50 protein-coding genes and 1 riboswitch (2 of these 51 cut by a window edge) are annotated in these 57671 nt (G+C 40.1%); of the genes, 24 read left to right on the top strand and 26 right to left on the bottom strand.

From position 1 onward, the window contains the following. The 3 genes from I6F47_RS15510 to I6F47_RS15500 form a co-directional block, all read right to left on the bottom strand. Positions 1-236: the 5' end (the start) of a CBM9 family sugar-binding protein gene (locus I6F47_RS15510; RefSeq protein ID WP_197184150.1), read on the bottom strand. Its footprint begins 493 nt before the window's first position; the window shows 236 of its 729 coding nt (coding positions 1-236); it begins with the start codon at positions 234-236; its stop codon lies off the left edge, out of view. Between the two features lie 67 nt (positions 237-303). After that, complete coding sequence (locus tag I6F47_RS15505; protein ID WP_197184149.1) at positions 304-1383, bottom strand: MBL fold metallo-hydrolase; 1080 nt, start codon at positions 1381-1383, stop codon at positions 304-306. Positions 1384-1457: 74 nt separating this feature from the next. After that, on the bottom strand, positions 1458-2114 hold the full coding sequence (locus tag I6F47_RS15500) for a DUF2959 domain-containing protein (protein WP_010554796.1): 657 nt from the start codon (positions 2112-2114) through the stop codon (positions 1458-1460). An 87-nt stretch (positions 2115-2201) separates the two neighbouring features. Here I6F47_RS15500 and I6F47_RS15495 point away from each other — a divergent pair, with 87 nt between their 5' ends. After that, the gene (locus I6F47_RS15495; protein ID WP_024600023.1) at positions 2202-3107 is read left to right on the top strand and encodes a virulence factor BrkB family protein; all 906 of its coding nucleotides are present in this window, start codon (positions 2202-2204) and stop codon (positions 3105-3107) included. Further along, complete coding sequence (gene dtd, locus I6F47_RS15490) at positions 3108-3545, top strand: D-aminoacyl-tRNA deacylase (RefSeq protein ID WP_024589537.1); 438 nt, start codon at positions 3108-3110, stop codon at positions 3543-3545. Here dtd and I6F47_RS15485 read toward each other — a convergent pair. After that, positions 3534-4247, bottom strand: a complete 714-nt coding sequence (locus tag I6F47_RS15485; protein WP_007376217.1) for a spermidine synthase — start codon at positions 4245-4247, stop codon at positions 3534-3536. The genes dtd and I6F47_RS15485 overlap by 12 nt on opposite strands. A 248-nt stretch (positions 4248-4495) precedes the next feature. Here I6F47_RS15485 and I6F47_RS15480 point away from each other — a divergent pair, with 248 nt between their 5' ends. Then, the gene (locus tag I6F47_RS15480) at positions 4496-5389 is read left to right on the top strand and encodes a bifunctional GNAT family N-acetyltransferase/hotdog fold thioesterase (protein WP_007582148.1); all 894 of its coding nucleotides are present in this window, start codon (positions 4496-4498) and stop codon (positions 5387-5389) included. A 72-nt stretch (positions 5390-5461) separates the two neighbouring features. On the opposite strand, the gene I6F47_RS15475 is transcribed toward I6F47_RS15480, so the two are convergent. The 5 genes from I6F47_RS15475 to dapA all read right to left on the bottom strand — a co-directional run bounded on the left by I6F47_RS15475 (position 5462) and on the right by dapA (position 10674). Further along, positions 5462-6496: a phospholipase A gene (locus tag I6F47_RS15475; RefSeq protein WP_002958796.1), complete on the bottom strand. Its 1035-nt coding sequence runs from the start codon at positions 6494-6496 to the stop codon at positions 5462-5464. A gap of 205 nt (positions 6497-6701) precedes the next feature. Further along, entirely contained in the window at positions 6702-7823 is a 1122-nt protein-coding gene (locus I6F47_RS15470) for a succinylglutamate desuccinylase/aspartoacylase family protein (protein ID WP_024589540.1), read from the bottom strand. Between the two features lie 5 nt (positions 7824-7828). Further along, positions 7829-9034 (bottom strand): PLP-dependent decarboxylase, encoded by a 1206-nt coding sequence (locus tag I6F47_RS15465; RefSeq protein ID WP_165722239.1) that lies wholly within the window; start codon positions 9032-9034, stop codon positions 7829-7831. Beyond that, the gene (locus tag I6F47_RS15460; protein WP_007376223.1) at positions 9034-9774 is read right to left on the bottom strand and encodes a 2,3,4,5-tetrahydropyridine-2,6-dicarboxylate N-succinyltransferase; all 741 of its coding nucleotides are present in this window, start codon (positions 9772-9774) and stop codon (positions 9034-9036) included. The genes I6F47_RS15465 and I6F47_RS15460 overlap by 1 nt, the downstream gene beginning before the upstream one ends. A gap of 15 nt (positions 9775-9789) precedes the next feature. Beyond that, positions 9790-10674 carry a 4-hydroxy-tetrahydrodipicolinate synthase gene (gene dapA, locus I6F47_RS15455; RefSeq protein WP_165722238.1) on the bottom strand — a complete coding sequence of 295 codons (885 nt, stop codon included), beginning with the start codon at positions 10672-10674 and terminating at the stop codon, positions 9790-9792. 190 nt (positions 10675-10864) lie between these two features. Further along, a riboswitch (Lysine riboswitch) is annotated at positions 10865-11065 on the bottom strand. A gap of 191 nt (positions 11066-11256) precedes the next feature. Here dapA and I6F47_RS15450 point away from each other — a divergent pair. From I6F47_RS15450 to I6F47_RS15425, 6 genes are all read left to right on the top strand, one after another. Next, positions 11257-11952 carry a DNA-3-methyladenine glycosylase I gene (locus tag I6F47_RS15450; protein ID WP_165722236.1) on the top strand — a complete coding sequence of 232 codons (696 nt, stop codon included), beginning with the start codon at positions 11257-11259 and terminating at the stop codon, positions 11950-11952. A gap of 11 nt (positions 11953-11963) precedes the next feature. Continuing rightward, positions 11964-13373: a protein adenylyltransferase SelO gene (locus tag I6F47_RS15445; protein WP_165722234.1), complete on the top strand. Its 1410-nt coding sequence runs from the start codon at positions 11964-11966 to the stop codon at positions 13371-13373. A 390-nt stretch (positions 13374-13763) separates the two neighbouring features. After that, on the top strand, positions 13764-14825 hold the full coding sequence (locus I6F47_RS15440; protein WP_024607656.1) for an OmpA family protein: 1062 nt from the start codon (positions 13764-13766) through the stop codon (positions 14823-14825). A gap of 292 nt (positions 14826-15117) precedes the next feature. Beyond that, entirely contained in the window at positions 15118-17715 is a 2598-nt protein-coding gene (acnB, locus tag I6F47_RS15435) for a bifunctional aconitate hydratase 2/2-methylisocitrate dehydratase (protein ID WP_024597216.1), read from the top strand. A gap of 200 nt (positions 17716-17915) precedes the next feature. Further along, the gene (locus I6F47_RS15430; RefSeq protein WP_007579988.1) at positions 17916-18548 is read left to right on the top strand and encodes a 2OG-Fe dioxygenase family protein; all 633 of its coding nucleotides are present in this window, start codon (positions 17916-17918) and stop codon (positions 18546-18548) included. A gap of 11 nt (positions 18549-18559) precedes the next feature. Beyond that, positions 18560-19795, top strand: a complete 1236-nt coding sequence (locus I6F47_RS15425) for a cysteine desulfurase-like protein (protein WP_165722232.1) — start codon at positions 18560-18562, stop codon at positions 19793-19795. Between the two features lie 19 nt (positions 19796-19814). Here I6F47_RS15425 and I6F47_RS15420 read toward each other — a convergent pair whose 3' ends face one another. Beyond that, a complete protein-coding gene (locus I6F47_RS15420; RefSeq protein ID WP_197184148.1) occupies positions 19815-20519 on the bottom strand; it encodes a 2OG-Fe(II) oxygenase in 705 nt (234 codons plus the stop codon). A gap of 33 nt (positions 20520-20552) precedes the next feature. Here I6F47_RS15420 and I6F47_RS15415 point away from each other — a divergent pair, with 33 nt between their 5' ends. Continuing rightward, complete coding sequence (locus tag I6F47_RS15415) at positions 20553-20951, top strand: acyl-CoA thioesterase (RefSeq protein WP_165722229.1); 399 nt, start codon at positions 20553-20555, stop codon at positions 20949-20951. 142 nt (positions 20952-21093) lie between these two features. After that, on the top strand, positions 21094-21609 hold the full coding sequence (locus I6F47_RS15410; protein WP_024593443.1) for an RNA polymerase sigma factor: 516 nt from the start codon (positions 21094-21096) through the stop codon (positions 21607-21609). A 79-nt stretch (positions 21610-21688) separates the two neighbouring features. Here I6F47_RS15410 and I6F47_RS15405 read toward each other — a convergent pair whose 3' ends face one another. Both I6F47_RS15405 and I6F47_RS15400 read right to left on the bottom strand, forming a co-directional pair. Beyond that, positions 21689-22573 carry a metallophosphoesterase gene (locus I6F47_RS15405; RefSeq protein ID WP_197184147.1) on the bottom strand — a complete coding sequence of 295 codons (885 nt, stop codon included), beginning with the start codon at positions 22571-22573 and terminating at the stop codon, positions 21689-21691. Between the two features lie 54 nt (positions 22574-22627). After that, positions 22628-25324, bottom strand: coding sequence for a TonB-dependent receptor (locus I6F47_RS15400; protein ID WP_197184146.1), 2697 nt, complete (start codon positions 25322-25324; stop codon positions 22628-22630). Positions 25325-25755: 431 nt separating this feature from the next. On the opposite strand from I6F47_RS15400, the gene I6F47_RS15395 reads away from it, so the two are divergent. The 6 genes from I6F47_RS15395 (at position 25756) to I6F47_RS15370 (ending at position 36146) form a co-directional block, all read left to right on the top strand. Beyond that, on the top strand, positions 25756-26730 hold the full coding sequence (locus I6F47_RS15395) for an aldose epimerase family protein (RefSeq protein ID WP_165722223.1): 975 nt from the start codon (positions 25756-25758) through the stop codon (positions 26728-26730). A gap of 187 nt (positions 26731-26917) precedes the next feature. Then, entirely contained in the window at positions 26918-29662 is a 2745-nt protein-coding gene (locus I6F47_RS15390; protein WP_197184145.1) for a TonB-dependent receptor, read from the top strand. 196 nt (positions 29663-29858) lie between these two features. Then, positions 29859-31385, top strand: a complete 1527-nt coding sequence (locus tag I6F47_RS15385; protein ID WP_165722220.1) for a tryptophan halogenase family protein — start codon at positions 29859-29861, stop codon at positions 31383-31385. Positions 31386-31397: 12 nt separating this feature from the next. Continuing rightward, positions 31398-32159, top strand: coding sequence for a SapC family protein (locus I6F47_RS15380; protein ID WP_010554817.1), 762 nt, complete (start codon positions 31398-31400; stop codon positions 32157-32159). 53 nt (positions 32160-32212) lie between these two features. Further along, positions 32213-33691, top strand: coding sequence for an SLC5 family protein (locus tag I6F47_RS15375; protein ID WP_007580003.1), 1479 nt, complete (start codon positions 32213-32215; stop codon positions 33689-33691). A gap of 322 nt (positions 33692-34013) precedes the next feature. Next, positions 34014-36146 carry an alpha-galactosidase gene (locus I6F47_RS15370; protein ID WP_165722218.1) on the top strand — a complete coding sequence of 711 codons (2133 nt, stop codon included), beginning with the start codon at positions 34014-34016 and terminating at the stop codon, positions 36144-36146. 221 nt (positions 36147-36367) lie between these two features. On the opposite strand, the gene recG is transcribed toward I6F47_RS15370, so the two are convergent. From recG to asnC, 3 genes are read right to left on the bottom strand one after another with little or no spacing between them, the layout of a single operon-like run. Beyond that, on the bottom strand, positions 36368-38449 hold the full coding sequence (gene recG, locus I6F47_RS15365) for an ATP-dependent DNA helicase RecG (protein WP_197184144.1): 2082 nt from the start codon (positions 38447-38449) through the stop codon (positions 36368-36370). A 58-nt stretch (positions 38450-38507) separates the two neighbouring features. Continuing rightward, entirely contained in the window at positions 38508-39194 is a 687-nt protein-coding gene (trmH, locus tag I6F47_RS15360) for a tRNA (guanosine(18)-2'-O)-methyltransferase TrmH (RefSeq protein WP_007580009.1), read from the bottom strand. 41 nt (positions 39195-39235) lie between these two features. Then, positions 39236-39694 carry a transcriptional regulator AsnC gene (asnC, locus tag I6F47_RS15355; RefSeq protein WP_002958822.1) on the bottom strand — a complete coding sequence of 153 codons (459 nt, stop codon included), beginning with the start codon at positions 39692-39694 and terminating at the stop codon, positions 39236-39238. Between the two features lie 197 nt (positions 39695-39891). Between asnC and asnA the strand changes: the two genes are divergently transcribed. Beyond that, positions 39892-40887 carry an aspartate--ammonia ligase gene (gene asnA / locus I6F47_RS15350; protein WP_165735737.1) on the top strand — a complete coding sequence of 332 codons (996 nt, stop codon included), beginning with the start codon at positions 39892-39894 and terminating at the stop codon, positions 40885-40887. A 49-nt stretch (positions 40888-40936) separates the two neighbouring features. Here asnA and I6F47_RS15345 read toward each other — a convergent pair whose 3' ends face one another. The 5 genes from I6F47_RS15345 to gmk all read right to left on the bottom strand — a co-directional run bounded on the left by I6F47_RS15345 (position 40937) and on the right by gmk (position 46616). Next, a complete protein-coding gene (locus I6F47_RS15345; protein ID WP_024589558.1) occupies positions 40937-42544 on the bottom strand; it encodes a DUF342 domain-containing protein in 1608 nt (535 codons plus the stop codon). A 151-nt stretch (positions 42545-42695) separates the two neighbouring features. Continuing rightward, complete coding sequence (locus I6F47_RS15340; RefSeq protein ID WP_007580015.1) at positions 42696-43088, bottom strand: RidA family protein; 393 nt, start codon at positions 43086-43088, stop codon at positions 42696-42698. Between the two features lie 12 nt (positions 43089-43100). Continuing rightward, the gene (spoT, locus tag I6F47_RS15335) at positions 43101-45206 is read right to left on the bottom strand and encodes a bifunctional GTP diphosphokinase/guanosine-3',5'-bis pyrophosphate 3'-pyrophosphohydrolase (protein ID WP_007580016.1); all 2106 of its coding nucleotides are present in this window, start codon (positions 45204-45206) and stop codon (positions 43101-43103) included. Between the two features lie 388 nt (positions 45207-45594). Then, the gene (gene rpoZ, locus I6F47_RS15330) at positions 45595-45870 is read right to left on the bottom strand and encodes a DNA-directed RNA polymerase subunit omega (protein ID WP_007378835.1); all 276 of its coding nucleotides are present in this window, start codon (positions 45868-45870) and stop codon (positions 45595-45597) included. A 125-nt stretch (positions 45871-45995) separates the two neighbouring features. Continuing rightward, a complete protein-coding gene (gmk, locus tag I6F47_RS15325) occupies positions 45996-46616 on the bottom strand; it encodes a guanylate kinase (protein ID WP_165735738.1) in 621 nt (206 codons plus the stop codon). 241 nt (positions 46617-46857) lie between these two features. Between gmk and I6F47_RS15320 the strand changes: the two genes are divergently transcribed. Continuing rightward, the gene (locus I6F47_RS15320; RefSeq protein WP_197184143.1) at positions 46858-48333 is read left to right on the top strand and encodes an NAD(P)H-hydrate dehydratase; all 1476 of its coding nucleotides are present in this window, start codon (positions 46858-46860) and stop codon (positions 48331-48333) included. A gap of 22 nt (positions 48334-48355) precedes the next feature. Here I6F47_RS15320 and I6F47_RS15315 read toward each other — a convergent pair whose 3' ends face one another. From I6F47_RS15315 to I6F47_RS15295, 5 genes are all read right to left on the bottom strand, one after another. Continuing rightward, positions 48356-48787 carry a VOC family protein gene (locus I6F47_RS15315; RefSeq protein ID WP_165722208.1) on the bottom strand — a complete coding sequence of 144 codons (432 nt, stop codon included), beginning with the start codon at positions 48785-48787 and terminating at the stop codon, positions 48356-48358. 190 nt (positions 48788-48977) lie between these two features. Continuing rightward, positions 48978-49391, bottom strand: a complete 414-nt coding sequence (gene rnk / locus I6F47_RS15310; protein ID WP_010555031.1) for a nucleoside diphosphate kinase regulator — start codon at positions 49389-49391, stop codon at positions 48978-48980. 193 nt (positions 49392-49584) lie between these two features. After that, positions 49585-51231, bottom strand: a complete 1647-nt coding sequence (gene groL, locus I6F47_RS15305) for a chaperonin GroEL (protein ID WP_007580030.1) — start codon at positions 51229-51231, stop codon at positions 49585-49587. A gap of 48 nt (positions 51232-51279) precedes the next feature. Next, on the bottom strand, positions 51280-51567 hold the full coding sequence (locus tag I6F47_RS15300; RefSeq protein WP_007580032.1) for a co-chaperone GroES: 288 nt from the start codon (positions 51565-51567) through the stop codon (positions 51280-51282). A 110-nt stretch (positions 51568-51677) separates the two neighbouring features. Further along, positions 51678-52154 (bottom strand): FxsA family protein, encoded by a 477-nt coding sequence (locus I6F47_RS15295; protein ID WP_007580034.1) that lies wholly within the window; start codon positions 52152-52154, stop codon positions 51678-51680. Between the two features lie 178 nt (positions 52155-52332). Here I6F47_RS15295 and cutA point away from each other — a divergent pair, with 178 nt between their 5' ends. The 5 genes from cutA to accC all read left to right on the top strand — a co-directional run bounded on the left by cutA (position 52333) and on the right by accC (position 57032). Beyond that, on the top strand, positions 52333-52653 hold the full coding sequence (cutA, locus tag I6F47_RS15290) for a divalent-cation tolerance protein CutA (RefSeq protein WP_007580036.1): 321 nt from the start codon (positions 52333-52335) through the stop codon (positions 52651-52653). Further along, entirely contained in the window at positions 52653-54488 is a 1836-nt protein-coding gene (locus I6F47_RS15285; protein WP_165722206.1) for a protein-disulfide reductase DsbD, read from the top strand. The genes cutA and I6F47_RS15285 overlap by 1 nt, the downstream gene beginning before the upstream one ends. Positions 54489-54716: 228 nt before the next feature. Next, entirely contained in the window at positions 54717-55169 is a 453-nt protein-coding gene (aroQ, locus tag I6F47_RS15280) for a type II 3-dehydroquinate dehydratase (RefSeq protein ID WP_165722205.1), read from the top strand. 37 nt (positions 55170-55206) lie between these two features. Continuing rightward, the gene (gene accB / locus I6F47_RS15275) at positions 55207-55665 is read left to right on the top strand and encodes an acetyl-CoA carboxylase biotin carboxyl carrier protein (protein ID WP_007580042.1); all 459 of its coding nucleotides are present in this window, start codon (positions 55207-55209) and stop codon (positions 55663-55665) included. A gap of 26 nt (positions 55666-55691) precedes the next feature. Further along, complete coding sequence (gene accC / locus I6F47_RS15270; RefSeq protein WP_007580045.1) at positions 55692-57032, top strand: acetyl-CoA carboxylase biotin carboxylase subunit; 1341 nt, start codon at positions 55692-55694, stop codon at positions 57030-57032. A gap of 207 nt (positions 57033-57239) precedes the next feature. Here accC and I6F47_RS15265 read toward each other — a convergent pair whose 3' ends face one another. Further along, positions 57240-57671 carry the 3' portion of a FadR/GntR family transcriptional regulator gene (locus I6F47_RS15265; protein ID WP_007580047.1) on the bottom strand. 270 nt of this gene lie beyond the right edge of the window, so the window shows 432 of its 702 coding nt (coding positions 271-702); its start codon lies beyond the right edge, outside the window; it ends in the stop codon at positions 57240-57242.

The following is a 57671-nucleotide window of genomic DNA, read 5'->3' as shown; positions in this document are numbered from 1 at the left end:
TCGGCTTGTAGGTATAAATAGTTTTGATCCCACAATAAACGATAACGCCCTTTAAAGTCAGCATCGTTTGATGGCAGTGTGCCATCCATTAAATAAGGCATATCGTGCCAAGTGGCTTTATCCCACGCACTTTCAGATACGCCATCAATAGTAATTGGAGTTGATGTATGTTCAACATCAATAGCCATTGCAGGCGTGCTTAATAAAAAGCTTAAGGCGAGTGCTAATTTTTTCATTAATTTCTCAATTTTATTGTCGATTTGTCTTACTGTAATAACAATCTTAAAACAGCTAAGTAAATAGTTACAGTGAAATACTTTCGCCTTCGTTTAAAATATACAGCGGTGTTTTAGCATCCATTTTTTTAACCATGTGTAATAAACGTAGCAAAGCAGAGTGGCTAGTATGGTCGCCCATTTTCCAACTTGAGTTACCGTATCCCCACGGTATCATTACTTTGCAGTTAAGTTCTTGTGCTGCGTTAAGCGCGTCTTCTGGTGTAGTGTGAACGTAGCGATAAAATTTACCACTTTCTTTACTGTAGTAAGATGCGATTGGCATTAAGCACACATCAATATCGCCATATTTTTGCTGTATATCTTTAAAATGTTTTGAGTAGCCTGTGTCGCCTGCAAAAAATAAGGTGCTACCGTTTTGTTCAAGCAGCCAGCCATTCCATGCGTCTTTATTATTATCTTCGTAAATAAATGGCACTAATACACGAGCGCTAAAATGATGAGCTGGCACGGCATTAATAGCTAAATCGTCAATATTGGTTGTTGAGTACCACGGCATTTCGCTAATATTAAAACCGCCGGTAGGGAAGTTGTCGGCCATACCGAGTGGTGTTAAATAGCGAGGTTTATTGCCAATGCTTTGTATGTCGGCTTTATTAAAGTGATCGTAATGAATATGCGAATACATTACCGCATCAATATTTTCCAGTTCTTGCTCACTAGGCCAAGCGCCTGCTTTACGATAAATACCACCGCCGAGTTTAAAGCCAAGTGCGACTGGAGAATCAAACTGATTTTTTACCGGATCAAACAGCACACTTTGACCATTTGGGGTGTTAATTACAAAACTAGCGTGGCCAAGCCAGCGTACGGTATAGCCGGTGCTAAGTTGTGGCTTAGTTTGCTGGCCTTGGTACTGGCAGTTTTCGCTGCCGGTTTTGCATAGTAAGTCTGGGTGGGCTGGGTAGCAGTTTTCAGTACAGGTAGTGGGATATGTTTTTTCACCTGCGTATAAATTTTTATAACGACCGTTCTTATCATTAATAACAATAACTGAGTCGGGGCTGGTAATACGATTAATATTATTAGGTGCGGCGCAGGCAGTTAGTAAGCATAAAAGCGTTGTTGCGGTTAAAAAGCGTTTCATTGTAAATCCCTTTTAGCATTCCCTTTAACATAAAAAAGCCTGCAATTAAGCAGGCTTGTTAAAGTAACAAATAATTAGCCAGCGCTATTCATTTGTTCAATAAATTTGTTTGAGTCGGCAATCGATTTGTTCATGTCGTTCATCAACAATTGAATATCGCGCTTAAGGTTAGTGAACTCACCTTTAATAGCCGATACCGCTTGTGCATTTAAGTTATGCTTTAAGTATAAAACGTTATCATGAAGCGAGGTTAATACTGGCTCCATTTTACTCTCTGCGCTGCGCATTGAGCGTAATAGCTGATCAAATTGACGCTTAGTCGCGGCTAGCTTTTTGCTGCTTTCACGCTTAAGTGATGCGCTTTTGTATTGCTCTAACTCATCGCCCCACTCATCAAATAGCGCTTCTGCCACGTCTTCTACTTTATTGATGTTAGTTGAGACTTCGTTAGCGGCATTTAAGCTCGACTCGTAATCATCGTTTAGTTGATTGTAAGTGTCTTGTAGTTCGCCACCATTAAAATCGATTAGAGTAGTTAAGCGCTCTAGTGCCGATTTAAATTCTTCTTGTGACTCTTGCTGCGAGTCTTTGGTTTCTTCTACGCGATCAATAAGAATATCGCGTTTGTGAACACCCACTTTTTCCATCGCAGAATAATAAGCTGATTGGCAGCCAGTTAAAGTAAGTGTTACTACAAGCATTGAAACACTGAGTAATGTTTGTTTTTTCATTTGAATTCCTGTTTACGAGCGTTAGTGCTGTAAATTATGGCGCTGATTGTTATTATAATCAAAACTATATAAGCACAAGTCAATTGTATGAATGATAAGCTCTCACATTACAAACAGCAAGTTAAGTCCTTTATACGCCAGCAACCTGGTTGGTGGATGCAGTATTTTAATCGTTGTATAGACGATCAAATAACGGTTAATGCAGGTTACCTTGCTTACGTAACCCTTCTTTCTTTAGTGCCATTAATTGCGGTGGGTGTTGCTATATTTTCAGCCTTTCCGGGCTTTGAATCTACTCGCATGGAAATTGAGAGCTTTTTGTTTACCAACTTTGTCCCTACCTCTACCGATGTTATTAGAGAGCATATTAGCTCCTTTGCGGGCAATGCCAACCAAATGACGGCGGTAGGTATTGGCTTTTTAGCTGCAATAGCCTTGCTGTTAATACGTAATGTAGATGCCACATTAAACCGAATTTGGCGAATTAAGAAAAAGCGCCCAATGATGATCTCATTTGCTGTGTACTGGATGGTTTTGAGCTTAGGGCCTATGTTGCTCGGTGCCAGTATTGGTGTTACCTCTTATATTGTATCTTTGGTGTCGTTTGCTGATCAGGGTATTCCTGGGTTTAGCGGGTTTTTGTTAAAGCTATTGCCGTATGGAATTTCGATGGTGGGCTTTATTATGCTCTACACCTTAGTGCCTAATACGCGGGTGTCGTTTAGAGCGGCAATACCTGGCGCTTTTTTTGCGGCACTTTTATTTGAGCTGACTAAAAAGGGGTTTGCTCTTTATATTAGCCATTTTCCGTCATACGAAGTTATTTATGGCGCAGTAGCAACCATTCCTATTTTGTTTGTATGGGTGTATTTGTCGTGGGTAGTTGTTTTGCTTGGCGCTGAATTTACTGCGTGCATTAGCCCAAATGATATTCCAGAAACACCAGAGCTTGAACTAGAAGATGATGAACCAGCAATAAAGGACACAGTTTAAATGCAAGGTTTAATACAACGTGTAAAGCATGCCAAAGTAGAAATTAACAACCAAGTGGTAGGCGAAATTAGCCAAGGTATATTGTTGTTGCTGGGCGTTGAAAAACACGACGACAAACAAACGGCCGATAAGCTTTTACACAAGGTAAGTAATTATCGTATTTTTACTGACGAAAACGACAAAATGAACTTAAGCCTTAAAGATATTAAAGGTGAGTTACTTGTTGTTTCGCAATTTACGCTAGCGGCTGATACTAAAAAGGGTATGCGCCCTAGTTTTTCATCTGCGGCAACGCCAAGCCAAGCTAACGAGCTTTACGAATACTTTGTAGCTCAAGCTAAAGAGTTGGGGCTTACAATAGCCACAGGTGAGTTTGGTGCTGATATGCAAGTAAGCTTGTGTAACGATGGGCCCGTTACGTTTAACTTATCTGTTTAAGTTTTTGGTTACCACGACAATATGATTTACATAGCCCGTAATTTTCTGCGGGCTAACATTACAACCAAATACATCGAGTAATAGCTGCTGAAGTTGCTTTAATTGCGACTCATGCTGCGATAAAAAGTTAATAAATAGCACGCCGTTGTTATTTAAAGCCGAGTAGATTTTTTTATAAAATGCCTCTTCAAATAAAAATCGAGGCGCGTCTATTTGGCTAAATAAATCTAGAATAATCCAATCAATATTTTGCACACTTTCTAAAATCTGTTGCGCATCGGCGCACAGCAGTTGCTCATTCTTATTTGACGAAAAAAACTGGGTATAGCAATCAATAATATCGGCGTTTTTTTCAACCGATGTTATTTGTGCTTTAGGGTATTTGTGTTGTAAATAGTTACGAATTGCACCGCCGCCAAGGCCGAGTTCTAACACTTTTTGTGGCGCGCTAAGAGCTTGCCAGTGCTTATCTAGGTACAATAAGTGTGGAAAAAGTAATAAATCCGGGTTATTTAAATCAATAACAGATTGAAGAGTGTCGTTAATAAGTAACCAGCGTAACTGCTCGTGCTCACGTACTTGAATGTGATCGCCACTGCATTTATGCCAATAGATTAACTGACCAATGCTGTGGCTATTTTCAATAAATTGATCGCTCAGCAAACCCGTCAGTGAATTTATATAATTGATTTTTTCAGTCATATTCTCAGCATAAACTAGCAACGTTAAAGCGCAATGACCTTTGTCATTATTTTTTTACGTTATTTTGCAGCCATCACCAAAGTCGTATTTGCAGTTTTTTTAAGATGGAGTATGGTATTTGCCATAATAATGCCACTCAATTTAATTATTTTATTTTTTTAGCTTGGTAGATAACCAATACTATTAGTATAGCGCCGTAGCCTTTTTTTTGACTTTTATTTACGGCTTATATAACAACAGGAGTATGTATGTTTCAGGTAAGCACCCCACAAAGTAGCGAAGATTGGCAAGCGTATTACCAATTGCGTTGGCAGGTATTACGCGCGCCTTGGGGCGAGCCTCGAGGCTCTGAACAAGACGATATGGAACAAGACTCTGAGCACCGCTTTATAAAAAATAAAGAAGGCGAAGTGCTAGGTGTAGCACGTTTGCACTTTAACAATCATGAGCAAGCACAAGTGCGCTACATGGCAGTTGCAGAGGGGAACCGTAATCAGCATATTGGTAGTCGTTTGCTTCATGAGCTTGAAAAAATAGCATGGACACAAAATGCCGATGAACTGGTTTTGTTTGCACGCGAACGTGCGCTTGAGTTTTATAAACGCCACGGTTACGAATTAAAAGAAAAAGCGCACTTAGCGTATGGCGATGTACAACACTTTAAAATGGTAAAGCAAAAACCGTGTGAGCCAGGCTGGTTCCGTCATCCAAATTGGACGCAAGTACTACAAAATACGTGGCGTGAGTCTATTCCAATTAGTGACGCGATGGGTATTAAGGTAGAAAGCTATACCGATTGGCAATTTACAACCAGCGCCGACCTAGACGCTAACTTAAACCTACATAACACCATGTTTGCAGGCTCTATTTATAGCTTGGCCACGCTAACAGGTTGGGGCGCTACGTACTTAGCGCTTAAAGAAGCTGGGCTTGAAGGTAATATTGTATTAGCCGATGCTAACATTAAGTACTTAAAGCCGCTTACTACCGACCCACGTGGTTGTGTTGATATACAAACCTGTAAGGGCAAGTTAAGCGATTTAGAAACCGACGGTAAAGCAAGTTACGTAGTGCCTGTAACTATTTACGATGGTGATAACGTGGTTGCAGAATTTGAAGGGCAGTTTGTAGTAAAAAAATAACTGTTTAGCTGTTCAAAACACAAAAAAGCCAAGCGATGCTTGGCTTTTTTGTGTGTAAAACTTAGAGAAGTATCACAGCAGATCGGTTAATAATATACCTACACCAATACGTTCTACATCCGCATTGTAATCAATTAAGCTTTCGCCATAACCGTTAAAGTATTGTGCATAACCACGAACGCGGCCCCATAAAGGAAACGACCAGTCGAGTTGAATTGCACCACGATTATCTGAATTTAAGTTGTTACGTGTCATAAAGCTAAATTCATGGTCATGAAAACGATACGCGCCGCTAAACTCAAAGTAACCCATGTATTTATATATGTCTGGGTTGTCGTCGCCATTGGCTTCTAAAATATCTTCTTTTTCGTCCTCAGCTATTCGGTACCAAGGTTTAAAGCTAAAAACAAAGCCTCTGTTTTCCCAGATAAAGTCTGCATAAATACGGTTCCACGAACGTGAGTTTGGTTGGCTTCGACCATTTGATTGATGCGAAATACCTAATGCGATTGCCATTTCGTCGCCCCATAATACGTTTTCTGGGTCGAGGTAATTTATCCAAAATATCTCTGGTTCGTAGTTGGTTTCACGAAATGGAGAAGAAATTTCTGAGTTATAAATCTGCCAATATGATTGCAGTGTAAAGCCAAAAAATATGGCTTGGTCTTTATCCGAAAAATCATCGTAAAGAGGCACTTTTATCGATAGCTGGTATTTTGCTTCTAAGTTGTCGAGCGGTTCACCGTCGTTATCGTCGGTTAGTGCATCAAAGCCATCAAATGGGCGATCGTTTGGGTGTGATACGTACGAAAGAGGTAAAATATAGTTACGCTTATGTGGAGTAATTACATTTCTATTTTTTTTACCAACTTCTTCACGAGCTTGGCGTTTATCAAGCGCGGTAAGTTGTTTGTTTTCTTCAAGAGCTGAACACTTTTTACGAAGATCGTCTAATGTTTGTTTACCATCTCCGCCAATTACCTCATTTAAAATACACTGCTTTACAAGTTCGATGTCGTTGTCTTGCTCATTTGTAGCAACTTCTTCTTGTGCGAAGGTAGCTGTACTTATTAAGGCAGAAAGTGTGATCCAGTGGCGCCAGCTCATTGTAATTCCTTGTGAGTTTGGGTTGTTGTATGCGTTAATTTAATTATAACGTCTTTTTACATATGTAACGGTGAACTTTTACTGAATTTGTATTTATAACAAGTTCACTACGTATACAAAGTAAATATAGATCAGAAAAAAAGCGGCCTAAGCCGCTTTTTTAATGCACATTAACTATGTGCTCTCACGCAATGAGAAGGGTGAGCTAAAGCTCAAATACGTTAGTAAAAAACTTATAAAGCTCGGTGCCTTGGTTAACACTCGCTGAGGCAAAGTGCAAAATGGCAATTGCATCGCAATCGAGAGTAAGTGTTTGCAGTGGTTGCTCGCTTAAGTAGCGCTCCATTCGCAAAATATTGGCAATAGGCTCACCGGCTTTAATGTGTCCGCCAAGCGGGGCTATGTATTCAACCATGCCGCCAATAGGGGCGTAATAAGCAAAGTAGTCATTTAAATTACATGCATAGCGAGTGATATTAGCTGGCGTATGCGGCGCGTTTTGCAGTACGCCTTTGTGATTTAAGTAACTTAAAATGCTGTTAGCATCGTTTAGTGCTTCTTTTAAGTCTATTTTTTCTTGGCTGCCTAGCTCTACAGTAAATGCTTCTACAGGTATTGATAATTCGCGACCTTGCCCACTAAGTGCATCACTTAAATGCCACCATGGGCAAAAGTTAGCTTCATCCATTGCACCGTCAAAATCACTAGGAATAAGCAGTACATGTTCAATATTAAAGTAACGTGCGCTGTCGGTTGCATAGGTTGGGCAGTACAAATGTTTGCTTGAAATAGGACCTGTGTGTAAATCGAGTACTATATCAGCTTGATGAGCAAGCTTTTGTAGGTTAAGCGCAATGCGTTTACCCGTATTAAGTAAATAAGCAGGGCCGTTAAGTTTGTTGTCTACTTCTTCAATAAGCGCCTGTTTGAAGTTACTTTTTAATGTGGCGTCATCATACTGAGTATGATTTTGTGCAAACTGTGCCACTAAATTTTTATTGTAGTGATACATGCGATTCCAATTAGTGCCCGTAATCGGATCGAACCTGCCAAGGGTAAACTCGCCAGATTTTTGATTACAACCAATTGGGTTAGCATAAGGTACTAATGTAATATCGCCATTAAGGTTTAGGTGTTTTAATTGCTCAAGTAGCTGAAAAATAACTGCGTTACCTTGCACTTCAGCGCCATGCATATTGGCCTGAACATAAACACTAGGCCCTGTGCCATCGCCTTTTAAACGATACACCGGAATTGTAAGCGGTAAGCCGTTTGCAACTTCCCCTACTACAATGTTCTCTTGGCTGATGTGTGTTGTATTACTCATGCTTATTACCTTAAGTAGTGGCTGGCATTTTCGGCTTGGCGAACACAGGTAAGTTCACCGTTTTGCAATGTGTACTCGCCGGCGAGCTCGTGGCATAAAAAATACGGCATACTTTCGGTAAAGCCGTAAGCACCGCATTGGCTAAACACTAGCCAGTCATGCTCATTTAAATCGCTTGGCAGGTTATGCTCACCTAAGCAATCAAGCGCTGTACAAAGCGGGCCGTATAAAGTGACCGCTTGAATTTTAGCACTGGATTCACGCAGTAACGCAGCAGGAAAATCTTGGCTGGTAACAGCAGGGCGTAATAAGTGATTTATACCGCCGCTTAAAATTACTTGTTCTTGATTGTAGTTTTGTTTGCGCTCTACTACTGGGTTTGCGTAATGACCGCATTCGCCAACGGCATAGCGACCAAGTTCCATCCATAATTCTTCTACACCCGCATCATTTTTAATTTTAGCGAGCGCAGCTATTAAGTCATCCCAATCAAGCGTTGCTTCATTTTGTGTATAAGGAATACCTAAACCGCCACCTAAATCTAAAACTTTAAGATTGATGTTTAAATCGCTGGCAAGTTGGCTAAGTGGTGCAATCATTTGTGACCACAATTCGCTTAGCTTTTGCGTGCTAAGCATGTTGCCCCACTGAAAAATATGTAAGCCGTCAAACTTAAGTGTAGGGTAGTCGGTTACATTGAGTGCTTGCCACTCATCACAACCCAAACCAAACGGCGTAAGGCTGTCGCCGCCCAGTGGGTTTTTTTCACCTTCAGGCCAGCGTAATTGCACTCGCAGTAATACTTGTAACTGCGTATTTTGTAGTTGCGCTTGTTGGTTTAACCAACGTACTTGATTGAGGCTTTCGGCTACGAATATACGTACTCCGCGCTCAATAAAGTGTTTAATTTGTTTAGGGCTTTTTGCAGGCCCTGTGTTGAGCACGCGCTGTGAGCTAATACCTTGTGCTAGCACTTGCTCAAGCTCACCTTTACTTGCTACGTCAAAATTAAAGCCAGCGCTGTCTAAGCTTTGAATAATTTTAGACAGTGGATTTGCTTTTACCGCGTACCACAGTTTTACATCGGTTTGCGCAACTAAACGTGCAAGATGCGCGTTTAGTTGATCTAGGTCGTAAACAAAAAAAGGTGTATCAAGTTGTTGTGTAATTGTATTTACAGCGGTTTTGATAGGCGTGCTCAAAAAGCTCATTATCGTAAAACCTCTTCAAGCAATAATGATGCATCGCTTTTTTCGTCGCGGTATTTAACTATTAACGCACACGACATGCTTAAGCCTTGCTCGCGCGCCCACTCGTTTGACGCAGGGCGAGAGCCTGGTATTACAATGGCATATTCTGGGATTGGCTCGCCTTTATCAAGTTGGCGCTCGTTTACGCAGTCGTATACCGGAATAGTTGCTGATAAACGCACGCCTGGGGCAAGTACTGCACCTTTTTTAATAACTACACCTTCAACAATAATACAGCCAGCGCCAATAAAGGCGTCGTCTTCTACAACTACTGGGCTTGCACCAATTGGCTCAAGTACACCACCAAGCTGCACTGCAGCACTTAAATGTACGTTTTTACCTACTTGTGCACACGAGCCAACTAATGCGTGGCTATCTACCATTGTGCCTTCGTCGATGTATGCACCAATGTTTACATACGCTGGTGGCATAATAATCGTGCCTTTAGCAACATAAGCACCACGGCGAACACTAGAGCCACCCGGCACCATACGTACGCCATCGTCAGTACTAAATTCTTGCGGAGCTAAGTTATGTTTATCAACAAAACCACCTGCAAACTCAGTATTAGTGCCATTTTTGAAGGCATCCAAAATGCCTTGTTTTACTTCTACGTTAGCTTGCCATTGGCCGCTTTCGTTTTGTGATGCTGCGCGTACTGCGCCCGATTCTAAATTATTTAATAGTTCTAACCAGCTCATTATAAAAACCTGTATTTAATGCCAAGATAAAATGGTGTTGTTTGCAGTTGTGATGCAATCGGTTTGAGTTAACTCAAGGTGTGTTAAAGGTGGACGAAGTTGCGGGCTGCTTAAGCGGCCTTGCAAATGCATCAATACCTTTACGGGAATAGGGTTTGCGACAGCAAATAAGCTATTAATAGCGCTTGACCACTGGGCAAATAAATTAGGGTGTTGGCCACTTAAGCTGCGTTTAACAAACTCGTGAGTTTGTGCGGGCCATGCATTTGCAGCTACCGACACTAAACCTTTTGCGCCAGCTTGAGCAAAATAAGGCATCAGCGCATCGTCGCCACTAAAAATAGCTAAATTAGGCGCAGCTTGGCGGTAAGCTTCAAACTGAGCAATGCTGCCGCTCGCTTCTTTTAACGCCCATAAATTTTTATTATTTTGTAAGTTTTGAATTGTTGCCGTTGGAATGCTAACAGCACTTCGACCCGGTACGTTATAAAGCATACACGGGTGAGCACTTGCATTAAGTAGGCTTTCAAACCAATGAGTTTGACCTATAGCGCCGGGCTTTGCATAAAGCGGTGAGCCAAGTAAAAAGCTATGAATTGGGAGTGTATTACAGTAGTTAACCCACTCAATTTGTTGCTTTAAGTTACTACCGCCCACAGCAACCATGAGTGGTACTGCTGGTTTTAGTTGGCATACGTGTTCAACAATGGCTTGTTGTTCTTTTAGCGTTAGTGCTAAACCTTCGCCCGTACTGCCAAGTAGTAAAATACCGTTATGTGCCGCTTCTTGATCGCTAACCAATTTAGTTAACGTGTTGTAGTCAACATCGCCGTGTTGATCAAATGGCGTTACGAGCGCGGTCCACAATGAGTAGTCGTTTAAATTGAAGTTGTTGATCATCTCTCACGAACTTATAATTTGTACCAACTTTATTAAAAACGTGATCATTTTAGCGATAACTAATTTAATGCAATTGATATTATTCGAAGAGTTAAAAAGCTTTATGGAAGGAGCCGCATTAACGTCGTTCGAACTAATAATTCGAAGAGCGAATGGGCTTAAAATAATAGGGCGCACGGCCTTAATATTTAAGACCAGAAGCTCTCCACCAAACTAATAAGCTGCTTTTTATAAGCAGCTATTGGTGACAGTCGCTAGGGTTCAACCTAGTCGCCCGAAATAAACACCTCGCAAAAGTGGTTACTTCTCGGCGTTAATTCCCCTCACGTATGCTCACTGGAGTTTGCGCTCCTAACATACGCTACCTGAATAACGCACCTCTTCTAGCCCTTTGCACCTGTTTGTAGAGTAAAACTTACAAACCTGTGCAATTTAAATAGGGTAATTACGGCGATTAAAGCATTTTAGCCATCTGGGTGTCAAGCTACTAAATACAGATTAATTCACCGAAAAGAGGGGTGGTTACGTATTGGGTGCTTTTCTCGTACACTAGACCCATAGTAGAAGTAAGGTATTAATCAGATGGAAAAATTTAGCGATATTTATAAGCGAGCGGTAGAGCGAAAAGGCTCTGAAAAAATGCTTAAGTTATTACTCGCAAAACCGCTATCTAAAAAACAACTAAGCACGTTAAGTGACGACGATTGGCTTGAGGAATTTACTCGAAAAGTATTTCAAAGTGGCTTTTATTGGTCAGTCATTAATAATAAGTGGCCAGGCTTTAGAGAGGTTTTTTGGGATTTTAGCGTTGATAAGTTATTAATGATGCCACCCGATATGCTGGAACAAAAAGCAACGGATGAGCGAATTGTTCGTAACTATAAAAAAGTAAAAACAATTACCGAAAATGCTTACATGATCAACGAAATAGCAGGGGAACATGGCAGTTTTAGTCAGTTTATCGCTAATTGGCCAACAGACGATATTATTGGTTTATGGGCGTATTTAAAAAAGCATGGTGCGCGTTTAGGCGGAAATACAGGGCCTTATGCACTGCGAGCACTTGGTAAAGATACTTTTTTACTATCACGCGATGTAGAGAGTTACTTACGGGCCCATAAAATTATAGACGGCGGCTTACAAACTAAAAAGTCACTAAATGCAGCCCAAGCCTTTTTTAACGAAATGCAAAAGCAAAGCGGCTTAAGTATGCAAGAGTTAAGCTTAATTGTTGCTTATGGCGTAGGTGACAACCGTGTTGGTATAAGTCAGCAATAATAGGAATTACCATGAAATTAGTGCCAAGATACACAGACATTACGGAAAACTTTGCGATAGAAGATTTCCCTGCAAGTGTTGCCTTTCCTCAGTTATTACTGTGGAACGAGAGCTTAGCAAAAGAGTTTAATATTAACGTTGCAGCTGATTTGCGTGCTAGCACTTTTAGCGGTAACGAAAAACAGGCGATTCCTGCAGTAGCACTTGGTTACTCTGGGCACCAATTTGGACATTTTTCACCACGTTTAGGCGATGGGCGAGCGCATTTACTGGGCGCTATTAATGATGATAAAAACCAGTTGTGGGATATTCAATTAAAAGGCTCTGGTGCTACTCCTTACTCAAGAGGGGGAGATGGGCGTTGTGCTCTTGGTCCTGCTATTCGTGAATACGTAATGAGCGAGGCAATGCATGCACTAGGCATTAAAACCACACGCTGCTTAGCGGTTGTTGGTAGTGGTGAAACGGTTTATCGTAATCCGCCACAAGCAGGCGCCATAGTGACTCGTTTAGCAACGAGCCATATTCGTGTTGGCTCGTTTCAATATTTAGCGACGCAAGGCGATGTTGAAGGACTTAAAAATTTAGCCGATTTAGCTATAGAGCGACACTGCCCAGAAATAACAGATACAGGATCGCAGCGCTATTTAGCATTTTTAGGCGCTGTGATTAAAAACCAAGTTAAGCTAGTTGTGAGCTGGATGCGTGTTGGCTTTATTCACGGAGTAATGAATACCGATAATACGCTAGTAAGCGGAGAAACCATTGATTACGGCCCGTGTGCCATGATGAATAGCTTTGACTTTGATACTGTATTTAGCTCTATCGACAAACAAGGTCGGTATGCATTTGGTAATCAACCTAATATAGCTAACTGGAACTGTGCTCGTTTAGCTGAGAGTTTAATACCGCTTATCAGCGATGATGACGAACAAGCTGTTTCGTTAATGACGCCATACATTAATAGCTTTGCTGAGCAATTTAATACTGAGTTTACGGCTATGTGGGGACAAAAGCTGGGTTTAAATGAATCTTGCAATAGTAGTGGCGAGTTAATCGCAGAGTTGTTAGCACTATTAAAAGATAATCAGCTCGATTACACCAATACCTTCGATGCGCTTACTGAATCCTTAAAAGAAGAAGTAGTAATACCAGAGTCGCTAATTGAATGGAGAGCTAAGTGGGTAAGCTTAACCGACGATAATAGTTATGAAATAATGAGAGCTGCAAATCCTCGTGTAATACCGCGTAATCATGTGATCGAAGAAATAATTGCACAATATAACGCTACAGGGTCTAGTGAGTTACTACAGCGCTTTATAAAAATAGCCAGTAACCCGTATTCTGACAGTGAAAAATTATCAGAATTTCAGGCTGCACCGATAAATGATAATGATTACCAAACTTTTTGTGGTACTTAATACTTAACTTTGAGTATAACTACATGATTAAAAAGAGTCATTTTTTAATCAAATATGTGCATATACCTAGGGTAATGTTAATTCTGGTGGTATTATGCGCCGAATTAAAGCCAAGCAATATTTCTTTGCATTTATAAGTGCATTTAATTTAATTGCTCTTACATTCCTTGCTAAGTACTAATTTACAACAAACTACTATATTTATTTTTCAATAAAGTTTTAATTTCGCCTATAGTAAGTGGATGTGTGTTGTGACGAGGCATAGAAAAAAGTTATAAACTTTATTTTTCGTTAAGTATTGATTAACAAAGGCTCAGTTAGTCTATATAAAACTGATTGAGCTAGTATCGATTAGCTACAATTTAAAATTGTTCAAATGGGAAGAAAACAATGAAATTAAAATCACTTACAATTGCAATCGCGTTGGCTGCAACTAGCGCATCTACATTCGCTGCTGATAAAGAAGAAGGTTTCTACATTGGCGCATTTGGCGACTATTATGACGCATCTTGGAAAAACATGCGTGCTCAAGCTGGTCTTGATGTAAATGAATCAACTGGCTGGGGTGTTGAAGCCGGTTACCGTTTCAGTGATTACTGGAGCGCACGTCTTGAATATGCAGATATGGATTTTAATGCTTTTGATAAAGTTGCTGGCAACCGCAACGGTATTGATGGCGAGCGTTACGGTATTGATGCTCTTTACCATTTAAATGGCGGTCCTTTCTACGGTCTTTTCGGTATTAAAGAAATAGACGTAGTAGATGACAATACATTCTTAAATGCAGGTGTTGGTTACCAACATTTCATTACAGATGGCTTATTTGTAAATGCTGAAACAGCTGTATACCAAGGTCTTGACCGTGGTTACACAGATGTAGGCGCTAAAATTGGTATTAACTACTTATTTGGCCAAAATTCAGCTCCTGTAGAGCCAGTTAAACCAGCTCCAGAGCCTAAGGTAATTGAAGTAGCTGTAGCTCCTACAGATAGCGACAACGACAACATTCCTGATGCAGATGATAAGTGTGCTAACACACCTATGACTGATGCAGTTGATGGCACTGGTTGTACTTTATATGAAGATAAAGAAGTGACTGTAAGCTTATTGGTGACTTTCCCTAACAATGCTTCAGCAGTATCTACTCAGTACTTAAACGATATTGAAAAAGTATCTGCATTCTTAAAAGATTACCCAGATACAACAGTACTTTTAGAAGGTCACACTTCTTCTGTAGGTAAAGCAACTTACAACAAATGGTTATCTAAAAAACGTGCTGATGCAGTAGCTAAGCAATTAGTTACTGATGGCATTGCTAAAGACCGTATTACTACAGTTGGTTTAGGTGAAGAGCGTCTTAAAAATGATGCAAACACTAAAGCTGCAAACGCAGAAAACCGTCGTGTAGAAGCGCATATCAAAACTATCAAAAACGTTAAAGTTTTACGTTAATTAAATAGTTTGTAATAAAAACCCAGCCAAGTGCTGGGTTTTTTTATGGCTGTAATAAATTAATATTGGTTAATGGTAATGATTCTTACTTAACAAGTATTCATGAAAATAGTTTTTACTACAACCACTATTCATAGTATTTATAATCGGTATAATCAGTTGCGTAACTGGATGGATTTTCATCTATCCATAAAAGCTTTATAATTACGCGTTAGAATACTATAAGTATTGGGTAACTTATTTGCGCTTGAAGCGCTACCGGATACTTTCACGTCACCAAGAGGGCAATATTGTGCTACAAGAATATCGTAAACACGTAGAAGAACGTGCCGCGTTAGGTATCGTACCAGCGCCATTAGATGCTCAGCAAACTGCTGATCTTATTGAATTAATCAAAAATCCACCTGCAGGTGAAGAAGAATTCATTTTAGATTTGTTCATTCAGCGTATACCAGCAGGTGTTGATGATGCTGCTTATATTAAAGCGGGCTTCTTAGCAGCTGTAGCTAAAGGTGAAACTAATTCTCCACTTGTTTCTAAAGAAAAAGCGGCAGAATTATTAGGTACAATGTTGGGCGGTTACAATATTGCACCAATGATTGACCTACTTGATGACGAAACACTTGCACCAATCGTAGTTAAAGGCCTTTCAAATACATTACTTATGTTTGATGCGTTCTACGATGTAGAAGAAAAAGCAAAAGCAGGTAATACATTCGCTAAGCAAATTATTGAGTCTTGGGCAAATGCAGAATGGTTTACTAATAAGCCAGCTGTTGCTGAAAAGATTTCAGTTACTGTATTTAAAGTAACTGGCGAAACAAATACTGATGACTTGTCTCCTGCACCAGATGCATGGTCTCGTCCAGATATCCCACTTCATGCTTTAGCAATGCTAAAAATTGAACGCGATGGTATTACACCTGATAAAGCGGGCGAAGTTGGTCCAATTACTCAGATTGAAGAATTAAAAACTAAAGGTTTACCACTTGCTTACGTAGGTGATGTTGTTGGTACGGGTTCTTCTCGTAAGTCTGCAACTAACTCTGTACTTTGGTTTATGGGCGATGATATCCCGTTTGTACCAAACAAGCGTGTTGGCGGTGTATGTTTAGGTAATAAAATTGCTCCAATCTTCTTCAACACAATGGAAGATTCAGGCGCATTACCAATCGAATTAAATGTTGATGAACTCAACATGGGCGAGCAAATCGACATTTATCCGTACGAAGGTGTTGTTAAGCAACATGGTACTGATAAAGTGATTTCTACTTTTGAGCTTAAATCTGATGTGATTTTAGATGAAGTTCGTGCTGGTGGTCGTATTCCACTAATCATCGGTCGTGGTTTAACTGATAAAGCGCGTACATCTCTTGGCTTAGGCGCAACTGATACATTTAAAGTACCAACAGCAACAGAAGTTTCTGATAAAGGCTTCACACTAGCGCAAAAAATGGTTGGTAAAGCATGTAACGTTGCAGGTATTCGCCCAGGTCAGTACTGTGAGCCTAAAATGACAACTGTTGGTTCGCAAGATACAACAGGTCCTATGACACGTGATGAACTTAAAGATCTAGCATGTTTAGGTTTCTCTGCAGATTTAACAATGCAGTCATTCTGTCATACATCAGCTTATCCTAAGCCTATCGATGTAAGCACTCACCATACGCTTCCTGATTTCATCATGAACCGTGGCGGTGTTTCACTTCGTCCAGGTGATGGTATTATTCACTCGTGGTTAAACCGTATGTTATTACCAGATACCGTAGGTACTGGTGGTGATTCACATACACGTTTCCCATTAGGTATTTCATTCCCAGCAGGTTCGGGTGCAGTAGCATTCGCAGCAGCAACAGGTGTTATGCCACTTGATATGCCTGAATCTATTTTGGTTCGTTTTAAAGGCGAAATGCAACCAGGTATCACTTTACGTGACCTTGTTCATGCAATCCCTTACTACGGTATCAAACAAGGTTTATTAACAGTTGAGAAAAAAGGTAAAATTAACGAATTCTCTGGTCGCGTACTAGAAATTGAAGGCGTTGAGCACCTAACTGTTGAGCAAGCGTTTGAATTATCAGATGCATCTGCAGAGCGTTCGGCAGCAGGTTGTACTGTTAAGTTATCTAAAGAGTCTATCTCTGAATACCTTGAGTCAAACATTGTTATGCTTAAGTGGATGATTTCTGAAGGTTACGGCGATGTACGTACGATTGAACGTCGTATTACTGCAATGCAAGATTGGTTAGCTAACCCAGAACTAATGGAAGCTGACGCTGATGCAGAGTACAAGCATATCGTTGAAATTGATTTAGCTGAGATTAAAGAACCTGTTCTTTGTGCTCCAAATGACCCAGATGATGCGCGTCTTCTTTCTGATGTTGCGGGCGAGAAAATTGATGAAGTATTCATCGGTTCTTGTATGACTAACATTGGTCACTTCCGTGCTGCTGGTAAGTTGCTTGATGGCTTTAAAGGTCAACTTCCGACTCAGCTTTGGGTTGCTCCACCTACTAAGATGGATAAAGATCAGCTTACAGAAGAAGGTTACTATGGTATTTTTGGTCGTGTTGGCGCACGTATCGAAACTCCAGGTTGTTCACTATGTATGGGTAACCAAGCACGTGTTGCAGATAAAGCTACTGTTGTGTCTACCTCTACACGTAACTTCCCTAACCGTTTAGGTAATGGCGCAAACGTATTCTTAGCATCATCTGAGCTTGCTGCAATTGCTGCAATCATTGGTAAATTACCAACAGTTGCTGAGTACCAAGAATATGCAGCGAAGATCAATGCAACGGCTTCAGATACATACCGTTACTTGAACTTCCACCGTATGCCTGCTTACACTAAAAAAGCAGACAACGTGATTATCCAACAAGCTGTATAATTTTTAGAGTTTGTTTAAAAACCCGCTTAGGCGGGTTTTTTATTGGCTAAAATAAATATTAGATAGTTCATGCTTCTTTTTTTATATTATTGTATTAACTCTAGACATAAATTGCTTTTAAAGTAATTAATCGCGCAAAAATTCCTATCAAAATGCATTAAAATCCTCATCAATATTCTCATTATTTTAGGCGAGATTTTATGACAGCATTAAACAACCAGAATTTACTGCAACTACGTTTTGTTAACCAAGCAAATATTGATTTGGTTAAGCCTTCTTTTGATAACCTGCCTGCAAATCCATATGCAGATGGTGCCTTTCGTAAACGTCGTTACTCAGTAGTTAAAATGCAAAATGGTGAAATAAAGTTACAACAAACCAAAGCATTTGTTCAAGACGATTCAATTAATACTTTTCAAGGTAATGTAGAGCGTACTTACGAAAACCTAGAGCAAAGTTTACTTGAATCAGAAGGCATGAAAAGCATTGTAAATGAGTTTCGCCAACTTACCGGTATTGATGAACAGCGTGATATTGAAATTCATCAGTTCCGTATGCTTGCTATTAATAGTGATACGCCAGCAGCGCCAGAAGGCGTGCATCAAGATGGTTTTGACCATGTATGTATATGCGGTGTTTCTCATGAAAATTTAGAAGGTGGCGAGCTACTTGTATACGAAAACAAGCAAGCTGAGCCTTGTTTTAAAATGGAAATAAAAGACGGCATGTTTGCATTAATAAATGACCGTCAAGTGTGGCACAACGCAACACCTATGAACAAAATTGATGCTAGCAAACCAGGTTACCTGGATTGTTTTGTATTAACGTCTTAAGGAAGTTAGGCATGAACATAACGCAATTACGTGAGCAGTTTCCTGCATTAATGCAAAACGTTGATGGTAAATCGCCAATATTTTTAGACGGACCAGGTGGCTCGCAGGTACCAACATCGGTGCTTAATGCGATGACAGCTTATTTAGGTCATTATAATTCGAACTTAGGTGGCGCGTTTTTTTCAAGTGATAAAACAGTTGAGTTGATGGCGAATGCGCGTCAAGCAGCCGCTGATTTACTTAATGCACCTAGCTCACAACACATTGTGTTTGGTCCAAACATGACCAGCCTAACATTTAGCTTTAGCCGTGCTATTTCACGCGACTGGCAGGCTGGCGATGAAATAATTGTAACCAATGCCGATCATTTCTCAAATGTATCGTCGTGGCAGCAAGCTGCAGAAGATAAAGACGTAAAGGTAAATACAGCGCTTATTAATGAAGCTGATTGCAGCTTAGATATGGTGCAATTTGAAAGCTTATTAAACAGCAACACTAAGCTTGTAGCGGTAACTTACGCTTCAAATACCACAGGTTCAATTAATAATATTAAACGTATTGTTGAGCTTGCTCACGCTGTAGGCGCACTTGTTTATGTTGATGCCGTACATTACGCACCGCACGAACTTGTTGACGTGCAAGCGCTTGATTGCGACTTTTTAGCCTGCTCTGCATATAAGTTTTTTGGCCCGCATTTAGGTCTGGTTTACGGTAAAAAAGAACATTTAGACGGGTTTACACCTTATAAAGTTGAGCCAGCTAAAGACGTAGCACCAGGTCGTTGGGAAACCGGCACACAAAGCTTTGAAGCCATGGCGGGTTTTATCGCGGCTGTTGATTACATTGCAGCAATTAGCGAACTTGACGATAGCCATTCACGCCGCGAAAAGCTAAGCATAGCTTTTGCTAAAACTAAACAACACGAAATGGCGCTTAGTGAGCACTTTTTAACGCGCTTGGTAAACTATCCACGCATTAAGTTGTTTGGTATTGATGACTTTGATCGCTTAAATGAGCGTACACCTACTTTTGCTTTAATTTTTGAAGGGCTTGAGCCGCGCGCCGTTTCAGAATTTTTAGGTAAGCAGCATATTTGCGTGTGGGATGGTAACTTTTACGCGCAAGGTTTGTGCAAGCAACTAGGTGTGCTTGATAAAGGCGGTGTAGTACGTATTGGTTGTATGCACTACAACACGATTACTGAACTTGATAAGCTATTTGACTTATTTGATGAACTACTCGGTTAATCATGTAAGTTTTGGTGCGCTAACTCTTTGGCGCACCGTATATTTGTTCTGCGCGGTTAAACAGTACCCACGAGGTTAAAATATACTTATCGTTTGATACTGGCTTATTACCTCTGTGGGTATGTGTAAAGTAGCCAGGAGCTATTACCATAGTGCCTTTTTTAGGTGCTATTTTACGATTTTGATAGTAAAACTCCGTTTCACCGCCTTCATCAACATCGTTTAAATAAAACATAAATAACAACACGCGATGCAAAGCTTCATTGTGCTGTAGCTGCGGGTAAACTTCACTATGCCAGTAAGGGTAGCCACCTTTGTTTACTTCATATTTTTGCGCTTGAATATTACCAAGTCTAAAAATTTGCTGCACTAGCAAAGGTAATTGCGGTTTACCCACTTCTTCAAAATTCTCTTGGGTTAAATCGACTACTTCACCTGTTTTTGGGTGATAGACCTTTAAGCCAAACGCCCCAATCATCATAAAAATATGCTCTTCAACATACTTAAAAACATGCTGTGCAGTCGTTTGTTGTATATGTTTTAATTGTTGTGCATATTCGGGGTGATTATTTAAGTGTAGGTCGTGACTGTCTTTTTTCTTTAAGTCGACACCGCCCGATGTTACCCCTTGTCTTACATGCGGGCTTTGCGCGAATGTGGAAATAAATTCATCGCAAAACTCATCGCTTAATGCGTTATCAACAACGCGTATAAAGTCCGTCATGGTTTACCTTTATATAATTATTATTGGATTTTTATGTTTATTGAAAAAGTGATGCCGCGCTTTAGCGAAACAGATGCACTCGGACACATTAACAATACCGTACTCCCTGTATGGTTTGAAGTCGCACGTGGACCTATTTTTAAGTTTTTTACACCGGACTTAAACCCGCATGATTGGAAATTGATTATCGCCAAAGTTGAAGTGTCGTTTGTGGGCGAATTATTTTATGGCCACGAAGTGACCGTAAAAACCTCTGTAGAGCATATAGGCACTAGCTCTTTTACGCTTAGACAGGAAGCATGGCAACACAATAAATGCTGCGCAATAGGCAAGGCTGTGATGGTGAGGTACGATTTTATTGCTAAATCAAAGCAAGCGCTTAGCATTGACGAAAAAGCGGCGCTTAACGAGCATATTACTGCTGAGTCATAACTTGCTAATAAATGACCTTTTAGTGACAAACGCTTGGTTTGTCATATTCTTAGCATAATTGAATGCTAAATTAATCCTCTTAAATACAACAGCTAACACAGTTGTTTTTACTTTTGAATTAAGAGGTTTTTAAGGTCATTTTATGATTATCGAATCATTTTTTGAAAAGTTATATACCGAGCACAATAGTGAACTAAACCGTAGAGTCCGTGATTTTTTTGGGGCAAGCCTTAGCGACCATGAAGATTTAGTGCAAGAAGCATTTAGTAATATGTTATCGCATCAGCATATTGATAAAATAGAGTTTCCGAAAGCTTATCTGCTTCGTTCAGCTATTAACATTGGTTTAAATTATCGTTCTCGTTTTAAAAACACTCAACATTTTTTAGACGATACCCGCGATAATATTGATGAACCACTATGTACACAAGGTAGCCCTGAGGATCTATGTAGCATGAATTTGCGAATTGAATATATTTCAGATGCGATGAATACGCTTACAGATAAGCAGCGAGACCTTATAGTACGTAGTCGTATTCATGGTGAAACATATCAACAAATTAAAGTGGCAACAGGGTTTAGCCTAGGTGATATAAGCCGTCAAATGCAAAGTGCTATTGAGCAATTGCATAGCTACATAAGTGCCAAAAATGCGTGACTAAGTTCCCTAGTCACGCTAATCCTCTCCTTGTACGCGTTATTATATAGAGCCATAGGTTATCTTCGTTTTATTGCGGTTATTTAATAGGAAGAACCATTGAAGGCTGCCTCCCTTGACCATTAATTTTAAGTTGGGTTGGCGAAAATTCAAGAGTGCTAAATGCAGTTGTATCGGTATCAAGCATCGCATGAAAAGTTACAAAGTGAATGCCGTCTTTTTTTGCGTAGTTACCTACATGGTTATGACCATTAAACCATGCTTTTACGGTTGAATACTGGCTAATAAGGGTTAGCACTTCTTGCGCGTTCCATAGGTTATGATTGTTCTCCGGAAAAATAGGAAAATGACTCAGTAGCACAACAGGTTGCTCTTTTACTTGCGCTACTTTTAGCTTCTCTTCTAACCACTTAAGCTGTTTTATACCAATTGCGCCATTCCAATCTTCATGCCCTTTATATTGAGAGTTAAACAAAGCCATATTTTGTTGATGTTTTTTACTATTTTTAGGCCATGCGTAAGTGCTCACATCGTTGCCATCTAAAGCAATAAAGAGCCAATTATTTATTTCAAAACTGTAGTAGCGCGATGGCATGTTTAAAGTGTTAGTTATGCGCATTTTAAACTTATCATCTACCGAGAATTCATGGTTTCCTAATACATGATAAAGGGGAGTATTAAGCGATGATGATATTGTATTTAACGGAGTAAAACTTTTAAATTCACGGTCGATAAAGTCGCCTAAATGCAATACACCCGATAAAGGGTGTTGATTAAATTGCTCAACCGCAGTGCTGAACTTTTGAGGGCAAGATGTATAGTGTCGAGTACCTTTATTGGCTTGTTCTGCATATTGGCAATCGGCAATAACACCTAAAGTAAATGTGTCATTTGCAGCAATTGATGGGCAACAAATCAAAAGCAGGAATAAATTAATGAGTAATGAAACAGTGTATTTTTGCATAACTTTTTTCCTTAAGGTAACTGGCTGCAAAAGCAGCCAGTTTAGAGGTGAGAGCTAAAATTTATACGACATACCTAACGCAAAATTACGGCCACTTTGTGAGTAGGATTGAGTTCTGTGATCAAGGAATTGTCGAATTGCTTCATCCGTTAAATTTGTTGCTTCAAACGTTATTTTTACTTGCTCTGTAATATTCATGAACGATTTAAAATCAACAAACGTTGTTTCATCGTATCCGGCAACAATGTTTTGCTCTGAGCCTTCCCCTGTAATATATTCATCACGATAAGAGCTCGATACACGCATGCCCCAACGGGGTGTTTCATAATAAAGGGTAAAGTTGTGAGACAATTCAGATAAGCCAGGAGGGGTAACGCTGATGCGTTCACCTTCGTTAAATAAAATAGTTTCGCCATCTGCAATAGTTACATTACCGAGCATTCCTAAGTAATTAAATGGCTCTGGTAAAAAATCAAAGTCCATTTGAAACGCAATTTCTAAACCAGTAACATCTGTAGAATCACCATTAATAGGTTGTGAAACGGTAAACTCAGATTGCGCATTTACGCGCGGGTCAAAATCTAAAAACTCAAGAGGGTAACCCGTTTGCTCATAAGGTAGAGTCACTGATTGCTGGACAATAAATGACTCCATATCTTTATGAAACACTGCAATAGCTAAGCTTGACGAATCACCATAAAACTCAAATGATGTTTCGAATGAATCAGCAACAAAGCGCTCTAAGTTAGGGTTACCAGCACTAATAAATTGATCTGCAACGCCCACTTGCCCAGCCGCTTTTAATTGATTTAAATTGGGTCGAGAAATATTGCGATTTGCACCAAAGCGGATTAACCAATTATCAGAAATATCAGCAACAACATTTAAGCTTGGTAGTAAATCGGAATAGGTTTTACTAAATTCAATTTGCTCAAAACCAGCTCCAGTATTAACTTCCCCGCTCGATGTTTGTTCAGTTTCGTACCAACGTAAACCTAAGTTACCTCTAATTGGGAAGTTACTTACTTCGGTGTTCCACAAATACTGTGCATAAACCCCAATAGTATCTTCTTCAATTTGATATACCGTACCAGGGCGATTATGAGAGGCGTCTAATTCGCGAGAAATTAAACCTGTTGCAACAACACGCTCAAAAGTAGCTTGGTTATCTGCAATAACATAGTCATGTAATATCGGAATGTTTGTTATTTGAAAAACAGCTTCAGGTGAATTTGGGTTGTTTTCCCAATCAACACGGTCTCTGCGTTCAAAACCATCTGATTGATAGTTTTTAGACTGAAGACCAAACTTAAATGAATGCACATCATTAAGTTCGTAATTAAAATCAACTTGATACGTGTTGTATTCATTGCTTATTTCATCTTCGCGGACATCAGTTCGCATTAATGCCCACTGGTCAACGTCGGTAATATCGAAGTCGTAGGTATTTTGACCATATTTAGCATTGCGCCAATCAACAGAAAACGCATGATCGACAGATTCACTAAAAACTTTATCGTTTATAGGCTGCTCAAAAGTAGATTTTGATAAACCAAACATGGTTGTCATGTATAGTTTATCGGTTAGTTCAAAATTACCACTGAGTGATATTTGGTGAAAATCAGTTTCGCCAAAACTTACTTTTGACTCGGTACGTAAATCAAGACCTTCAAATGAGGCGTATACTAAATCGTCACCTTCAATGGCTGCATCAACGAGTAATTGATTTGCCGTCACATCGCCAGTAAATGCATTTGTGCCCGCTGTTGATAATTGATTTTCAATGCGATCGTTAGATAGCTTTCCGTACAAAATATCCAAATCAAAAGACATTGCATCAGAAGGTTGCCACTGAAATGCAGCGGTAATACCGGTACGTTTTCGTGTATTAGCCCAAGATGCAATGTTATTAGCGCGAGATACAAACACACGGTCATTACCCGTGGCATTGACCAAACGGTTTTTGATATCGGCATCAACTGAATCTGCAACATTATCATCACCAAAGCTCGCTTGTTTCCAAGACCACACATGATAGCCTTCTTCAATTGTATCTACTTCAGAATAAGCAACCGATACGAGCGCACCAAAATTTCCCCAAGTATTTGATAGCAAACCAGCAAAGCGAGGGTCTGAATGCTCTGTTCTATCATTATAAATACCTTTTACACTTACAGCACCTTGTAGTCCTTCTTCAGAATTATCAAAAGGTTTTGCAGTATGTAAATCAACAGTACCGGCAATACCCCCTTCATCTAATGACGCATCATACGATTTATACACATCTACGCGATTAAATAGTTCTGAGGCAAAAATACTGAAATCAAAATCTCGAGAGCGAGATGCACCACCACGTTGGTCAATACCTGAATCGCTTGTAAAAAGTGCTTCCATGCCATTTAAGCGTGTGCGTGTAAAATTAGGACCCAAGCCACGTAGCGATATTTGACGACCCTCACCTGAGTCGCGTGAAATAGATACACCTGGTACACGCTGTAATGACTCAGCTAAGTTGGCATCAGGGAATTCGCCAATGTCTTCAGCTAATATGCTGTCTTGCGAGCCAATGGCATTTTTTTTGAGTTCTTTACTACGGGCTAGGTTAGAGCGGTAGCCTGTTACCGTGATCGCTTCCATTTCCTGCTGAACTTTATCACTTTGAGCTGCATGTATAGGGCTGCTTGCTAATATGAATGTGCCAGATACAGCGCTAACTAATATGCTCAGTTTATTAAGTTTAAATGGGATCATAATTCCTTTCTTCTCTCAGTTAATGTTTATAAATACTAAAAACAAAGTGCACACGCAGCGATTAAGCTGGATTAAATGGTGCAGACATCAACTAAACAAAGTAAGGCTGAAAATTTTCCAAATAAAAGAGTGGTTTAATAAAACTTTAACATATTTCGATTGGTTGGGTTTTCTTAAGTATATGATTGTATTTATCTTTTTATTTATTTTGACGTGTTAGTTAATTAGGTGTGATTTTTAGAGGGTTAAAAACAATAAGTATTTAATTTACTCGCCTTATGTAAATAATAATGGCAGCTGTAAATTTTTGTCGAGAAATTTTAACGTATTTAGATTGAGTTACAGGCTTCAATTATATACTATTTATATTATATATTGTTGCGCCGTTATAACAGGAAATGTTAATTCGGTAATTTGATTGGAGAATGCGTGTGACATCTATTGCCAATAACCAACCTTTACAAGTTATTCAGCTCAGTGATAGTCAAAATTTAACAGCTGAAATTTTGCCATTTGGCGCAATAATAAAAAGCATTAAATTTAAAAAACAAGAAATGACGCTTAGCGTCGATGATCCTCAATATTATTTTGAAAACCCATTTTATCTTGGCGCTACAGTAGGTCGATACGCTAACCGCATTGCAAAGGGGCGTTTTAACTTATCTGGTACGAAGTATCAACTAGAAGCAAATAACGGCCCTAATAGCCTGCACGGCGGCGTTAAAGGCTTTAATAAAGTACTTTGGCAAGTAACCAAACAAACTGAAAGTGAAGTTGAGCTTTATTATTGCTCGCCCGACGGCGAACAAGGTTTCCCTGGGCAGTTGCAGGTTTGGCAAACTATTAGCGCTAAAAACGGCGAGCTTACTCTGCACTTTAAAGCGCTAACCAATAAAGAAACGCTCGTTAACTTTACTAACCATTGCTACTTTAATCTTGATGGCAGCGAATCAATCTATGATCATTGTGTTCAAATTAATGCCAGTCACTACCTTCCTATCGATAAAACCAGTATCCCGCTTAATGAAGCGGCACTAGTTACAGGTACTTGCTTTGATTTTACCAAACCAACTCAAGTTGGTGAGGCATTAAGTGCCGTTCATTCACAGTTAGAAGCTGGAAATGGCTTTGATCACTGCTATATTTTTAATGATGACAGCAGTTTAAAGACGATGGCTACATTAACTTCGCCACACACGAAGGTTAATTTAACCCTTAAGAGCACTCAGCCAGGTATGCAGTTATACACTGCTAACTTTGTAGGTGCGCCTTTTAAAGCACGCCAAGCTTTGTGTTTTGAAGCGCAAAATTGGCCTGATGCGCCAAATCGTGAAAACTTCCCCAAAGCAAATTTATTGCCGGGAGAGGGTTACGAACAGGTTATTATTTACGCATTTTCTGAGTGAATACAGCATCCTAATGTTAATTTAAAGAAAATAAAAAGAAAAAATACAGTAATTAAATGCTATCTATAGTTTAGGAAAAGGTTGCACTTTTTACTGTTTTAAAGTATTTATAATATAAATAGTATTTGAAACTATATGCACTACCACAACGACACAACGACTACACACAATCAGGAGTTTTTAAAAAATGATAATCAACAAGAAGTTATCGTTCAACAAAAAAACCGCGCTTAGTATTGCTATCACAGGCATATTGGCAAGCGGCAGCTTTGCAGCTCAAGGCGCTGAAGGTGACACACCTAAAGTAAATGAAGATGTTGAAGTTATCGCAGTAACGGGTATACGCAGCAGCTTACGTTCATCAATGTTAGATAAAAAAGCCTCTAATGTTGTTACTGACGGGATTAAAGCAGAGGATCTTGGTAAATTTCCTGATTTAAACGTAGCAGAATCTCTGCAACGTATTACAGGTGTAGCCATCGATCGCAGTGGCGGTGAAGGACAAGCAGTTACAATTCGTGGTTTTGGTCCACAGTTTAATACGGTTCTTGTAAACGGTCGTCAAATTGCGACAGACAGTGCAGGTCGTGAATTTAATTTTGATGTATTAGCGGCGGATCAAATCACCGGTGCTGATATTTATAAGAGTAATACAGCAACTCTTCAAGAAGGCGGCATTGGTGGTACGGTTAACGTAACTACAGCACGCCCTTTTGATTTTGGTGGTTTACATATTTTAGGTTCAGTTAAAGGTATGTACGAAAGCCTTTCTGAAGAAGTATCTCCATCAACATCATTCTTAATAAGTAATACGTTTAACGATGACAAGCTAGGTGTGCTTTTTGCCATCACTAATCAACAACGTAAACTTCAAAATAACCAAATTTTAACGGCAGGTTGGCGCGGTGGCCAAACAATTTCTAACCCAACGGATGGTGTATTGTTTGAAAATGCTTACATTCCACGTAACTGGGACCAAGTAGTTGATGAGCAAGACCGCGAGCGTACAAATGCAAGTTTAGTACTTCAATACGCACCGTCTGACGATGTTACGATTACTGTTGATGGTATGATTTCAAAATTCGAAGTTGACTCAACAGTACGCGATTTAGCATCTTGGTTTGAACCAGACCGCGTAGGCAGTGCAACGATTGATCCAGAAACAGGCACTCTTTTAACTTTCTCTCAAGAAGTTGGTTTAGGCGCGCCAAGTGGCGACCCTGCAAGTGACTTTGTATCGCATACACGTAATTCACGTGATGTAACTAATAAAGCATTTGGTATTAACGTTGATTGGCAAGTAAACGAGTCATTAAAAGCTAAATTTGATGTATCTCGCTCAACAGCCGAAAACGACCGTGCTGGTAGAGATCGTTTTAACGTTGTAGGTGTTATCAATAGCTATACTTTTGACGGTACAGGCAGCATTCCTACTGTACAGCATGACGGTTTTGAAAATGGTTCGTTGCCAGATCCAAGCCTAGCGCGACTTCATTACAACGAAATTGGTAATCAATTTACAGATGAAGATGAAATTACTGAAGTAAAAGCCGATTTTGAATATGTGCCAGATAAAGGCCCAGTTGAGCGTATTAACTTTGGTGCTTATCGCCAAGAGCGTGAAAAATCAAGCTTTCAAATCTTTGGTAGTCAATGTCAGTTCTGTGGTTATGGTACACAAGCACCACTTGATGCAATTGATTTTGAAGCATACCAAGCAAGTAACTACTTCCCAGGCTTAATCGATACATTCTACACCTACGACGGTGATAAAATGCTTGATTACCTAGCCGATCAAGGTTTCCCTGTAGAGCCAACACTACAAAATAACCGTTATACAATTAACGAAGACATCACTAGCTTATACATGGACTTTACGCTTGGTTTTGACCTAGCTGATATGCCAGTAACTGTTAATATGGGCGCACGTTACTCAGAAACTGATATTGAAGTTGCTGCAATACAAAGCTTTATTAGCGATGTAATACCAACATCTGACGCAACATTGTTTCAGAATGTTTTTGGGCCTGCAACGAACATCGAGCAAGGCACTAGCTACTCAAACTTGTTACCATCTTTCAATGTTAAGTTAGAGCTACAAGACAACATGATTTTACGCTTTGCGGCGTATGACAGTATTACTCGTCCAACGATGTCTCAGCTATCTCCTGCGACAAACTTTAACGAGCCACGTCGTCAAAACTTAACGGCAAGTGGTGGTAATCCAGCACTTAAGCCATTCCAATCAGAAAACTGGGATATTTCTTACGAGTGGTACTACAACGATGCTAACTTATTTAGCTTTGCAGTATTTAGTAAAGAAGTAGATGACTTTATTGTTACCCTAACAGGTGCCGAAACATACGAAATGTCTGATCGTTCAGGCCCTGATTTTGCGTGTACTACATGTACAGATCAAACAGATGACGAACTTATTGGTAGTTCAGAAGTTTACACTGTAAGTCGTCCTCAAAATGGTGAGTCTGCAACTGTAACCGGCTTTGAAGTCGGTGTTACTCACATGTTTGAAAATGGCTTTGGTTTTATTGCTAATGCAACTGTTGTGAATAGCGACATTAGTGTGGGTGACGATACTACACAAACATTTGCACTAGAAGGTCTTGGGGATTCACAAAACTTAATATTTTTCTATGAGCAAGAAAACTGGCAAGCACGTGTTGCATTTAACAACCGTGAAGGCTTTTTACGCTTAGTTGATAACGGCTTTAACGGTGAACCAGTGAACGTAGAAACTTACGGCCAGTGGGATATTAGTGCAAGCTACGATATTAACGAAAACTTCACTATTTTTGCAGAAGGCATCAACATCACTGAAGAAGAGTTGGTGCAAACAGGTCGTTTTGCTAACCAAATCTATTCAGTAGAAGATAATGGCTCACGTTACGCGTTTGGTATTCGCGGATCGTTTTAATTAATGATGGAGGCGTATTTTTTCGCCTCTTAGTTTTCATTACAGCACCGAGGTGCTAATACCAATTAGGTTAATTTAGCAGTAATGTATATTAGTTAACCTAATTGGCTAAAATGAATTCACATTAAATCAAAATGCCCTAACGGGCATTTGCTGTATAAAACGTTATCAAAAAATACTCAAAGAGTAGTCCATTATGAATAAAGTAATAAAAACAGTAGCGGTAGTTGGCGGTGGTACAGCAGGATGGCTGAGCGCTGCAATTATAGCTTCGTATCACCAAGGTCAAAATGGTGACGGCTTAAAAGTGATGTTGGTTGAATCGTCAGACATTCCAACTATTGGCGTAGGTGAAGGTACCTGGCCCACGATGAAAAACACACTTCAGCAAATAGGCTTGCGTGAAGTTGATGTGTTTAAAGCCTGTAATGCTACCTTCAAACAAGGCGGGAAGTTTGTAAATTGGACTCATGGCAATAATGACTTTTACTACCATCCATTTACTGTACCGCTAGGCTACGGCCGTATAGATTTAGCCCCATATTTAGATAATGTTGAAGACTTTGCACAGCAAACTAATTTTCAACATGATATTTGCGAAGCAAGCTTAGCCCCAAGAGGTATAGCGCAAGGTGAATATCAAGGTAATTGTAATTACGCTTATCACTTAGATGCCGGCGCTTTTGCAGAAATGCTTAAACAGCATTGTAAAAGTAAGCTTGGCGTAGAGCATATTATTGGTACTGTTGATCAGGTAAAGCTTGATGACGATGGTGCAATAAATGTGCTTACTCTAAAAGGTCAAACCCGCACTATAAACGCCGACTTATTTATAGACTGTACTGGTTTTTCATCATTGTTATTAGGCCAAGCGCTCAACGTACCGTTTAAAAAAATGGACCACGTGCTATTTAACGACAGCGCACTGGCTATGCAAGTCCCTTACGATGAAAACGAGCAGCTTCTTGCCAGCCATACCATAGCAACAGCGCAAAACGCTGGATGGATTTGGGATATAGGTTTAACGCATCGCCGAGGTGTAGGACATGTATATTCAAGCAAATTTTTATCAGACGATGAAGCAGAGCAAAACCTAAGAAACTATTTAGGCGATGCAGCAAACGGTTTAACTGCCCGTAAAATTAGTTTTGAATCAGGATACCGTGAGAAGTTTTGGCATAAAAACTGTGTTGCTATTGGTATGTCAGCAGGGTTTGTAGAGCCGCTTGAAGCAACCGCTATTATGCTTGTTGAAATTTCAGCACGCTTTGTAGCAGAGCACATGCCAGCAGACACACAAGTAATGCCTATTGTAGCTAAACGCTTTAACGAGCAGATGGATTACCGCTGGCAGCGTATTATCGACTTTTTAAAGCTGCATTACATGCTAACCAAGCGCCCAGAACCTTACTGGCAAGCACATGTACAGCCCGATACTATCCCACAAACCCTGCAAGAAGATTTACTTCTTTGGGGAAGCCGTGGCCCGCTTATTCAAGATTTTCATGGCGCATTAGAGTTATTCCCTGCTGCCAGTTATCAGTATGTTTTGTACGGTATGGGCTTTAAGCCTGACTTTACTAAACAAGCATATTTGTATTCACAACATGTGCAAGCCAAACAAATAATTGAACGTAACAGCCAGCTTACACAGCAGATGTTGCAAACTTTGCCGCCTCACCGTGCTTTTATAGAGCAGTGGTTAGCAGCTAACCCAGTTTAAGGATGTGTAACTATGGCTATTAGTGAACTAGTAAACACCAAACACCAAACATTAAAAATTAACCCCAATGCAGCCGTTGAATACGCAAAAACGCAGCATTTAGTTAATTTAAGAGCAAATGAAATAGCAAAAGCAGCCTGTGACTTACCTATTTTTTTAGCACGTAATACACAAAATGGCAGTTATACAGTATCAGCGTTAACCAGCTTTAGTGCAGGTCAAAGTTTATTGGTTAATAACAACCAATGGCAGGCACTTTACACGCCGGTATGTATGCAAACCCAGCCTCTTTATTTAATGACCCGAGAAGCAAATAGTAGCGATTATTTTATTGCGATTGATGATCAAAGCTCAGCCGTAAACACGCAGCAAGGTGAGGCACTATTTGATGCTAAAGGTAATCCGAGTTTATTTTTAAGTGCACAGCAAAAACTGTTAGAAAGCGACTTAAAAAATGACTATCAAACGTATCAATTTACCCAAGAAGTTGCGCGGTTAGGGCTCATTAAAAATATAGATATTGTATTGCAGTTTGAACAAGGCGAAACCCAAACTATTCAAGGTTTGAGCACCGTTGATGAAGACAAACTGCAAACATTAAATAGCGATACCGTTGCAAACTTACACAAGCAAGGTTACTTGAGCGTGCTTAACAGCATGCTTATTTCACTGTTTCAGTTAAATGCATTGGTAAAGCTGCATAACCAACGTCCCGAACTTATGCCTTTAAAGCAGATTAAGTTAGAACTAAGTCGAGATGCGCACGCGCTGTAGCGTGCACTTTTTTATTACACAGACATTGCGCATAACGCGTAGGAGACACACACATGTCAGATAACATTTTACAGCTGGTGGTTTTTGTTTTTGTCACCGCTTTAATTGGTGGCCTTACTTATTGGAAATGCCGAGGCCAAAATCGCAATAACGGACAAAGCCAAACCAAAGAGTATTTTTTAGCGGGCGGTGGTCTTACTTGGATGTTTGTTGCAGGTTCAATCACATTAACTAATTTAAGTACTGATCAGCTTGTAGGTATGAATGGTAACCAAATGGCTTTACTGGTTTGGTGGGAGCTTGCAGCAATTATAGGTTTGATTATTTTAGCCAAAGTGTTCATTCCTGTTTATTACAAATACAACTGTACTACCACCACAGAGCTTTTAGAAAAGCGCTATAACAACAAACATATTCGCGCTGTGATTGGTGGTTTATTCTTTTTAGGTAATGCACTTATTTATATGCCAGCGGTTATTTATTCTGGCGCGCTATTTATGCAAACCATGTTTAAGGTTGATATTCCGCTAATGTATATTGCCACCGCATTTGCCATTATTGGTGCTGTTTATGCGTTTTTTGGTGGCCTGAGAGCAGTTGCTGTATCGGATACCTACAATGGCATACTTGTACTAGGCATGGCTGTTTTAGTCGTGTTTTTAGCACTTAATGCGATTGATTATGACTTTACGGGTATTCCAGAGGAGCGCTTAACACTCATAGGCGATGCTGATTCACCTATTCCGTGGCCAACACTTTTAACCGGTATGATCTTTATTCAAATGTATTACTGGGGTACTAACCAAACAATCACACAGCGAGCAATGGCAGCACCTAATGTTAAAGAAGCGCAAAAAGGTATATTTGCAGCTGCGGGTATTCGTTTTTTAATCGTCCCTGCAATTGTGGTATTACCGGGTATTATTTCGTTTAAACTTTATGGCGATATTGGCGACGCTGCTTATGGTCGAATTGTGGGTGATGTAATGCCAGCATGGTTAACCGGTGTGTTCGCAGCGGCAATGGCAGCAGCAGTACTCTCTACTTACAACAGCTTATTAAATTCAGCTACAGCACTATATGTGTGTGATATTCACGAAGCGTACTTTAATAAAGAGCCAAGTGTTGTAAAGCTAAGTGGTTACGTAACATTGCTACTAACAAGCTTAACACTGGTACTTGTACCAATTTACCAGCAAGCAGATAGCATTATTAACTTACTACAGCAATTAAATGGCTTGTTAAGTATGCCTATATTCTCTATTTTTGTAGTGGGCTTATTATTTAAAAATGTGGATGCACGTGCAGGTATTGCAGCAGTAATTTTAGGTGTTGTAATGTACGGCATGCTTACATTTGCAAACTCACCACTACATACTGACATTCATTACATTCACTTAATGCCAATTACACTGATTGTATGTGTCGCTTTTGCATTGATAGTAAATAAAGTGGTATTTGGTTTAAATGCGCAGTGGGCAGGTAAAACACCAGCACTTGATGACGCAGGCCAAGCACAAGTACAAAAATAACGTATAAATAGTTTAAGCTGAAAAAATCGGTCATGGGGAAACTCTGGCCGATTTTTTTATATGTATTAAAAGCAACATGAGAACTTCAAAGCTAAGGTTAGTTTAATACTTTTTATTACAGTGATACTTCCAGTGAGTTTATCTGACTATTTGCGATGTAAAGACTATCAAAACCTAATTTATATGATATATACTATTATTATTGAGTGTCACCGTCTGATAGATTGTGGCTCAAGCAAAGAGATACATTTACTACATAGTGTAGCTTACTAATTTTCGTTATATTTATAACTCACACAATGAACAAGAGGATAGGAAAATCATGGCCGACACTAAATCATTTTATCGATTAGACAGTGTAAACAGCACCGTTATTTTCGACTGCCAGAGCAAAACACCGGCGTTACTGTACTTTGGTAAACGCCTATCTGAGCAAACAACAGAAACAATGCTAACTCAGCTTGCTACGCGTCAAGAAGTAAAATGTGCCGTGGTTGAAGAAGCGCCTATTTCTCTATCTCCGTTATTAGGCGAAGGCTTTACTGGTGCGCCAGGGCTTGAGCTAGTAAATGATTCAATCGCATGGTCAGTAGGGCCAGAGCTTCAAGAAGTTCGTCAGCCTTCAAGTGCGACAGTTGAGTTTGTAAGCGTAGATAAGCTTCGTGGTATTGAAGTAGTGCACAGCATTACACTTGATAAAAACACTGATGTACTAAGCGCACATACTGTATTAACTAATTTAGGCGACTTACCGCTAAGCGTTAACTTTTGCGCCGCGCCAACATTTCAATTGCCAGATAGCGTAAGCAAAATAGTGAGCTTTGAAGGTCGTTGGTCAAACGAGTTCCAACGTCAATCGGTTGATTTAGTCTTAGGCAGTTTTGTTCGTGAAAACCGTAAAGGCAAAACATCACACGATGTATTTCCTGGTTTATTAGTGCATAACGAAAATGCAGGCGAGCAGCACGGCGAATGTTACGGCTTTCATTTAGGTTGGAGTGGTAATAATAAACTACGCGCAGAGCTTTTAGCTGAAGGTCGTCGTTACGTGCAAATGGGTGAGCTATTACTACCTGGTGAGCTTACGCTTGCTAAAGGTCAAACGTATCAAAGCCCGAGCATTTATGGCTCGTTTTCGAGTGAAGGTTTTAGTGCGCTTTCTCGTAATTTTCATCGTTTTGTTAAAGCTAATTTACTTAGCCAAGCACAGCGTGAAAAAACGCGTCCTGTGCATTACAACACATGGGAAGGCATTTACTTTGATCACGACGTAGATACGCTTAAGCAGCTAGCGGACAGAGTAGCGCCGTTAGGTATTGAACGTTTTGTACTTGATGATGGTTGGTTTAAAGGCCGCCGTGGCGATAACGCTGGTTTAGGTGATTGGACAGTAGATTACAAAATTTACCCAGATGGTTTATCACCAGTCATAGATCATGTGAATAGCTTAGGTATGGAGTTTGGTATTTGGTTTGAACCAGAAATGGTTAACCCAGATAGTGATTTATACCGCGCGCATCCTGATTGGGTTTTAGGCTCTCAAAACAACGAACAGTTAAGCTTTAGAAATCAGCTAGTACTTGATTTAACGCGCTCTGAGGTTGTTGAGTACCTATACAAAGCAATTGACGATATTTTAGTTGAATACCCAACTATTAAGTACATTAAATGGGATATGAACCGCGATATTAACCATGCGGGTAATTTTGATGGTAAGCCAGCAGTGCACCAGCAAACATTAGCACTTTATCGTTTAATTGACCGTATTAAAGCGGCGCATCCAGGGCTTGAAATAGAAAGCTGTTCGTCAGGTGGTGCACGTGTAGATTACGGCGTACTTGCACACACAGACCGTGTATGGACGTCAGATTCAAACGATGCGCTTGATCGCCTTGAAATACAGCGTGGATGTTCGTTCTTTTTCCCATCGTCGGTTATGGGTGCACACGTAGGCCCACGCGATTGTCATATCACAGGGCGTAATGTAAGTATTGAAATGCGTGCTGCGGTATCAATGTTTGGCCACATGGGAATCGAAATGGACCCACGTGAACTGAACGATCACGAATACAATGCACTTAAAGCGGCAATAGCACTTCATAAAGAGCATCGTGAGTTTATTCATAGCGCCGATTTATACCGCCTAGATAGCGACGATTTATCAATTAACTTTGGTTTAATCGATGAGCAAAAAACAAAAGCGTTATTTGCCTATAACAGCGTTCGCGAAACACCGCGTACAGCGCCTAATAAATTACGTTTTGTTGGCCTAGATGGCGATGCGCAGTACACACTTAATTTAGTGTGGCCGGTAAAATTTGAAGAGTATCGTCCATCTTCTATTGCTGCGGTAAATGGTCAAACATTTACAGGTGAAGCGCTAATGCAGTTTGGTTTACAAATGCCAATATCATTCCCGCAAACATCGCTTATATTTGAGCTTAATAAAGCTTAAATTTAACTAAGAGCAGTAAAAGGCGCTAATCGCTTTTATACTGCTTAGCTTAGCTTAGCTTAGCTTAGCTCAGTTTAGATATCAGTAGTCAGCTCTATATTGTTTAGAGCTGACTTTTTTATAGCCTTTGTAAATGCTAACGAATAAATTTAGCATCTCTAACTTAGTAAGCTAATTTAGTAAATTAACTTACTAAACTCAAAGTATCGAAAATAGAGTGGTTACGCTTGCGCGTAATTTTGCTTGTTACCCAACCAACGTTGAATTAGTGGGTCAACAACCTCTGGGTGTTGCTTAAGCATTTGCTGTGCAATCGGTCTAACTTGGTTGAGGATGTGCTTATCGCGGGTAAGATCGGCAATTTTAAACTCGGCTAACCCTGTTTGTTTTGTACCGAGTACTTCACCAGGGCCACGAATTTCTAAATCGCGCTCAGCTATCACAAAACCATCGTTACTATCGCGTAGTACACCTAATCGCTTTTGAGCAGTATGAGACAGTGGTGCGTGGTATAAAAGCACGCAATGCGATGCAGTAGCGCCACGGCCAACTCGCCCACGTAACTGATGCAGCTGTGCTAAGCCTAAGCGCTCAGGGTTTTCTATAATGATTAAGCTCGCATTAGGGACATCTACACCAACTTCAATAACCGTAGTGGCAACTAAAACATGTATATTGCCTGCTTTAAACTCGCTCATAATGGCTTGTTTTTCAGCTGATTTCATTCGCCCATGTACTAAACCTACGTTTAGCTCTGGTAATGCTTCTTTTAACTGCAGTGCACTGTCTTCGGCGGCTTGGCATTGCAGTACTTCAGATTCATCAATAAGAGTACACACCCAGTAAACTTGGCGGCCTTGCTCGTTACACGCTAATTTAACGCGGGCAATAATATCGTCTCTGCGAGTATCTGGAAGTGCTACTGTTGTGATTGGCGTACGCCCAGGTGGTAACTCGTCAATCACAGAGGTTTCTAAGTCGGCATAGGCTGTCATAGCGAGTGTACGCGGGATAGGTGTTGCGGTCATAACTAGTTGATGAGGGTAACAATCACCAAACTTACCCTTTTCGCGCAGTGATAAACGCTGGTGGACACCAAAGCGGTGTTGTTCATCGATAACGATAAGCACTAAGTTATTAAACTTAACTTCATCTTGAAATAAAGCGTGAGTACCAATAATCATTTGCGCCTCACCAGAGGCTATTTTTTCAAGTGTTGCTACGCGCTCTTTGCCTTTTGTTTTACCGCCAAGCCAAGCAACGGTTATACCTAGTTGATTAAACCACGTTGTAAAATTAACGCCATGTTGCTCTGATAAAATTTCAGTAGGAGCCATTAAAGCTACTTGAAAGCCCTGCGCAATGGCTGTTAGTGCACTAAGTGCTGCTACTAGGGTTTTACCTGAGCCTACATCGCCTTGCACTAAACGCATCATTGGATACGCGTGTTGCATGTCACCTTTAATTTCAGCAACTACGCGGCTTTGCGCATTTGTGGGTGCAAAAGGAAGTTGCTCTAAAAACTGGCTTTCTAATGTGTTTACCGGATTTAATGCCACGGCTTTAACTTGTTGCCCTTGCTCTCGTACTTTTAATAAGCTGAGGTTTTGAGCAAGTAACTCCTCAAATACAAGGCGTTGTTGGGCAGGGTGAGTACCTTGCTCTAATGCAGTTACATCAACATCATTTGGTGGGCGGTGCAGTAATAATAAGGCGTCACTTAGTGGCATATTTGATGGCTGCCACTGTGAAGGCAGTAGTTCTTCTACTGAGTATTTATTTAGTAAATCAATAGCTTGCTCGCTTAAAGCTCTAATCGATAGTTGCTTTAAACCTTCGGTTGTTGAATAAACGGGCGTTAATGTGGCCGCTACCGGCTGCTCGTTAGAGGTATCGCTGATGCTGTATTCAGGATGACTCATTTCAAAGCCAACGCGGCCACGGCGCACTTCACCAAAACAACGTATTATTTTACCTGCACTAAATGCGTTTTTTTGTGCGGCGGTAAAATTAAAAAATCGTAGTGTTAGCCTGCCAGTACCATCATTGATTTGGCAAACAAGCATGCGCCTTTTTCCAAACGTAATTTGGCTTGTTTCAATTGTTGCTTCAACACTTACGTGGCTATGCAGTGACAACTCGCTAATCGCGTATAAGCGAGTGCGATCTTCATAGCGAAGTGGCAAATGAAAAAGCATATCTTGTACAGTTAAAATACCTAGCTTTAACAAACGCTCAGCCATTTTTGGGCCGACCCCTTTGAGCTCTGTAATTGGGTATTGATTTAAGCTAGGTTTAGACAAATTATATCAATCTTATTATTTGTGAATAAGTTAAGTGTACTTACAGAGCTTTAGTCCATCAAGTATGTTTTAAAGCTTGCCAAAATTGCTCGTCAGCGACTATTTCGCCGTTTTCATCAAGTGCAGGGTAGGGTAATTTTTTTTGTTTGCACTGCCTAGCAATAATAGGATGGCAGCCTTCAAAGTAAAGTGGGTGCTTAACTTCGGCGCTCAGCATATCTCTATTATATAAACCAGCCAGCTCACGTTGACGCTGTGCTTCAAACAATATTAGCGCAGCAGCAACCGAAACATTTAGTGATTGCACCATGCCTTGCATTGGAATAATAATATTTTGATCGGCATATTCTAGAGCTTTTTCTGAGATCCCTGTTTTTTCTTGTCCAACAATAATAGCCGTTGGCTTGGTGTAATCTACTTCTCTAAAATCAACGGCATCTTCTGATAGATGAGTCGCTAATATTTGTATTTCTGGATTGCGTTCACGCATTGCAGTAACTGCATCATCAATATTTCTATGTAGGTGCGTCTCTAGCCAGTTTTTACTGCCACCTGAGGTATTATTTGTTAGCCATTTTTGCTTTTCAGGCCATACAGCATGTACGTGATGGCAACCAACCGCATCAGCACTTCGTACTATTGCAGATAAGTTATGGTGTTTGTGCACGTCTTCTAAACACACGGTTAGGTCTGTTTGACGGCGCGAAAGTACGTCTTCGATTCTTTGATAGCGAGTTTGCTGCATGGTTATCCTCTTTTTTCGGCAATTATACGAGATTTTTACAGTTAAGGCATTACCGTACGGCTAATTGGGTTTTGTAGAGAAATAAGTGTTTCTGTTGATTGGATTGCTTCTATTGCCTGTATTTTATTAATCAGCACATCTTGTAAGTGATCAATGGACTTTGTCATTACCTTTATAAATATGCTGTAGTTACCTGTTGTGTAATAAGCCTCTACCACTTCCTCCAATGCTTCTAGCTTTATAAGCGTTTGCGGGTAATCACGTGCGTTATTTAAATTAATACCTATAAAGCAGCATACATCGTAGCCCAGCTGTTTAGTATTAATCGTTAATTGGGTGCCTGTAATGATCCCTGCTTGCTTCATTTTTTCAATTCTTACGTGAATTGTTCCTGCGCTTACATTAAATCTTTTTGCTAATTCGGCGTACGCAGTACGGGCATTTGCCATTAACGCATGAAGTATCTGTTTATCGAGATTATCGATTAAATAATTTTCCATTATATTTTTATCATAAAATTATCGAATATATGGTTTTTATACCACTTAATTAATGGTTTTTATATATTAAAGCTATTTTTGTTATGGGATATTGAATTAATCCTTTGAATCGTTACATTAACTTCATTAAGGACGCTAGTTAGATCGTTTTTTATCAATTAAGCAAGTAACAATAACTGGGAATGAGGCCAATTATTATGAGTTCACACTATGTGCAGCAACAGCAGCAAATAAGTAAAGTTAAGCAATTTTTTTCACAACAACTAGAAACCCAACTTGGGCTGGTTGAGGTTCAAGCCCCAATTTTGGCTAAGGTTGGCGACGGCACGCAAGATAACTTAAGCGGCCATGAAAACGCAGTTGCTGTAAATGTGAAAGCGATTACAGATAGCCGCTACGAAGTGGTGCATTCACTGGCTAAGTGGAAACGTAAAACACTGGCTACTTATGGCTTTAGTGTTGGTGAGGGTATTTACACTCAAATGAAGGCTTTGCGCCCAGATGAAGATTCATTAAGTCCTATTCATTCTGTATATGTTGATCAATGGGATTGGGAAAAAGTAATTAACGAAACGACAGAACGTTCGCTGGCAACACTAAAGCAAACTGTTCAATCTATTTATAAAGGAATAAAAGAGACGGAAGCTTTTGTAAGCGAGTCTTATGGTTTAACGCCATTTTTACCGGACGATATTAAGTTTGTGCACAGTGAAGAGCTACGTAAAATGTATCCTGATTTTAGTGCTAAGCAACGCGAAAAAGCCATTGCACAAGAATATGGTGCTGTATTTTTAATTGGTATTGGTGGCGCACTCGGAGATGGCAAAATTCACGATGTAAGAGCCCCAGATTACGATGATTGGTCTACGCCAACATGCGATCAATACATGGGTTTAAATGGCGATATTTTGGTATGGAACCCAGTGCTTGAAAATGCATTTGAAATATCATCAATGGGTATACGTGTAAGTCCGGAGGTTTTAAAAGCGCAGTTAAGTACAACTGGAGATGAAGACCGCTTAGAGTTTGATTGGCATAAAGCGCTACTACAAAGTAAATTTCCGCAAACGATTGGCGGTGGAATAGGGCAGTCTCGCTTGGCTATGCTATTGCTACAAAAGCAGCATATTGGCCAAGTACAAGTGGGTGTATGGCCAAGTCAAACTTATGATACGGTAAGTGGCTTACTTTAAATTGTAAAAAAGTGAGTTAATTTGAGTGCTCAATAGAGCACTCAATTTTTTAGTGTGTTTTAAACTCTATTTCAATTTTATTATTTAAAAGTTTAACGTTGCACGGAGGGTAATTGCGGATTGTTTTAAGTACTTTATCAAAAATATGAATCTCTACGCCTGAATGCAAAACAGAATTCACCGTTAAATTAGCGTCGCTAAGTAAATCGTGTAAGTCATGATCTAAGTTTGAAAGACGTTTTTCTAATTTCTCTGCTTGCTCACAATAATGTTTCTGAGTAGCGCCAATTTTAGTGATTAATATTTTCTTCTTTTCGGCATCCTTCACTAAATCAGTTTTTTCTAGCGCTGCTTGCAGCGTATCTAATTGTGCATCTGTTTTAGCTAAGTCTCTAAAGCAATTATCAGTATCCGCTGTTATTTCAGCACCAGAAGCTGCTAAATTAATAATCATTTTAGCACCTGATTCATTCCCTATTTCGCCAGCAATGAGAGTTGTTGCATCAAGTATTTCACCACCAAATATTTTACCTTTAGGTAAGTCTGGTTGGCCTACTTGCAGTAAGCGTTTAGCTTTCATTACACAATGGCTTGTTTGGCGATCAATAAAAATATTATTTGCATCGAGATAACAATACTGTGAGTGAGATACATGAATATCACCTAGCGCAATTAGCTTGCAAGAAAGTGACTTACTATCCACTTTTTGATGGCCAATAATGCCTTGTTTAACCGTGATGTTTCCGCCTGCGGTAAGCTCACCTGATTCAACTGTGCCAAATATAGTAATATCGCCTTTGGCAGTTACTTTCATCCCAGGGTCTATATTGCGAGTAACAATAACACTGCCTTGAAAGTCAATATGGCCGCTTTTTACATTTACATCTGAAATGGTAAAAATATCGTCGACACGCATACCATTATTAATTTCAACCGGAACACCAGCAATAGTAGAGACTAACTCAAGCGGATTCATTTTTGATATTTCAGTCCCTTCGCCTGCCACTAATTGTTTATTTTCTCCGGGCTTTGCGGGCAGTATGTCACCTATTACGGTAAAGCCTTCTTTACCGGGGGTTGCTGGTTGCTGGCGAATAAGCACAGAGCCAGGTTCTACGCTTGCAAGCTTGCCAAAGTCGCGCATGTCCACACTGCCATCTTCTTTGAGCTTGGGCGCTTTTAAGCGGTCTTTTAAAGTCTCTACGGTTGTTATTAGTTTAGTGGCTAAACCATCGCTTGGGAGCCTACCTTTAGCTAATATCCCTTTAACTACAGATCCCGCAGAGTGTTCAGATTGTTTTTGCAGCAGCTGTTCTAAAAAAGCTTGTTTATACCCACGCACAATGCCTGCTTTAACGAGTTGTTTTTTTGCATCTTCTAAACTTAATAACTTTCCACCTTGGGCAATCGTTAGCTCGCCAATGGCCAGCATTTTATCGTCGCTAATTGTTACATTTAAAGTGGCATTGTGTTTTGTTGCTACAACGAGAGTTTGTTGTGTGTTTTCGTTTTTAAAAAAATCATTAATAGCGTCATGATCTATTTTACAGTCGCAAAAAGCTGACTTTTCGAGAGCCTCTAAAATAAATGCAGCGCTGGGAGGAATATGTTCTTTTACATCAAGTAAAACATTTCCATTGTTGGCAAGCTTAAACACGAGTTAATCCTTTTTTACTACTTAAGTTAAGTTTGTTTTTTAAAACACAACTACAGATTGCTAGAAATTTACATTTGAGTCAAGAAGTCAGATAAAACGAAGTGCGGAGCGAAAAATAAAGGCTATAGAGAAGCTCTATAGCCTGTAATACTTAATTGGTAGAAGGTAATTCCATTATTCCGTCTATTTCAACTTGTGCACCTTTTGGTAGTGCACGAACACCTAATGCAGCTCTCGCTGGGTAAGGTTGTTTAAAGTATTGGCTCATCACTTCATTTACAGTGGCGAAGTTAGATAGATCAGTTAGGTAAATATTGATTTTAACTAAATCATGAATTTTTCCGCCTGCTTCTTCACATACCGCAGCAATATTTTTAAATACTTGATGCGTTTGCTCGCTAAAATCTTCTGAAATCATTTCCATCGTTTCTGGAACTAATGGAATTTGACCAGATAAATAAACAGCGGTACCTACTTTAACTGCTTGGCTGTAAGTGCCAATAGCTGCAGGTGCTTTGTCGGTAGAGATAAATGCTTTATTCATGTGTTTCCTATTTTATTTTTTACGATAGACTTTTTGTACATCAGGCATAACGCGAATGCGGCGCATAATGTTAGCAACGTGGATACGGTTTTTAACGGTAACCCCTAAATCTATCACGTATAAATTACTTTCTTTTTCATCGGTGGCAATTTCGACAATATTGGCTTGGGTTGTAGCGACAACATTGGTTAGCTTAGCTAACGCGCCTTGATGGTTAATAATTTCAACTCTCAGAGCTGCAATATATTCTTTTTCTGGGTTATCGTCCCATTTTACAACTAAGTATTTAGAGCGCTCATTTTCCCAACCACGAATATTTTTACATTCTTGGCGGTGAACGGTCAGGCCCTTACCTTGGCTTATATGAGCCGTAATGGCATCGCCTGGTACAGGTCGGCAACACTTAGAGTAATTCACTAACATGCCTTCAGTACCAATAATGGTCGCTTTAGCTTGGCTTGTTATATCAGTTAAATCGTCATTGTCATTTTGCAATAAGCGCTTGGCAATTAACATACTCATTAAGTTACCAGAGCCAATTTCTACAAGTAATTCAAGAAGCGTAGTTAGTTCGTGCTCTTCAAGTACTCTCGCTATATTTTCATCAGCAATGCTATCTAGTTTGTTTTCGCCTAATGCCGAATCAAGTAAACGACGCCCTAAAAGCATAGCCTCTTCATGATGCTGGCTTCTAAGGTAATTACGAACACCTAAGCGTGCTTTACCAGTAACAATAAAGTTTAGCCATGTTGCATTAGGGTGGGCACCTGAGCTTGTTATTATCTCTATGGTTTGCCCTGTATCTAATGGCCTACTTAAAGGATGTGGCTTGCGATTAACGCGAGCGCCTACACAAGTGTTGCCTACATCAGTATGAACAGCATACGCAAAATCGACTGCGGTAGCGCCCATTGGTAGCTCAACAATACGACCATCAGGTGTAAATACGTAAATTTCTTCTGGGAATAGCTCAGTTTTTACGTTTTCAATAAATTCAAACGATGAACCCGCACTTTGCTGAAGCTCTAATAAGCTTTGCATCCATTGGCGAGCACGTTGCTGCGAAGTATTACCGGCACCATCACCTGATTTTTTATACATCCAGTGCGCCGCTACACCTTTGTCGGCCATCTGATCCATATCGTGAGTACGAATTTGAATCTCAACAGGTATTCCGTGTGGGCCAACTAATGAAGTATGAAGCGATTGGTAACCATTAGTTTTTGGTACAGCAATATAATCTTTAAAGCGTGTTTCTATAGGCTTATAAAGACTATGAGCCACACCTAATACGCGATAACACGTATCCATAGAATCAACTGCAATTCTAAACGCGTAAATATCCATAACTTCGTTAAATAGCAGTTCTTTATTAAGCATTTTTTTATAAATACTATATAAATGTTTTTCACGGCCTGACACAGTCGCTTTAATGCCTGACTCTTCAAGACGTGCTTCTATTTCATGTTGGATATTAGTGATAACTTCTTTGCGATTACCACGTGCTTTAGCTACTTCAGATTTAAGTGCGCGATGACGCATAGGATATAAAGCTTGAAAACCTAAGTCTTCAAGCTCATTTTTAATATCGTGAATACCTAAGCGGTTTGCTATTGGCGCGTAAATCTCAAGCGTTTCACGTGCTATTCTGCGGCGCTTATCTGGGCGCAGTGCCCCTAAAGTACGCATATTGTGCGTTCTATCAGCAAGCTTGATTAAAATAACTCGAATATCCTGAGTCATTGCCATAATCATTTTGCGGTAGTTTTCAGCTTGGAATTCTTTTTTATCTTTAAAGCTGAGCTTATCGAGCTTACTTACACCTTCAACGAGTTCTGCCACAGTTTCGCCAAAAATTTCGGCTAAATCTTGTTGGCTAAAATCAGTATCTTCAATTACATCATGCATTAGCGCGGCCATGAGCGTTTCATGATCAAGATGCATGCCTGCAAGAATTTGGGTTACTTCTACTGGATGAGTTATGTAAGGTTCGCCACTTGAGCGAGTTTGTCCTTCATGGGCCTCTCGGGCTACCACGTAAGATTTTTGAACCAGCTCTACATCAGCAGCGGGCAAGTATTCTGAAATTTTCTTTTTAAGACCTTCAAAAAGATACATTCACACTCCAATGTTCTAGGGCCTGTTGACCTTTCAGGATTAAAATTTGTTCAATCTAGGGGCGATTTAATCGCGGCGCGAGGTTTTTAGCCTAGCGGGCTAAGTAAAAATCGAGCAACAAAGAGTAAATTGCCCCTAGGCAGAACCCTTTGGGCAGCGCATGTTTGGCATTTATGCTGCGTTATCGCCTATTTATGGGAAATAACCACACTACATAGGCTCTGCCTTGCCTAAATACCAAGCATACTGCTGCAAATTTAACCTCGAAAGATAAACAGGCCCTAGTGAAGCAAATTAGGTAAGCTACGAATATACGATGAAATGAAAGGATTGCCAACGGCTATAGTAGAAATACTGCGCCGTTGGCTAAATCAGACCGGGAGGTCGATTATTGGTTGCCACCAACAATGGCAGCAACAGCAGCTAATTCTGCTGCTTCTTGGTGTTGTTGTTCTTCACGGTCAATTAAGTCCATTGAAGCGCTATCAACTAAACCTAATTCAATTTCACGTAAAGCAACTACCGTTGGCTTATCGTTTTCAGGGTCTACTAGTGGAGTTTTACCACCAACAGCAATTTGGCGGGCACGACGAGCCGCAACTAAAATTAAGTCAAAACGATTACCAACTGCATCTACTGCATCTTCAACTGTTACGCGGGCCATCACAGCACTCCAAAAATAATTTAAAAGCAAAGACGTAGTTTACTCCAAGGAGCCACTTTCGCCAATAGCCAGTGTTCAATTTTTATCAGTTTTACTTGCCTAAGCCTAATTTAAGTAAGCTTAAATTATTTAAGCAGACTATTTAGTAAAACTTGATGACGATCTTCTTGCGCTTTTAGTGTTAAGCGCTGAGCCATTACAATCATTTTTATGTCGGCAAGTGCGCTCTCAAAGTCATCATTAACAATTACATAGTCGTATTCGTTATAATGTGATGTCTCAGATTGTGCTTTTGCCATACGAGAGGCAATAACTTCAGCCGAATCTTGGCCACGGTTATTTAAGCGTTGTTCTAATTCTTCTTTTGAAGGCGGTAGAATAAAAATAGTTTGTACGCTTGGCATAATTTTGCGCACTTGCTGAGCGCCTTGCCAATCAATATCTAAAAACACATCAATACCCGCATCAAGCTGCGACTCAATAGCCTGCTTTGATGTGCCGTAGTAATTATCGAATACTTGAGCCCATTCAAAAAAGTCATCTTTGGCAATAAGCGCTTTAAATTCTTCTGTAGATGCAAAGTGATAATGCACGCCATTTTCTTCACCTGGGCGAGGGGCGCGAGTTGTATGTGATACAGATACTTTCATATCAGCATGTTTTTTTAATAACGCATTGATTAAGCTTGATTTACCAGCACCAGAAGGGGCTGACAAAATAAATAAGTTACCGCGAGTTTGTGCCATTTTTTTCTCTACCTAAAAATAAACAGGCTTGGGTTACAAGTAAGCCAAGCCTTTAATTAACGGTATTGTACTTTAATTAGCTCACCTTGCTCAAGTTAGTCGTGCTCATGTTAGTCGCAGCCAAATTGGCTTAGGGATATTTTGCTAAGTAAATAAAATTGCAGTGTTAAATTGCCAACAGAACTAGCCGCTAGATATAAGTATTTGATAAGGTGAAGTATCACCTAGTAAAGGAGCCTTTATGCTTAATAAAACCTTATTTACCGCACAACAAGTAAGAGACAATGAAGCTTTAGCGGCTAAAAACAGTCATTGTGATTTATTTACACTAATGCAGCGTGCAGGCGAAGCTGTATATAAGCAATGGCAGTTATTCGATGCAAAACATACCTTAGTACTCGTTGGCCATGGTAACAATGCTGGAGATGGTTATATTGTTGCAAGGCTTATAAAGCAATTGGGTAAAAAGGTAACGGTATGCACATCTGAGCCTAATAAAGTATTAACCGGTGATGCAGCAAAAGCGCAGCAGTTATGGATTGAAGCGGGTGGGGAAGTTTCTCATTTTACAAAAGATGCCCTTAATGAGTACGATATAGTTATTGATGCTCTCCTTGGTACTGGGCTAAATAGCACCGTACGCGATAATTTTGCGAATATAATTAACGCTGTAAATAACAGTGGTAAGCCAGTAATAAGCATTGATATTCCATCAGGTATTGAGGCGAATACAGGACAGCCTTTAGGGTGCGCAGTACAAGCAACTTCAACCGTTACTTTTGTAGGTATAAAGCAAGGGCTCACAACGACGGCAGGTAAACAATATAGCGGTAAGTTAGTATTTGATGATTTAGCAATTGGTGATGCGTTTACTTGTATCGCTCAATCTTCAGGAACCCTTGTTTGTATCAATAGCTTTAAAGGAATAGCCACGCGGGCAATCAATAGTCACAAAGGCAGCCACGGTAAACTTTTATGTGTTGGAGGCAATCAAGGTACTGCAGGTGCAATTAGGTTAAGTAGTGAAGCAGCTCTTAGAACGGGTGCTGGCATGGTAAGAGTGTATACACACGAAAGCTCAATAACGCCTATTAGTATTGGCAGACCAGAACTTATGGTAAGCAGTAATAACTTACATCAAGCGCTAGAGTGGGCAAGCTGCGTTGTTATTGGCCCAGGGCTTGGGCAAGACGAGTGGGCACAACAAACATTCGATGAAGTAATGCAATATTGCCAAAACAATAAAATGCCATTGGTTATAGATGCAGATGCCCTTAATTTACTGGCTAAGCAAGCTTCATCATACACGTTAGAGCAATGCGTACTTACTCCACATCCCGGCGAAGCCTCTCGACTGCTAAGTGTTAGCACCAGCGACATAGAATCAGACCGTTTTAATTATGCTCGCCTTTGCGCCAAGCGCTATACCGCGACTTGTGTATTAAAAGGGGCTGGAACATTAATAGATAATGCCCAGCAAACATGGGTATGTGAAGATGGCAACCCGGCATTGGCCGTTGGCGGCAGTGGCGATGTACTCACTGGTATTATTGGGGCATTGCTTGCCCAAGGTTTAACTATTGATGAAGCAGCACGCTATGGTGTAACACTGCATGCTAAAGCCGGTGATATTGCAAGTGAGCGAGACGGGCAAAGGGGAATGCTACCCAGTGATTTATTCCCAATTGTAAGAGAGTTAGTTAATAAAGTGACGTGAGTTTAAGCGTCACTTTATCGTACTAATTATTAAGCTGCAGTAAATCCCATTTTGTACCATATAAGTCTTCAAAAACCACTACGGTGCCATAGGGTTCTACTCGAGGCTTTTCGTTAAATGTAACGCCTTTAGAAAGCATTAAATTATAATCTCGCCAAAAGTCATTGGTATGCAAAAATAAAAAAACGCGACCACCCGTTTGATTACCAATAGCGCTGATCTGTTCGGGTGTTGTGGCTTTAGCAAGCAGTAGATTAGTCCTGCTCGAATTAGTCCCATTTGAACTAGCTCCGTTTGAATTTGGAGGTGAAATTAACACCCAGCGTTTACCCTCTCCTAAATCAGTATCCTCTACTAACTCAAAATTGAGCTTTTGAGTATAAAACTCAATGGCATCGTCGTAGTCCTTAACAACTAATGCAATGCTGCCGATATGCTGTTGAACGTTAGTCATGTTTAGCTCACTCCGTACTATTAAATAAATGTGCTTTTTATCATATTTACGCAGGGTATATGCCCGCAGTATGTAACTTAGTTATAGGTATAAATTAAACAGTATCAATCTGCTTTATAATAAAAAGCAAAACCCAGCCGAGGCTGGGTCTACTTTAAACCGATTTTTTAGTACTAAGTGCATAAAGTGTTTATCTGTGTAATTCACCAGCACGTTCTGGTTGATAAGTTACTTCTTTTATTTTTACCTTTATTAAGCCGCCACTCGGTTTAGGCCACTCAATTTCGTCGCCTTGGTTTAGTCCAAGTAATGCGCTACCTACAGGTGATAATATCGATATTTTATCGCCGCTAGAGTCACTGTTTTTCGGGTACACCAAGGTTAACGTAAATTCTTCTTTAGAAGACTCAACAATAAAGTTTACAGTTGAGTTCATCGTTACAACTGATGATGGCATATCTTTAGGTTCGACTATTGTTGCTCGTGCCAGTTCAGCTTCCAATTCTTCTTTATTAGCAAAGCTACCTGCAGGCAATGATTCCATTAAGTCATATAATCTATCTGCATCGAGTGATGAGATGATCAGTTCAGGTTTTTTATTCATCTTAATATCCTTAATAATTTTTAATAAATAAAATTAACTCTGAGTATGGCTTGGCATGCATTTAAGAAGCAAAGGGATACGCGAAGTCATTTTATTAATTAGCCACACCTGTGGCTTTTACTTTATTTGTGCCCAATAGCTAAAAACCCAGCCGAAGCTGGGTTTTTATTTGAGCTAGGTGTTTAGGGGATGATTACATCATTCCGCCCATACCACCCATTCCGCCCATGCCACCCATATCAGCGCCACCAGCTTCATCTTTTGGGATTTCAGCTACCATTGCTTCAGTAGTGATCATTAGACCCGCAATAGACCCTGCAAACTGTAATGCAGAGCGTGTTACTTTAGTTGGATCTAGGATACCCATTTCAATCATGTCGTTGTATTCACCAGTTGCTGCGTTGTAACCAAAGTTACCGTCGCCGCCTTTAACTGCGTTAATTACAACTGATGCTTCTTCGCCAGCGTTAGTTACGATTTGACGAAGTGGTGCTTCCATTGCACGAAGTGCAACTTTAATACCGTGGTTTTGATCTTCGTTGTCGCCAACTAAATCAACTAGCTTGCTAGCTGCACGTACAAGTGCAACACCGCCACCAGGTACTACGCCTTCTTCAACCGCTGCACGAGTTGCATTTAATGCATCTTCAACGCGGTCTTTTTTCTCTTTCATTTCCATTTCAGTAGCAGCACCTACTTTGATTACTGCAACACCGCCAGCTAGTTTAGCCATGCGCTCTTGTAGTTTCTCTTTATCGTAGTCTGATGTTGCTTCTTCGATTTGTGCTTTAATTTGTGAAACACGACCGCTAATACCCGCTTCTTCACCAGCACCATCAATGATTGTTGTATCATCTTTAGTGATAATTACGCGCTTAGCTGTACCTAGGTCTTCAACTGTTGCTTTTTCAAGCTCTAAGCCGATTTCTTCAGAAATAACAGTACCGCCAGTTAATACAGCGATATCTTGTAGCATTGCTTTACGACGGTCGCCAAAACCAGGTGCTTTAACTGCTGATACTTTAACAATACCGCGCATGTTATTAACTACTAATGTAGCTAGTGCTTCGCCTTCAAGGTCTTCTGCGATGATTAGTAGTGGTTTGCTTGCTTTAGCAACCGCTTCTAATGTTGGTAATAATTCGCGGATGTTAGATATTTTTTTATCTACAAGTAGAATAAATGGGTTATCTAGTTCAACAGTACCTTTTTCTGGGCTGTTGATGAAGTAAGGAGATAAGTAACCACGGTCAAACTGCATGCCTTCAACAACATCTAGTTCGTTTTCAAGTGATTGACCTTCTTCTACAGTAATAACACCACTGTTACGGCCTACTTTTTCCATTGCTTGTGCAATGATGTCGCCAATCTCTTTATCAGAGTTAGCTGAAATAGTACCTACTTGTGCAATTGCTTTAGTATCAGAACAAGGAACAGATAACGCTTTAAGCTCTGCAACAGCAGCAATAACTGCTTTGTCGATGCCGCGCTTAAGATCCATTGGGTTCATACCCGCTGCAACAGCTTTAAGGCCTTCATTAACAATAGACTGTGCAAGTACTGTAGCGGTAGTTGTACCATCGCCGGCTGCATCATTTGCTTTAGATGCAACTTCTTTAACCATTTGTGCGCCCATGTTCTCAAACTTGTCTTCAAGTTCGATTTCTTTTGCTACAGATACACCATCTTTAGTGATAACTGGTGAGCCAAATGATTTATCTAGTACAACGTTACGGCCTTTAGGACCTAATGTAACTTTTACTGCGTTTGCCAGGATGTTTACGCCAGTTAGCATTTTAGCGCGTGCGTCACCTGCAAAAAGTACTTCTTTTGCTGCCATGTTTTAAATTCCTCTAAATTCTTAAATGTTTATAAACGAAAAGTAGGTTTAGCCTACAATGCCTAAAATATTATCTTCACGCATGATCAGGTACTCTTGACCTTCGATCTTTTCAACTTTTTCAACATATGAGCCAAATAACACAGTGTCACCGGCTTTAACTTCTAACGCTCTCACGTCACCGTTTTCTAAAACGCGACCATTACCTACGGCTACAACTTCTCCGCGAGTTGATTTTTCAGCTGCAGAGCCAGTTAATACAATACCGCCAGCAGATTTTGTTTCTTCTTCTAGACGTTTAACGATTACGCGATCTTGTAAAGGACGAATGTTCATGTTTTTTAGTTCTCCTAACAGTTTCTGAACAGTACAGAAAAAAGCTTTTCTAATTTGCATTCATTAATGGGGGTAGAGTGAAAAATTCCAAGAGAAAAAACGATAAATTTTTAATCTTTTCGCTCATATTCACCATCAATAGTGGTTGGTCGTTCCATTTGCCCTTGCTCTCGTTCAGCATGTTGCTGCCCAGCAAACGGCGATGGCCCTTGTTGCATGCCTGCGCTCATTCTAACAGTTGCTTGGCTAGCAAGGCCTGCAGCCAATTTGTTACGAATTGCAGGGGTTAATAATAGTAGCCCAAATACGTCAGTCATAATGCCAGGGGTAAGGAGTAATACACCTGCAATTACAACGCATATTCCGGTAAATAATTCTTTGGCTGGCATTTGCCCTTGCGCCATTTGCGCTTGTACGTTTTGCAGCGCCCCCATACCTTGTGTTTTAACCATTTTGGCACCTAAAATCGCCGTAATAACAACAAGTGCAATTGTTGCAAATCCGCCAATCACGTCGCTTACTTGAATCAGCAAAGCGATTTCGATAATAGGGATGATAATAAACAACACAAATAAAAATCTAAACATAGCGCTCTCTAAATAATGACACTCAAAAGAGTTGATGAAATATAAATGAGGGTGACGAGGTCTCTTTTCAAGGTTAGGGCATAGGTATCGTCATTTTACTGATATTTTAGCGTCTACACATTGTATCGGCTATCAGATACTATGATGATAGACACTGTCCAATAAGTATAGGTTCATAATGACTACGCATTTTAAAATGATTTTTACGACCTGCAAAGACGAAGCAGAAGCACGCACACTTGCAAGGGCGTTGGTAGAAAAAAAACTAGCTGCTTGTGTAAATATTTTACCTAACATGGGCTCTATTTATATGTGGGAAGGCGAAGTTGCAGAAGCAACTGAGGCTAAGCTACTTATAAAAACGAAATCAGATAAAATGAACGATGTGTTTCTAACAATAAAAGAGTTACATAGCTACGAAGTGCCAGAGATTCAGGTTTTAGAAGTTTCTACGGGAAATTTGGCGTATTTTAATTGGATGGACGAGGTACTGAATTAATGCGTTTTTTCTTTTTATTGTTGGTTACATTATTAACCGTACCTGTAAAGGCTGCGACTAATAATGTGCTTGGTGATCTACTTGGGCCTCCTCAACACACTTTTTTACCTGTAGACCAAGCGTTTGTATTTGACTTTGATCAGCAAGGCAGCACCTTGTTTGTAGGTTGGGATATAGCGCCAGACTATTATTTATATAAAAAGAAAATAGAAATCATTGCCAAGGGCGCAAACATCCAAGTAGGTGACTCTGGTAGTGGCGAAATTATTGAAGATGAATTTTTTGGTAAAACAGAAGTCTTTTTTAATACCGCGAGCGTTGTTAGTAAGTTAAGTAATATTACTGAGGGAGCGGTTGTTAAAGTTCGCTATCAGGGCTGTGCAAAAGCAGGGCTTTGTTATCCACCAGAAGTGATTAGCATTCCACTTAGTGTAATTAGTGGCGCACAGATTAAAAATGTAGATCAAAATAGCGCTACAGATGAAGCGGCAACAGCGCAAAGTACATTTTCAGCACTCAACGAGCCAACGACTGAACTTACAACAAATTCGGATGATACCGAAAAAGAACTGACTTTTACTGAGCAATTAGCCAGTCAGAGTTTAATAACTAATTTACTCATATTTTTTGCTGTTGGTGTAGGCCTTGCTTTTACGCCGTGCGTATTTCCTATGTTTCCTATTTTGTCGAGCTTAATTGCGGGTCAGCAAAACCTTTCAACTAAAAAAGCGTTTGCGTTGTCGTTTGTATATATACAAGGTATGGCAGTTACCTATGCAGCGCTTGGCTTAGTTGTTGCTGCGCTTGGTGGGCAAGTGCAGGGGTATTTACAGCATCCATTTGTGTTAATCAGCTTTAGTTTATTGTTTGTATTATTGGCTATGTCGATGTTTGGTTGGTACGAAATTAAACTGCCAAGCAGTATGATGAGCAAGCTAACCCAAGTAAGTAACAACCAAAAAGGCGGCAACTACGTTGGCGTATTTTTAATGGGTGTACTTTCGGGCTTAATAGCATCACCTTGTACTACTGCGCCATTGTCGGCGGCACTGTTATTTGTAGCGCAAAGTGGTGATTACTTAGTAGGTGGTTTAACACTGTACGTGCTCAGTTTAGGTATGGGGTTACCACTTTTATTACTTGGTACATCTGGCGGTAAATTGCTTCCTAAAGCGGGTGGTTGGATGGAGCAAGTTAAAACCTTGTTTGGTTTTGTGATGCTCGTTGTGCCGCTTATATTACTTGAGCGACTAATCAGCGCCGACATTATATTATTAATGGCAGGTGTGCTTGCACTAGCAACAGCACTGTACTTACATCATTGGCAAAGTAGCCAAACACAAAGCAAGTTAAAAACTGCATTATGGTTTGCTGCAACTCTATTAGTTATTACAGGCTTTACGTTAACTAAAAACTACTTTTGGCCAGTTCAAGTACAAACAGTACAGGTAAGCTCACAAAATAATGAGTTTAAACAGGTTGCTGATTTAGCAGAACTAAAAGAAGCAGTTGCACAAGCAAACGACGAAGGTCGAATGGTTATGGTCGATTTATATGCCGACTGGTGTGTGGCGTGTAAAGAGTTTGAACATTACACCTTTCCTGATGCCAAAGTGCAAAGTGAGTTTAGCCACTATCAACTTATTCAAATTGATTTAACTGAGAGTGATAATAAAACAATTGAGCTAATGGAAGAGTACACGGTGTTTGGTTTACCTAGTATTTTGTTTTTTAATACTCAAGGACAAGAGCTTAGTACGCAGCGCGTAACGGGCTTTTTAAATGCTGAGGACTTTGCTAAACACCTAGCAGTTGTGCGCGCCAGCGCACAATAATAGTGCAATAGTGCCACTTGAATTGACTAAGTGGCACCTTCTTAATTCTTCTTATATTTGTACCCACGACACTGATAAGACCAGTATTTTGCTGCTATTTACGTCGAAATCACTATAATAGTTGGTTAACGTGAGAAATTGTTGCTACATTACTTTTTCTGCTTACTTAAAAGTGAAAAACTAGTTAGTAACCGCTTAACTCATTACTTATAGGATATATCGCGTATTATGGCTGCAAAATTTAACCTTTTAGTTATAAATGGTCCAAATTTAAACATGCTTGGTAAACGTGAACCGGATAAATACGGTTTTCAGACGCTGAGTGAGATTATGGAGGAGCTAACCAGTGCTGCTAATAGTCTAGATGTTGAGTTAACGCATTTTCAAAGTAATAGTGAGCAAGCCCTCATTGAACGAATTCACGATGCTTGGCAAGCGGTTGATTACATAATTATCAACCCAGCTGCATTTACGCATACTAGCGTCGCATTACGTGATGCACTGTTGAGTGTTGATATTCCGTTTTTTGAGGTGCACTTAAGTAATGTGCACGCACGTGAAGCCTTTCGTCATCATTCGTATTTTTCTGATGTGGCACAAGGCGTGATATGTGGATTAGGCGCAATGGGTTATCACGCAGCATTAAACGCCGCTGTGGGCCGGTTGCAAAGCGCAATTTAATTTAAATTAACACACAAACTAACAGGCGGGTCGTGTAATGGATATTCGCAAGATAAAGAAGCTTATCGAATTAGTAGAAGAATCAGGTATTGCTGAGCTAGAAATCACTGAAGGTGAAGAATCAGTACGTATTAACCGCAACAACATGAGCGCTGGCCCAGGTTACCCGCAATTTGCTCCACAGCAATATGCACCAGCGCCAGCAGCACCAGTTGCAGCGGCTCCTGTAGCTGTTGAAGCAGCAGCACCAGCTGAGCCTACGGGTCATCAAGTTAAATCACCAATGGTTGGTTCTTTTTACTCAGCTGCGTCTCCTGAAGCTCCAGCATATGTAGAAGTTGGTCAGCAAGTTAAAGTTGGCGATACACTTTGTATTATCGAAGCTATGAAAATGATGAACCAAATTGAATCAGACAAAGCCGGTACAGTAAGAGCTATCTTAGCTGAAAATGGCGAGCCAATAGAATTTGATCAACCTCTATTCATCATTGAATAATAGCGTAACCTAAAAGGCCAACTCTAATGTTAGATAAAGTAGTCATTGCAAACCGAGGTGAAATTGCACTTCGTATATTGCGCGCCTGCAAAGAGCTTGGGATCAAAACGGTTGCTGTGCATTCAACGGCAGATCGCGATCTTAAGCATGTATTGCTTGCAGATGAAACCATCTGTATTGGTAGACCATCAGCAACTGAAAGTTATTTAGATATTCCGCGCATTATTGCTGCGGCTGAAATAACTGACGCTGTAGCGATTCATCCTGGTTACGGTTTCCTTGCAGAAAATGCTGATTTTGCCGACCAAGTTGAGCAAAGTGGTTTTGTATTTATCGGTCCTCGTGGCGACACTATTCGCCTTATGGGTGATAAAGTGTCTGCTATCGCAGCAATGCGTAAAGCCGGCGTTCCATGTGTTCCAGGCTCTGACGGTCCGGTATCAGATGATAAAGAACGCAACATGCAAATCGCTAAGCGTATCGGTTACCCGGTAATCATCAAAGCCGCTGGTGGCGGTGGTGGTCGTGGTATGCGTGTTGTTCGCAGCGAATCTGAACTTATTGATTCAATTGCATTAACACAGCAAGAAGCTAAGCAATTCTTTGGTAATAGCATGGTTTACATGGAAAAATTCCTTGAAAACCCACGCCATATCGAAGTTCAAGTATTAGCAGACGGCCAAGGTAATGCAGTACATTTAGGTGAACGTGATTGTTCTATGCAACGTCGTCACCAAAAAGTAGTTGAAGAAGCTCCAGCACCAGGAATTACTGCTGAAACGCGTAAATTCATTGGCGAGCGCTGTACACGTGCATGTATCGAAATTGGATACCGCGGTGCAGGTACGTTTGAGTTTTTATACGAAAACGGCGAGTTTTACTTCATCGAAATGAATACACGTATTCAGGTTGAACACCCTGTAACTGAAATGGTTACTGGTATCGATTTAGTGAAAGAGCAGTTAAAAATTGCAGCGGGTCAACCGTTATCATTCACTCAAGACGACGTTGTTATTCGTGGTCATGCTATTGAGTGTCGTATTAATGCTGAAGATCCTGAAACGTTTATCCCGTCACCGGGTAAAATTACACGTTTCCATCCAGCAGGTGGTTTAGGTATTCGTTGGGACAGCCATATTTACGCTGACTACACGGTTCCACCACATTACGATTCAATGATTGGTAAGTTAATTACTTACGGTGAAAACCGTGATGTAGCTATTGCCCGCGCGCGCAATGCACTTAACGAGCTAGTAATTGACGGAATTAAAACTAATACTCCTTTGCATAAGAGAATTCTTGCAGATGAAAACTTCCAAAATGGTGGTACTAACATCCACTATCTTGAGAAGAAATTAGGATTGTAATTCTAGCCTGCAAAAGGCGTTTTATCTCAGTTAATAACCAGAGTTATTAATCTGATTTAAATAATTAAAAATCCGATATCAGGAGACTGATATCGGATTTTTTAATGCCTGTAATTTAAGTTTTATAGGCAATAAAAAAGTCCATCGAATGTACTGCAAAGAGTAAATTCGATGGACTCAATATTTATACAATATGTTGAACTAACATTAAACTAATTTAGATTCAATTAACTGTAGTGCTTCTTCTAAAATTGTTTCTACTGCTTTTTTAGCGCGTTCAGGGTCGCGTGACTTTATGGTCTCTAAAATATCAGCGTGCTTAGCAACGTCTGCGCCCGGTACACCTTTAATGTGGTTTGTATAACGAATACTTACTCTAAGGGCTGTACTAATAAACTCAGTTAACTGCACAAAAAAGCGATTGTTACTGGCAACTAATATGCTGGTATGAAAAGCAATGTCAGCTTCTAGTGGATCGTCTAAGCCTTCGTCTGCTTCAGCCATACGGGCTAAAGCGTTATCAATTTCAGCGAGTTGTTCAGCAGTTGCATTTAGTGCAGCAAGCGCGGCCGCTTGTGGTTCGAGGGCAACGCGTACTTGAGTAAACTCTTTTAATAATGACAGTGATGGCTTGCTGCT

Origin of the sequence: Pseudoalteromonas sp. NZS37 (assembly GCF_015864265.1) — a bacterium.
In the GTDB taxonomy this organism is placed as follows: Bacteria; Pseudomonadota; Gammaproteobacteria; order Enterobacterales; family Alteromonadaceae; genus Pseudoalteromonas; species Pseudoalteromonas arctica.
Note: the sequence above shows the minus strand (reverse complement) of the source record. Positions and strands in the feature narration are given on the sequence as shown.

Coding starts and splice junctions, on each gene's coding strand:
- I6F47_RS15295 (WP_007580034.1), bottom strand. CDS start 52,154: ATGTTTAGATTTTTATTTGTGTTGTTTATTATCATCCCTATTATCGAA.
- I6F47_RS15375 (WP_007580003.1), top strand. CDS start 32,213: ATGTCAGATAACATTTTACAGCTGGTGGTTTTTGTTTTTGTCACCGCT.
- trmH (WP_007580009.1), bottom strand. CDS start 39,194: ATGCAGCAAACTCGCTATCAAAGAATCGAAGACGTACTTTCGCGCCGT.
- I6F47_RS15390 (WP_197184145.1), top strand. CDS start 26,918: ATGATAATCAACAAGAAGTTATCGTTCAACAAAAAAACCGCGCTTAGT.
- I6F47_RS15475 (WP_002958796.1), bottom strand. CDS start 6,496: ATGAGCTGGCGCCACTGGATCACACTTTCTGCCTTAATAAGTACAGCT.
- I6F47_RS15315 (WP_165722208.1), bottom strand. CDS start 48,787: ATGACTAACGTTCAACAGCATATCGGCAGCATTGCATTAGTTGTTAAG.
- I6F47_RS15370 (WP_165722218.1), top strand. CDS start 34,014: ATGGCCGACACTAAATCATTTTATCGATTAGACAGTGTAAACAGCACC.
- I6F47_RS15445 (WP_165722234.1), top strand. CDS start 11,964: ATGAAATTAGTGCCAAGATACACAGACATTACGGAAAACTTTGCGATA.
- I6F47_RS15420 (WP_197184148.1), bottom strand. CDS start 20,519: ATGACGGACTTTATACGCGTTGTTGATAACGCATTAAGCGATGAGTTT.
- rnk (WP_010555031.1), bottom strand. CDS start 49,391: ATGAATAAAAAACCTGAACTGATCATCTCATCACTCGATGCAGATAGA.
- I6F47_RS15405 (WP_197184147.1), bottom strand. CDS start 22,573: ATGCAAAAATACACTGTTTCATTACTCATTAATTTATTCCTGCTTTTG.
- asnC (WP_002958822.1), bottom strand. CDS start 39,694: ATGGAAAATTATTTAATCGATAATCTCGATAAACAGATACTTCATGCG.
- I6F47_RS15450 (WP_165722236.1), top strand. CDS start 11,257: ATGGAAAAATTTAGCGATATTTATAAGCGAGCGGTAGAGCGAAAAGGC.
- I6F47_RS15465 (WP_165722239.1), bottom strand. CDS start 9,034: ATGAGCTTTTTGAGCACGCCTATCAAAACCGCTGTAAATACAATTACA.
- I6F47_RS15410 (WP_024593443.1), top strand. CDS start 21,094: ATGATTATCGAATCATTTTTTGAAAAGTTATATACCGAGCACAATAGT.
- rpoZ (WP_007378835.1), bottom strand. CDS start 45,870: ATGGCCCGCGTAACAGTTGAAGATGCAGTAGATGCAGTTGGTAATCGT.
- I6F47_RS15430 (WP_007579988.1), top strand. CDS start 17,916: ATGACAGCATTAAACAACCAGAATTTACTGCAACTACGTTTTGTTAAC.
- I6F47_RS15480 (WP_007582148.1), top strand. CDS start 4,496: ATGTTTCAGGTAAGCACCCCACAAAGTAGCGAAGATTGGCAAGCGTAT.
- dtd (WP_024589537.1), top strand. CDS start 3,108: ATGCAAGGTTTAATACAACGTGTAAAGCATGCCAAAGTAGAAATTAAC.
- I6F47_RS15485 (WP_007376217.1), bottom strand. CDS start 4,247: ATGACTGAAAAAATCAATTATATAAATTCACTGACGGGTTTGCTGAGC.
- I6F47_RS15340 (WP_007580015.1), bottom strand. CDS start 43,088: ATGAATAAAGCATTTATCTCTACCGACAAAGCACCTGCAGCTATTGGC.
- I6F47_RS15300 (WP_007580032.1), bottom strand. CDS start 51,567: ATGAACATTCGTCCTTTACAAGATCGCGTAATCGTTAAACGTCTAGAA.
- I6F47_RS15285 (WP_165722206.1), top strand. CDS start 52,653: ATGCGTTTTTTCTTTTTATTGTTGGTTACATTATTAACCGTACCTGTA.
- I6F47_RS15320 (WP_197184143.1), top strand. CDS start 46,858: ATGCTTAATAAAACCTTATTTACCGCACAACAAGTAAGAGACAATGAA.
- gmk (WP_165735738.1), bottom strand. CDS start 46,616: ATGGCACAAACTCGCGGTAACTTATTTATTTTGTCAGCCCCTTCTGGT.
- cutA (WP_007580036.1), top strand. CDS start 52,333: ATGACTACGCATTTTAAAATGATTTTTACGACCTGCAAAGACGAAGCA.
- aroQ (WP_165722205.1), top strand. CDS start 54,717: ATGGCTGCAAAATTTAACCTTTTAGTTATAAATGGTCCAAATTTAAAC.
- I6F47_RS15400 (WP_197184146.1), bottom strand. CDS start 25,324: ATGATCCCATTTAAACTTAATAAACTGAGCATATTAGTTAGCGCTGTA.
- I6F47_RS15470 (WP_024589540.1), bottom strand. CDS start 7,823: ATGAGTAATACAACACACATCAGCCAAGAGAACATTGTAGTAGGGGAA.
- asnA (WP_165735737.1), top strand. CDS start 39,892: ATGAGTTCACACTATGTGCAGCAACAGCAGCAAATAAGTAAAGTTAAG.
- I6F47_RS15500 (WP_010554796.1), bottom strand. CDS start 2,114: ATGAAAAAACAAACATTACTCAGTGTTTCAATGCTTGTAGTAACACTT.
- I6F47_RS15385 (WP_165722220.1), top strand. CDS start 29,859: ATGAATAAAGTAATAAAAACAGTAGCGGTAGTTGGCGGTGGTACAGCA.
- accC (WP_007580045.1), top strand. CDS start 55,692: ATGTTAGATAAAGTAGTCATTGCAAACCGAGGTGAAATTGCACTTCGT.
- I6F47_RS15440 (WP_024607656.1), top strand. CDS start 13,764: ATGAAATTAAAATCACTTACAATTGCAATCGCGTTGGCTGCAACTAGC.
- dapA (WP_165722238.1), bottom strand. CDS start 10,674: ATGATCAACAACTTCAATTTAAACGACTACTCATTGTGGACCGCGCTC.
- I6F47_RS15415 (WP_165722229.1), top strand. CDS start 20,553: ATGTTTATTGAAAAAGTGATGCCGCGCTTTAGCGAAACAGATGCACTC.
- groL (WP_007580030.1), bottom strand. CDS start 51,231: ATGGCAGCAAAAGAAGTACTTTTTGCAGGTGACGCACGCGCTAAAATG.
- I6F47_RS15495 (WP_024600023.1), top strand. CDS start 2,202: ATGAATGATAAGCTCTCACATTACAAACAGCAAGTTAAGTCCTTTATA.
- I6F47_RS15505 (WP_197184149.1), bottom strand. CDS start 1,383: ATGAAACGCTTTTTAACCGCAACAACGCTTTTATGCTTACTAACTGCC.
- I6F47_RS15460 (WP_007376223.1), bottom strand. CDS start 9,774: ATGAGCTGGTTAGAACTATTAAATAATTTAGAATCGGGCGCAGTACGC.
- spoT (WP_007580016.1), bottom strand. CDS start 45,206: ATGTATCTTTTTGAAGGTCTTAAAAAGAAAATTTCAGAATACTTGCCC.
- I6F47_RS15380 (WP_010554817.1), top strand. CDS start 31,398: ATGGCTATTAGTGAACTAGTAAACACCAAACACCAAACATTAAAAATT.
- accB (WP_007580042.1), top strand. CDS start 55,207: ATGGATATTCGCAAGATAAAGAAGCTTATCGAATTAGTAGAAGAATCA.
- I6F47_RS15425 (WP_165722232.1), top strand. CDS start 18,560: ATGAACATAACGCAATTACGTGAGCAGTTTCCTGCATTAATGCAAAAC.